Genomic DNA, 57,671 nt, shown 5'->3' with positions numbered 1-57,671 from the left:
TCGATGAATCTGAATAGCCTAACATGATTTCTTGGGTATTATCTGAGTGCGCAAGCAACCCTCTATACAGCGGATTGTCCAACACGGCAGGTAAGATCTTATCGATATTTTTAAGATCTTCGATGGTTTCAAACAAGGGTGCGACGGGTAAGTCAGCAGACAGCTGACCTGCATCATCAATCTTACATAAGCCTGCAAAACGCATCAGTAGTAAGACTTCTAATAATTGACTGGCATTGTTGGTCATCGAAATCACATAACTACCAAAAGTATCTTGCCCGACCAGCTTACGTAATGTTGCCACTGAGTTCATCAAGGCTAATTGTTCACGGGTTTTATCAGTCAAATTATCGGTATAAATGAGCGGTGTACCAGGCTTTTCAAGTAAACGCGTCAACCACTCTTGGCGCTCGGTTTCACCTAGGGTCTGATAATCTGGTAGGTTCGAGGCATTTGCGAAAATATCGGCGATCACTTCACTATGATAAGACGACTCTTGGCGAATATCGAGCGCTGCTAGATGAAAGCCGCAGGTTTTGACCAGACGAATCGTATCGAGTAATAGCCCTTCGCCATGAGCCTTGTCATGAGTATTGACACTTTTTCGAATGATGCGTAAATCTTCTAACAACTCTTGTGGGTTGGCGTAAGCATCGTGTGCGGCGTCGAGGTCTGTACCTTTGCTTTGAATGTGGCGATTGGTCGCTTTTATTTTGGCAAGAATAATCGATAACAATCTGCGGTACGGCTCATTGTTGTAATCGTCAGGATTATAATAAAATACTTTTTGATCGAGAGTGGCGTACGCTTTTATACGAGCATAAACGTCTGGCGCAATCTTGATAATCGTATCGCTATGAATAAGTTCGCGGCGCAGTTTTTTTAGCAGTACTTGATAATGACGCAGCACGGTATCGGCATGCATCAATACCGCCATCTCTGTGGTGTCATGAGTGACAAAGGGATTACCATCTCTGTCGCCACCGATCCAAGAGCCGAAGCTCATGAAAGCAGGTAATGGGTAGTCTGTTAGCTCTGGATAGATATCGATAATGGCGTCTTTAATATTGCGATAAACCTTTGGAATGGCATTGAATAAACTGGCATTGAAATAATGCAGGCCATTATTTATTTCGTCATAGACTAATGGCTTACGCGTACGCACTTCATCCGATGACCATAATAAATCAATCGTTTGCGCCGTTTTTTCTTTCGCTTGCTCATAGGCAAAACTGTGTTCAGTAAGATTGTTTAAGGCGTCGCTATGAGTAAATAGACTCTGCAATAGATTCATGGTCGTACGGCGGCGCGCTTCAGTAGGATGGGCGGTAAAGACAGGTATAAATTTCAGCTGTTCAATCAGCTCTTGCATTTGGGCAGGTGCAATATTGCGTTCGCGACATTCAAGCAAGGTGCGGCGAAACGAGCCTTCCCAGCTTTGATCGGATTGCATGCGCAAGGCATGACGCTGCTCGCGTAAGTAATTTTCCTCACTTAGATTTGCTAAAAAGAAATAGATAGAAAAGCTGCGGATGACGTTTTTTAAGGTTCGATTATCTAACGAGGCGATGAAGTCGATAAGTTGTCGCTTATTCGCTTCGTTAGGCTCACGGCGTTGTTGAATAAAACCTTTACGCAGGGTTTCAATCGTATTAAGTGTTTCTTCGCCAGTCTGGCGAGAAATCGCATCTCCTAGGAATGAGCCTAATAAGCTGATGCGTTCACGTAATACGTCATTATTTATAGTCATCCTTAACCTTCTCGTTAAATTAGTGGGTGAAATAGTCCTGATAGGCTAATTTATATCGCAGTCTATTGTTTAAAACAATAGGTAAGACCATTATTTATGACCATGCTCATCACTGTAGCCTATCCAGAAGTCTGCATTATCCACGCCCGCCTTTCTAGGATCAAAGATAGGGTTAACCCCTAACTTCATCTGCGCATCGTAGTCTTTGAGCACCTTTAATGCAGTTTTGCTTAGGAGTAAAATGGCGATAAAGTTTAGGTAACACATACTGCCAAAGCCAATGTCGCCTAGCGCCCACATCATACCGACAGATTGGACGCTGCCTGAGAAGCAAACAATTAAAAAAATCAGTTTTAGTAAGTGCTTAAGGATGGGGTAGCGCAATTTGTTATCCAAATAGACCAAAGTAGTTTCGGCAATATAGTAGTAGGCAATCAAACACGTGAATGCGAACAGGAAAATAGCAATAGCGACAAATCCACTACCGTATTGGCTAAAAACAGTAGATACCGCTGCTTGTGTAAATGCAGTGCCGGCCTCAATGCCAGGCATATTCTCGACCAGCGCCACCCCTTCTGGGGTAGTTACGTTATACATTCCGGTTGATAGAATCATCAAAGCGGTAGCGGTACAAACGAGTACGGTATCAATGTAGATAGAAAAGCTCTGTACCAATCCTTGCTTAGCAGGGTGAGAAACTTCTGCTGCGGCTGAGCTAAAAGTAGCTTCTCCAGCTCCCGCGACATTAGAGAATACAGCGCGACGTACGCCCCATGAGATAGCAGTACCGACCATGCCACCGAATACAGCATCCATACCAAAGGCACTTTTGAAGATGAGCGCAAACATAGAAGGAATATTGTGAGCATTAAAGGCCAACACAATGACCATCATAACAATGTAGCCAATGGCCATGACCGGAACCACTTTGCCAGCGAAACTAGCGATACGCTTGACGCCACCAAATATGATGATGCCTAGCAGTACGACAATTAGGATACCAGTCACGAATGGAGGGATATTAAATGCGGTACTAAAAGAATCAGCAATAGTATTTGCCTGAACCCCAGGCACTAACACACCATAAGAGAGACAAGTCACGACAGCAACGACGATAGCAAAAGGCTTTAACTTGAGACCTTTTTCAATATAAAACGGTGAGCCGCCTCGATATTGGTCGTCTACCTTATGCTTATAAACCTGTGCCAAAGTAGATTCAATAAAGGCACTGGCGCCGCCTAAAACTCCCATGACGATCATCCAAAATACCGCCCCAGGGCCACCAGCTGCTATAGCCGTTGCGACCCCTGCAATATTACCGACACCGATACGTCCGGATAGGGCCATACAGAAGGCCTGAAACGAGCTAACCCCTGCTGATGAGGTTTGTTTATCGAATAACAGCTTGATCATCTCTTTAAAATAGCGAATCTGCACAGCGCGGGTCATGATAGTAAAATAGATACCGACGCCTAACGCAAGATAGACCAGCGCGTCGCTCCAAATATACCCGACGATGGTATTAATGATGTTTTCCATAACTTTACTTCCTTGTAATGTTTTTGGCTACGCTGACATTAGTTCTTGGGGGACGTCCTTGCTTAATTTACCAACCAGATAGTTTTAGTTTGAGTGTATTGAGATAGTGCCTCAAGGCCATTGTCACGCCCGCCGAAGCCAGATTGTTTGTAGCCACCAAAAGGTGTCGTAATATCTCCTTCTGAAAAGCCATTAATCGAGACGGTACCTGCTTTTATAGCGGCTGCGACACGGAAAGCACGGTGGATGTTTTGAGTATAAAAAGACGCAGCTAGGCCATAGCTACTTTGATTAGCAAGCGTGATGGCTTCTTCTTCAGTCTCAAAGCTGGTGATAGCGAGAATTGGACCAAATACTTCTTCCTTGAACAAGGTCATGTCTGCGCTGACATTATCAAAAATGGTCGGTTCGATATACCAACCACTGCCAATTTCCTCATGAATACGCCCGCCTGCAACTAAATCAGCACCTTCGGCTTTAGCAGTATCAAGATAGGAAACTACCTTATCGAAATGTGCCTTTTCGATCATAGGACCAATAGCGACTTCAGGGTCATAGGGAAGGCCTACTTTCCATGACTTGAGACCTTCTTGTAGTAGGCTCAATAAAGCTTCCTTTTGGCTAGAGTGCACTATCAATCGTGAGCCACAGCTACAGTTTTCGCTCATATTCCAAAAAGCCGCTGACAAAATATGCTCAACGGTTTGCTCATTGATGAGGGCATCGGCAAACACCACTTGTGGACTCTTACCACCACACTCTAAGACGACTTCTTTTAGGTTGCTTTGCGCAGAATATTGCAGAAATAATCGACCGACTTCGGTAGAGCCGGTGAAGGAAATCATATCGACATCCATGTGCTGCCCGAGTGCCGCGCCGACTTCTTCACCAAGGCCGCAAATCAGCTGTAAGGCCGCTTTTGGTACACCGGCTTCATACGCTAATTGCGTCAAGCGATAAGCTGATAGTGACGTTAGTTCGGCAGGCTTAACAATCACTGAATTTCCGGTTATTAGCGCTGGCGCGACCTTCCAAGCGTACATTTGTGCAGGGAAGTTCCAAGGTAATACTGCGCCAACCACTCCAATTGGCTCTTGTACGATAAGCCCTAGTGCATCAGATCCAGTAGGTGCGACCTTACCAAATACTTTATCAGCAGTTTCGGCGTACCATTCAAAGGTTTCGATCGTAGCGGGTAGATCGGTGTTGAGGCATTCTGTGATTGGCTTGCCTGCATCGACACAATCTAAGGCTGCAAGCTCATCAATGTTTTCATGCATTAACTGGCACCAGCGCTGCATTACAACTTTGCGCTCTGCAGGCGACATCCGACGCCATTCTCCATTATCAAAAGCATTACGAGCTGCAATCACCGCAAGGTCAACATCCTGATGATTGCCTTTAGCAATACTACCGATACAGTTATTGTCGATAGGACTATGGTTAGGCAGTGTATCGTCTGAGACCTGCTCAGCGGCTATAAGATGGCCTGCCCAAAGTTGTTGTTTTTTTGAGAGTTCGAATACTTGCGCTGTGGTCATACTCATTAGACTGTCCTTTTATATAAAGTGGTATTGTCGATACGAAGGCAGCTTAACGACTATGACAATAGCGTTAAGAACGTTTGGGTATCTTCATCTGACATAGGAGTCAATGGTATACGTACAGATCCGACATCGATGGTACCGTTGATGCATCCGGCTTTAGCTTTTTGATTATAGTTGCCAGACTCCATAGAATGGATCGCAGGATACATGTGAGTCATCAGCTCTTTAGCACGATTCCAATCGTTTTGTTGTGTCGCTTCAAATAGAGCAACCTGTTCACCAGGGAAAACGTTAGCCGCACCTGCGATCCAACTTTTTGCACCCCAAAAGAAGAAGTCAACCGGTTGATCATCACAACCACAAACTACTTCGAAATTGTCAAATTTTGCTTGTAGCAGGCGCAGCGCATGGCTGAAATCGCCACTACTTTCTTTAATGCCTGCGATATTTGGGTGTTTGGCTAGATGAGCGACCGTTTCAAATTCAATGCTCACACCTACGCGCGCGGGAAAGTTGTACATAATGATAGGCAGGTCTGTCGCATTAGCGACTTTTTCGAAATGAGCGATAATACCTTCTTGATCTGGAAGGCTATAAGGATTGGCTGATAGCATTAAACCATCGTAGCCCAGCGCTTTTGCTTGATGTGCCAGCTCAATGGAATGATTAGTCGAAAGGCTGTTAATACCAGCGATTAAAGTGACTTTCCCCTTGGCAGTATCAGCAATAGTACTCAGGACGAGCTCGCGCTCTTCAGGTGAAAAAGTATAGTATTCGCCAGTGGTACCACAGGCTACGATACCGGTGACGCCTTTTTCTATAAAGACATTGACTAGTTTGGTTAGAGTTTGCGTATCAATATCACCATTGGCATCAAAAGGGGTAACGATAGGGACTAAAACGCCATGAATGTTCATATAAATATCCTTATTTAATGATAAAAGTCGTTAGTAGGCAGCATGCCAATAGCGACAGTGAAGATTCTATGAATGATCATAGAAGTAAGGTCTTAATTATTTAAAACGATTTAAACGATAAGAAGTGGGGTCTATAACGGGAGTTTCATCGAAATATAAAGCCGTGATCATCTCGGCACTGACGACGGCCTGGGTCAATCCTAAGTGTTGGTGGCCAAAATTTAAAAGGACGGAACCGCACTTGTCGATAATGGGCAGCGAGTCGGCGGTCGAGGGTCTAAAACCCATCCACTGCGTGCCATTTTTACTATCAAGCGGGGTTTTTAGCATTGCTTGTGCTTGTTTGAGCAACATTTGCGCTCGGATCATATTTGCCGGAGCCTCGAGCCCTGCATATTCTACTGTGCCTGCTAAGCGTAATCCTGTGTCCATGGGTGTCATTATAAATCGACGATCCATACTCGAAACGGGTAGGTTTAAGCGTGTGGTCTCGTTAGGGAGCATGAAGTGATAACCACGTTCCGTATCGAGAGGGACTGAGACGCCCGTTAACTGTTTGGCTAAAGCTTTAGAATGCGCGCCTGCCGCTAGCATGACTTTTTTGGCATTAATTTGTTGGTTGGCCGTCGTTAAAGTGAAGCCATCGGCTGTCACTTTCGCATCCAAAACACGGCAGTTTTCAAAGACTTGACCACCAAGCTCTCTGAATGTATCACTTAGTTTTTGAGCAATGGCTTCTAGATTAGTGATATGCCCGGTCTCTGGGAAAAACAAAGCACCCAGCTGGTTATCTTTTAACTCAGGCTCAAGATTTAAGAGCGCTGTTTGAGAGAGCAGTTCGTTAGGCACCCCAATATCGTTAAGGCGCTTACCATGCGCTTTTAATTCGTACAGGCTAGTGTTCTTTTCGACCGTTAATAAAGACCCTTTCACCTTAATCCATGATGTTAGTTGCCATTTGTCGGCGAAATTCTGCCAAGCTTGTAGGCTTTGAGTATTGAGAGCTAATAGGGCTTGATGGCTATGAGCAAAAGGTTCTGGGCGCATATTTAATAGCAGCTTAAAAGCCCATGGCATTAAGCGTGGTAGGTAGCGCCAGTCTATGCGTAGCGGTCCTTCAGGGTTTAATAACATGGCTGGTACATGTTGCAATATATTTGCATCAGCAATAGGAAAGACCTGCTCGGTGGCAATATGACCAGCATTGCCATAAGAGGCCCCGCAAGCGACGTTATCAGCTTCTAGGATGGCAACTTGCACTCCACGAGCTTGCAGAGTTACAGCAGCGCATAAGCCAATGATACCGCCACCGATAATATGTAAATCAAACTCTTGATTGCCCATGCTGCTCTCACTTCCTTGTGATTATTAATATGCTGCGTCTTGATCGATCTAATACTGCTTTTAGTCCCTACTTAAAAATCTTATAAATTTCTATTAGAAGAGGTTTGTAAAAGAACCAAAGCCGTTATAAAGAGATACCCCATTTAAATGGGTCGCTATCTTGGATAATTAGAGAGGTCTCTGCGCAGACATGAGCATAACCACGAATTGTAGGGATGATAGTATTGTCAGGATAAGGGTGAGAAACGGACTGATTTTCGCTAAGCCTTTCAGCAGGTTGATAGCTGGCGCTAAATATACTACCGATAACGCTTTCTTGAACCCAAGTCTGCCCAGGAGCTAATAGCTTATCCGCTGCCAAACAAGCTAATTTGGCACTGGTACCGGTCCCACAAGGAGAACGGTCATAAGCGGCACCTGGGCATAAAACGAAGCTTTTGCTATTGGCGCTGGCGAGCTCACTCTGACCAAACAGCTCTATATGATCTATTTCGCCATTATTAGCGCCAGTAATGCCAGCTTCATGAAGTGCAGATTTGATTTGTAAGCTAAACTGGGTAAGCGATTGGACATTACTCGCTTTGATGGCTTGAGGATGTTCACTCACTAAAAAGAACCAATTGCCGCCCCAAGCGATATCTCCATGCACAGGGCCAATATTCGGGACTTGAACTGCGACTTGTTTTTGGTAGCGATAAGAAGGTACATTTTGTACACTACAACTGCCGTCTTCATGCAGAGTAGCTTTTACCAAACCAACAGTTGTCTCAAGGTAATGCTCGCCTGGAGTAATCTTTTTCTGATAAGCAAGTGAGGCAATGACACCGATAGTGCCATGACCACACATACCTAAATAGCCACAATTATTGAAGAAAATAACGCCAGCCTTGGCGCGAGGGTCAGTGGGCTCACACAGTAAAGCGCCAACAAGTACATCGTTGCCCCGTGGTTCTAGAATGATGCTTTGGCGTAAATGATCAAAGTTTTGTTTAAAGTCGTGGAGTTTTTCTTGAATGGTATACCCATTAAGGTTTGGGAAGCCTTCGTACACCATACGAGTAGGCTCACCGCCAGTGTGCGAATCAATGATTTTAAAATTAAAAAGTATGGCAGACATAATTAACTTCCCGATTCATCCATGAATTAAGGTGTGTTCGTAGCACTTAATTATTAATAAGTAGTGCATAGATATAGAATGCCCCGTTTCGTAAAAGGGGTCTTGTTGTTTTTCCATGAATAAATGCGCATTTCTGCATAGGTTATAGAGCGATATAGCGGTATAAAGGTCATATGTTATTAACCTAACGTGCTAAATAGTTATTAGGCTCTAGGGAAGCTCAGGGTAAAATGATTTTAAAGTTTATTTTTCTAATGAAGCATTTATGTACAGAGCTTAGATAGTGATAAGGTTTCTTTAAAATGTTTTTAGGGTTTAGCAGGAGAGCCCAAGAGAGGCTATATGGAAAATGTGCAAATGCTATCGTTAAGAGAGCCGACAAATGGATTGTCAAAACAGCTACAGGCTTATCGACCAAAAAACTTGCAGGAGTTTGTTGGTAACGTATCATTATTAATACCTTTGCTCGATACTATGGCGAACACGGTATTTTTTGTGAAAGACAGCCAAGCCTGTTATCAATTAGTAAGTAGGACACTGATTAAACGTAGTGGGCTCAAAGATAAAAAAGAACTTGTAGGGCTAACTTCAGAGCAAGTGTTTTCAGAGCCTCAAGGCAAAGATTACCTTAATCAGGATATGAAAGTGCTGAAAGAGGGCAGGGAGATTACTGATAGACTGGAGTTACATAGCTATGCTTCTGGACAGCTAGGGTGGTGTATCACGCAAAAGCTACCGGTATATAATACAGAACGGCGTATTGTAGCAATGGTGGGCATATCGGTCGATATCGATGAAGATAATGAGCGAATATTGCGTAAGCACGCTCGCTTGGCAAGTGTAGAGGAGTATGTACGAAACAACATTGATCAAAAGATTCATATTGTGCATTTAGCGACGCTGGCGAATCTTAGTCAATCACAACTAGAGCGTACTTTTAAGGCAGTACTTAATATGTCGCCGATTCAGTTTGTACAAAAACTTCGTTTAGAGCATGCTATTCGTCTTTTGGCAGACCATAAGCTCACAGTGACGCAAATCTCTTTAAATTGTGGTTATGGTGATCATAGTGCTTTTAGTCGGCAGTTTAAGCAATTTACTGGAATGTCACCTATTAAGTTTCGTAAGATGCATTTTAAAATATAGTGACCAAGGTTTTCCTTTCGTATCATATTACAGAATTTCATCTCAGTAATAGAAGGGTGAACAGGTATATCGAATTTTAACTCTTAGGAATCGTAAGTATGATGAAAATCTAAGTACGACTGGTTTTTGTTTTATAAGACTGGCCACTATTTTATGTAGCGCAAGGTTTAGCTCTACTATAGGCTCACGTTTTACTATTAACCCAGAATATAATCATTGATGCCTCTGCTGAATTTAGAAATATCTTAGCAATTATACTTTTGGCATCCACTGCATTTTTAAGCCTCTGAAGAAACGTTCATTTCTTGGGTTAACAGCTTTATCAATATTGACTTGATCATCGACTCCTTTCATCCACCTCTAGAGAAAACGACATTATTTCTAGGCAAATGTATAAGTAATCAAGTTTAGAGCCATGTTCAGTCAAAATGATTTGTTATCTATTGTTAAGTACAGGCTGATGCTATGTATAATGCAGCACTAGCATCGTTTTCACCCATACGTCAATAAGAAGATTTTATTATGTCAAACAAGCGTCCCTTATATATTCCCATTGCCGGACCCGCTCTATTAGAAACCGCTTTACTGAATAAAGGCAGTGCTTTTTCATCAGAAGAACGTGATAGCTTTAATTTAACAGGGCTATTACCTCATAACATTGAGACGATTGAGGAGCAGTCTCTGCGGGCTTATCATCAACTGCGCTCCTTTACTAGTGACATGGATAAGCACATTTACTTGCGCAACATACAAGATACCAATGAAACCCTATTTCATCATTTGATTGAGCAGCATATAGAGGAAGTCATGCCGCTCATCTATACCCCAACGGTTGGTCAAGCGTGTGAAAAATTCTCGCAAATTTATCGCCGTAAACGGGGCTTGTTTATCTCATATCCTGAGCGCCATAAAATTGATGATATGCTGCAAAATGCCACCAAACAAAATGTCAAAGTGATCGTTGTTACTGACGGCGAACGTATATTGGGTCTAGGAGATCAAGGTATTGGCGGTATGGGCATTCCCATTGGTAAATTGGCTTTGTACACGGCTTGTGGTGGCATCAGCCCGGCTTATTGTTTGCCTATTTTGCTAGATGTTGGCACCAATAACCAACAGCTACTTGACGATCCTATGTACATGGGTTGGAGGAATCCACGCATCTCTGGCGATGAATATAATGAATTTGTCGATTTATTTATTCAAGCCGTTAAGCGTCGTTGGCCAGAGGTGTTATTACAATTTGAAGATTTTGCACAGGGAAACGCCACCCCGTTATTAAACAGATATCGTGACCAGTTATGCTGTTTCAATGATGATATTCAAGGGACTGCTGCGGTTTCAGTCGGTGCTTTGATTGCAGCGTGCCTAAATAAGGGTCAGAAACTAAGTCAGCAAAAAATAGCCTTCTTAGGTGCAGGATCGGCAGGTTGCGGTATTGCTGAGCATATCATTCGCCAAATGCAGCGCGAAGGCTTAACGGAAGAGCAGGCTCGTAGCCAAGTATTTATGGTTGACCGTTATGGCTTGCTCACTGATAGCATGACAGAACTACAAAAATTCCAAGAGCCACTTGTGCAAAAACAATCGGCTATTGAACATTGGGATAAAAGTCAGAAGCTCGGTTTAGCGCAAGTGGTTAAACAAGCAAAAATAACGGTATTATTTGGTGTTAGCGGACAAAAGGGTCTGTTTACTCAAGAGGTGATCGAATCTTTATGTGCTAATACTGAAAACCCAATTGTACTACCGCTTTCAAACCCGACGTCTCGTGTGGAAGCCACCCCGCAAGAAGTGACGAATTGGAGCCGTGGTCGCGCCATTATCGCAACGGGTAGCCCTTTTGCCAATACCACTTTTAACGGTCAGTCTTTTGAGGTCTCTCAATGTAATAACAGCTATATATTTCCTGGTATCGGTCTCGGTGTTCTAGCAGCGCGAGCGACAGGTATCAGCGATAATATGTTGATGGCAGCAAGCCAAGCGCTTGCGGATATATCAATGGAGTACGAAAAAGCACCCGGTGCCATATTACCGCCTATTAAAGTTATTAAAGAGATCAGTGAAAAAATAGCTTATGAAGTGGCACTGCAGGCGGTTCAAGATAAGCTCGCACTACCTATCACGGCGGAGAACCTACAGCGCCGCTTAAAAGCGAATTTCTGGTTGCCTGAATATCGCAATTATCGCCGTACTTCTTTCTAGTTTTTAGAAAGTATATAGATAAATGATAGATAACTAGCTGGCTTTAGACTAACCAACGTAACCTTGATTGGTCGTTAGCCAGAATTTGATAAATACGGTTGACCAGTTGCCGCTGAATTAATTTAACATAAAAAAAGCTGTTAGATCAGCAAGCATAATTGCATTTCTTTATAGTTATTAATTATTCATTCATTAAAATCGTAAAAGCCCTCTTCGCTATTTTATATAACGTAGAGGGCTTTTTAGGGCGTGTCTTCAATTCATCTTACAATGAATGATAGTACACGCCAGATAGAGCATTGACTTAAAATTACGAGCTAACTTCTCATAGCGAGTAGCGATACTACGAAAGTGCTTAAGCCTTGCAAACATATTTTCAACAAGATGACGCAGTTTGTATAAGTAGCTATCAAACTCTGGATTAGGCGCTTTAGCATTGCTTCTTTTAGGGATTACAGGGATCATGTCATGCATGTAAGCTTTATCCCTAATCGCTTGGGAATCATAGCCCTTATCAGCGATAAAGTAATCAGCTTGTCCAATCATGTCAATCAATTCACCTGCAACTTGACTGTCGTGGACGTCACCCCCAGTGATTTTAAAATTGAGCGGATATCCATCGGCATCACAGGATAGGTGTATCTTTGTAGTTGCGCCGCCACGGCTTCGTCCAATTGCTCTATCTTCACCACGCCGAGCTCCACTTGCATGCTGGTGACAGCGAACATAGCTTCCGTCTGTGAATACCCATTCCGTATCAATTTCTTTGCGTAAGCTAAAAAAAAATTCTCCCATAAGCCAGTTTTCGACCATCGATTAAAGCGACTATAAGCTATTTTCCAAGAACACAATTCTTTAGGTATGTCACGCCAAGGCGCCCCTGTGCGTAGTTTCCACAGTATGGCTTCCATGATCTCTCGGCTGTTTTGAGTTTGATAGCAGCCGTACTTTATCATCGTCGATTGCAATTGATCCCAAAGTGTATCTGTTAATGCTTTTCTTGCCATAACTTGTATTTCTCGCATCGACTCAGTAGATGCGGTATTGTAACTGTTATTTATGCCTTATCCAATTGAAGACACGCCTAGTCTCCTAGGTAACTTTTTCATTATTCCGTATTATCTTTATGCCAACGTCATGGTATTCGTTTCTGTGCCAATTATCTGCTCTACAAAAATGGCAAGCTCAGTGATAAGATGATTCGTTTCGTGTCCAAGACCTTGATGCACACTCATTAAATGCGTAAAACCATGGGGTGCGCCAAGGACGGTATGAGTCTGCACGTTGATACCATAATCCTGTAGCTGCGCGGCGTAAACCAGTGCTTCGTCATGTAAAATATCCAATTCAGCAGCCACGATATAGCTCGGACACATTTTTGTGTTATCACCATCCATGGGCGAGAGAAGTGCGTGCGGTTGTGTTAAGGCGCAATTTTGTAAATAAGCCGCATGAAACACTTCAACATCATTATAAGTTAGCATTAAGCCTTGACCATACAATTTCCAGCTTGGATAGTCGGTTCCGATATCCGTGATCGAATATAACAATAGTTGTGCGAGTGGACGCGGTAAATATTGCAATTGTTGAAAAATATCGATTGTGAAGTGATCAAGCGTATTCATATATTGCTGTTTATCAGCGGATGGTGCAACAGTGGCGTTGCTCACTTGTTGCGCGACCACTGCCGCAAGACCACCGCCTGAGCTATCACCCGTTAAGACGATACGGGATGACGACGCGCCAAGGGTATGAGCATGCTTAGTTAACCAAGTATAAGCCTCAAGACAGTCTCTAATAGCGGTGGGAGCAGGGTATTCCGGTGCTAGACGGTAGTCAACGCTGACAACTGCCCAGCTGGTTTGTGCACAAACGACATGACAAAATTCATGATCTGTATTGACCTCACCGACACAGAATCCGCCCCCATGAAAAAACAGCATCACCACATTATCACAGTTTTTTTCAGGGTTATCGCCATTTCGTTCAGGGTTTTGAATGGTGTTAGACTCTGCTTGATAACAGCGAATAACCATATCAGCACCATCAGCGTTGGCAATAACCTTATCTTGCCAGCTCACCGCATTGCCGTTTTCTTTATCGTTATGGTTTTTGTTTTTAGCGTTGTTATCAGCATTTATTTGCTGCCATACGCTTGGAGATTGAATTGCGACCATCTCGGTTGCAAATTTTTTCCGTAACTGTATTAATTGCGGGGTTTGTATAGGCGGCTTGAGCTTGTGGTTCAAACCGATAATAAGTCTCATATGTGCATCAGCATGAGGGTACTGCTCAGCGGTAGGAGCCTTTAGGTAATGATTGATTTGCTCAATTAATGGCGTTGGTAGGTTACCCAATCCCTTTAAGAAATAATGCAGCACATGGCGCTGATTGGTACGTTTAAGCGCAGTAGTTTCTACTATCTTTACTGCTTTTGTCAGCAATGCATTTAGGGATGATGTCGGCAATATTTTCATAAATCCCCTTATTCAATCAGAATTAGCATTGGCTTTCATTTTATTATAGAGTAAGGATACCTACTGTCTATAAATAAAAACTACCATTAAAACCGCAGTATTGACAACATCCCCTATTTCTATATGGTCCGCCATCTACCTATATGTTCTGAAAGTTCTAAAAACCCCATAAAAAAAGGCTTGCCGCATCGCTGCGGACAAGCCTGATTTAATATGTGGTGGGCCTCGCTATTCGATGAAGTTTGTGCCGCCGTACCGTGGACGGATAAAAAGGCAATAGCGGCTGATTTAACGGCCATCTACGGTGCGGACACCATCGAGATAGCAGAGGCCAATTTCGAGCATTTCGATGAAGAGTGGGGTGATAAGTATCCGCATGTGGTCAAGTCTTGGCGCAGTAATTGGGAGAGCTTAACGGTTTTCTTTAACTACCCTAAAGACATCAGAAAAGCGATTTATACCACCAACGCTATTGAGTCGCTAAACAGCGTGATTCGTACGGCAGTGAATAAGCGTAAGGTGTTCCCGTCTGATCAGGCGGCATTCAAGGTAGTCTATCTAGCAACCCAGCAGGCATCCAAAAAATGGTCGATGCCGATCCGTAACTGGACGTCTGCTCTTAATCGCATTATGATTATGTTTGATGACCGTATCAGTAAGCATTTAATCTAAATGGCAGTTACACAGAATCTGGGATGGTCTCGTATGCTAGTGGTGTCAATAATTTGATTTATTATAATAACGGCGATGAACTCACAGCCTACATTTTGAGTAGATTAGGCACTTTCTAACCTCTATGGCAAGCTCACTAGGATATTGGGTGGTGTATCAAAAAGGATAATCACGCAAGTTAATATCTACGGATTTGACAGTAAAGGTCAATCGTGGATCAGATAAGTTTAACAGGGAATATTGAGTTGGGTAAATGTGTAGTACTCGTAGATGACGCTCTTGATAATCGGCGTATCAAGAGGCATTAAACGTAAAATTGAAACCGACTGTCAGTATCTGGTAGTAAGGTCTAAGTAGTACCTTGTGAGCTGTGATGTGTTCGGGGCATAAGTAGTAAAAAAAGCGTCTACCCGCAACGCATGACAGACACTACAGTATGTTTTCAACCCCCTGTTGTGTAGGTAAGGGGTCTGACACTCGCCCAATCGGTTCCAATAGGGGGTTCTATTCATTTATTACTGAACGAATAGAGAATTATAAATTTAGTGGTCTACAAATCTTATTCAACAAGGTTAATTTGCCAGTTATTGGCTTGAATGACAATATTAATTTTGCGTAGTTTCATCGCCAGGTCATCGGCTTGCTTTTGTAACCCAGCTACTGAGACCATAATATTCCATTTAATTTCACGATGACTATAACGATCTGCCTCAGTGTCGGTCGCTTCAATTGCTTCAATTAATAGTTTGTGGCGCATCTCCAACGCCTCGCGTTCGACCAATAGCGTCAGCATTGATTGATCTTTATCCGTCTTAGCAACTGCATTGGTACGGTGAATACGCTCAATCAAAGCAGATAGCTCAGTAATGACTTGACTAGCCTCAATCATTAGCTGACCTGGATCTTCATTTGGCGTATCGCCTTCTTGAACTTTAGCATTACTACGAATACGTCCTTTAATTTGAGCAAGTTTTTTTTGCATATCGCTACGAATAAGTAGGGCTTCTGCGAGTTTCATTTTGGTTTCCTTTGCATACTTGTTATCAATGCCTTACTGTAACACTTGGTTTATTTCAACACTAGTACAGGCTATTCTAGAGGGTTTGGTGACTATATCTTATGATCTCATTCGAAAATAGCTCTTATTTACATTATTTTTAGCTTACTTTTTAACACCCTACTAGGGCGTGTCCTCAATTCACCTTGCAATGAATGATAGTGCAAGCCAAATAAAGCATTGACTTAAAGTTACGAGCCAACTTCTCATAGCGAGTAGCTATGCTGCGGAAATGCTTAAGTCTAGCGAACATATTCTCTACTAAGTGGCGTAACTTGTACAAATAGCTATCAAACTCTGGATTAGGCTGTTTGGCATTCTTTCTTTTAGGAACGACGAGTATCATATTGTGGCTTCGAGCTTTGTCTCTGATAGCCTCTGAGTCATAGCCTTGTCCAATTGCTCGATCTTCACCAAGCCTAGCTCCACTTGCATGCTGATGACAGCGAACATAGCTTCCGTCTATGAATACCCATTCCGTATCAATTTCTGCTCAAAAGCTAAAAAAGGATCCTCCCATAAGCCAGTCTTTGACCAGCGATTAATCTGCTCAACTAAGTTAACATCGCCCTTATCAGCATCTTCAATCAGCTGCATAAGCAAGCTTAGGTCGCACCAAGATAGCCCCTGATGCATTTGCACCATAGAAAGCAGCAATTTCGTGGCCATGATCTTTGGCAAATGCTATTGTAAATACCCCATTTTTAACACAACACTATCATAGAATAATTAAGCCACCTGTCTATACTCAGCAGGTGTCATATCATTAAGTGAATCATGTGGTCTTTCAGTGTTATATACCTTGATCCAATCCTCAGTCAGTTGACTGACCTCATTCAAATTATTAAAAAGGTAGCAATCTAAAACCTCGTTACGATAACTGCGATTAAACCGTTCAATATAAGCATTCTGATAAGGACAGCCAGGCTCGATGTAGTCTATAAAGATATTATGAGCCGCTGCCCAATCAGCACACACACTGGATGTGAACTCACTGCCATTATCTACACGGATTTGCTTAGGATAACCGTGCCACTGGGCCAACTGTTCGAGATACCGAATCACTCTCAAGGATGGGATGCTGGTACCAATATCAATGCCTAATACCTCACGGTTGTAGTCATCAATCACATTAAAAGTGCGAAAGCGAATATTGTTATGCAGCTTGTCACTCATAAAATCCATTGACCACATATGACCTAATGCATTTGGTACACTTAATGGCTGTGGATTGCGTGCTGGTAGACGTCTTCTTGTCTTACGGCCTAGGTTTAGGTTCAAAGCTGTATAGACACGATGAACCCGCTTGTGATTCCATGAATAGCCAAGCTTACGTATGCGCTTAAAACACTTTGGAAAACCCCAACGGTTGTGCTTGTCGGTTAGCTCATTTAAGACATCAATAATTTCATGGTCATCAGGTAGTTTAGGTTTATAGTAGTAAGCCGTTCTACTGATACAGACGACCTGACAACTAACCGCAATACTGACACCATACTGCGCCTGTAGTTCTTGCGCCCAGACTTTGCGGCAGGCAATAGTCGCTATTGAACCGCCCCGACTATATACGAGACTGTTTATTTAAATCATGCAGCAATGCCCGACAGGGTTAAATTATCATAATACCGCTTCTCAAATTCAAAAGGTAAAACATAACCAATTGTACTATGAAAACAAGTTTTTTAAACCAATCTATCCATTCAAGGGTCGTTAGTTCAGACCTCAATTTTGACAACCTCACCTGAGTAAAGCACAGAATACAAAAAAGGTTGTGAAGACTATATTATGTATACCTCTGGCAATCTTTTGCACCAGTATTAAAATTGAGTTGCTAATAATATTTAGAGGCTAAATTTATATTTATATTCCCGTGTTAATAAAGTAATCGTCGTCTAGGATATTATAATCTGGCCTGCGAATGAGTTGATGACCACGTCAGAAACTTAATACTCATAGCTCACAAATTGTTGTTAGTACAACCTTCAATTTTTGAGTATAAATAGCATATTATGCTAGATTTTTTGCATCTTTCTGCTTCTCAACTTTATGCTGGTCTTCTGTGCTATCGACTTTCCAATAGCTGGATATGTATAAATGCGTTTTTGGTATTGAAAAATATGTTTTAAAGTGATGGCGCAGTACACGCATACTATGGAATTCACAAGCAGCCCAAACAGCAGGCTGGCCTGCTAGCCACGTAAGCGTTTTAACCCTTTCCAGTAATGGGCTGCTTTCGGTATTTGGATGTGAGTTGATCACCCAGTGAATGTCAACGTTGTCTGGTTTTTTGAGTAGTTGCTTATCCGCTTCACTGGTGACCTCAAGGACTGCATAGCCGCAGGCATCAGCAGGTAGCTGGGCAAGATTGACGGTAATGGCTGGTAGCGCTGTCATATCACCAACCAATAAAAACCAATCTGCCTCATTATTAATCAGCTTCTTTGGTCCTGGTCCGCCTACCAATATTTGCTCACCCACTTGGGCGTTACGTGCCCACATTGAAGCAGGCCCTTCAGCGTCGTGCAAGGCAAAATCAATATCTATTTCACCCTCACGTTGACCACTGATGGTATAGGTGCGCATTAGTGGTCGAGTCCCATGGCCTTGATGAAATATGAGTTTGATATAAGCGCTTTCTTGATCTGTTGGAAAGTCAAGCAAGCCTGTGCCGCCAAGCGTGACGCGGCACATATGTGGCGTGATGTATTTGGTACAAATAACATCCAGTATTCTTTGAGCGGGTTTTGCCATTTTATAAAGTGCCTTATTTTGTAGCGGTAAAGACAGTTGCCAATTAAGTCAGGATTGATACTGTCATCTTTGATTTCAGAAATAATAAAATATTAAGGAGCAGGCTGAATGTCTATTTTAAATTCCCATGAGGTCGCAGTCGTCGCTGAGCTATCAGGGTAATTTATTTTATCCAAACGCACGCGTGCATAGCTATTGCCTTCAGCAGATCTAATGAGCGCGCCTTGTGCGCTGTCAACTGGTTTGGCATTTAGTTGATGCGTCATGCCATTGTAGGTATACCAGCCAAAGTCTAGGTTCGGGAAATTACCCGTATAAGCAGGATTGAGATCCGAGCCTTTACTATCAATGACCCAGCTTCTGGCACTCAGCGGTTTATCATATACAGCGGTGTTGGTAAGGTCGGCTAAAGTAGCCGCGCTACCATCGCTGGTAAATTGACTGGTAATCGGTTTACCTTGCGCATCATAATATCCGGCTGGCGTGGCGGCGAGGTAACCACCAACTTTGCCTTTTTTAGTGCCAATAGCAGAATCGCCACCATTTAAAACCACATCATTACGCTTAAAGCCGATCTGCCAAGTGCTGTTTTTATCGCTACTACTTTTCCCTGTGGTTAAATCAAAATAGACCCAATTATCATTGTTTGAGGCATCGATGGTTCTAGTCTGTATCTTATTTGGTAGCGCGGTATCAATCCAGCGCAGAGTAGGGTGACCAGAGGCACCAGTTTCATTATAATAATTGGTAATCTGCATGGCATAAATAGGCTGCTGTACGCTGCTGTCTGTCATGGCGCTGCTATTATCTGTGGTAACAAGATAGACGCGATTGTTCGGGTAGAGCTGATGGTTGCCTTTTAAATTGTATTCAAACCAAGGCTGTGCATCAAATATACCGCCACTACGGTCTTCATTGTAGTGCATGGTAATATCACGTTTGGTATCAGGGTCTTGAGTTGCATTGCTATAACGGCTCAGATCTGACCAATCGATCAAACCAAAAACGCCGCCCAAACCTGCGCCAGAATCACCGCTATTTGACCAAAGCTTAACCGAACGCGCTTGGTTATCAAACTTAATATCCCATTTATCTTCAGCACACGAGCTTTCAGCTTTGGCGTCAAAGTCATAACAGGTAGCGGCCTCAGGCGCTAGATTGGTGACTTGCCAAGTGGCCGTTTCGCTAAAGCTGGCAGTGCTAACAGGCGGCGTGTTACCGCCATTACCAACATTGCCGTTACTGTCACTGCTTGTACCATCACTGCCGCCACCGCAACCGGTCATGCTGAGGGCTAACAGGCTGCTACTGAAAAGTAATGCCAATTTGGTCGGCTTGGTGTTAACTAATGGGATAATTGGGGTCATATCAGCTTCCTTGGTGGTTGTCGTTTTATATAAAAGGTGAAAAACAGCACTACAAATACAACTGCTTTAGAATGATTGCGAATCAAAGGCTTACCAATGGTAACTGGCGCCAAGTAACCACTCACGATTATCAATGGGGCGATAGTCACCGGTATCAGTGACATCACGCTGCACATCAAAGATATTATTAATCGCCGCGTACAAGCTCAAGTTTGCAGTTGCGTCATAATTGAGCTTGCTATCGAGTGTCCACCAAGACGGTGAATATGCTTGCTCGCTGGTACTAATCAGCTGTTTAGATTCATAATTGAGGCGCGGGATCAGCTGTAATTTGTCATTGATTTGATAATCTAGTGCGAGCATCGCTTTGTGATTGGGCTTATAGGTCAGCTCGGTATCCGTTACATTGTTATGCGTCTTGAGGTAAGCGTAGCTGGCTTGTAGTTTCGCGCGCTCGTCCACTTGCCAGTCAATACCAATATCGCCACCATAAGTTTTGGCGCTATCAACGTTCATATATTTATAAATGGCGATGTTACCGTCAAAGGTGGCGTTGTCCTCGTCGGTTTGGATCAGATCGTTCACGTCATTATAAAAACCATTAACCGTCAAATTGACACTATCGCTCAGCTGACCTTGATAGCCGATTTGGTAACTGGTTGAGGTTTCAGGCTGCAAGTCGGGATTACCCATGACTTTATAACCCAAATTGCTATGGTCAAAGACGTAGTAGCGTTCTTTCAGGTTGGGCACGCGATAACCACCGCCAATACTGCTACGAAAGACATGGTCGCGACCGCTCGCATCCAAATGGTTGTATTTGAGTGATACCTTTGGCGCCGTATGGCCACCAAAGTCTTCATCGTTTTGATAGCGAATACCGCTCAACACCTCCCAGTTATCACCAATCAGCCAATCATCTTGTATATATAGCTCGCCGACATCACGGCTAACGTTATCGCTGATAAGCTCGCTGGATTGATTTTTCGTTTGGCTTAACTTGTCTTGCTGAACCTGACCGCCAACTTGAATAAGATGAATGTGCTTATCGGATAGTAATAGCTCAGGTAGGTCGAGCTGCGCTTGCGCCAGCGTGGTACTGATGTCTGTATCACGGGCGCTGGTGATGGTTTGCTGCGTTTTAGTATTGGATTCGCTTTGATATTCCTCATGCAGGGCTTGTGCGGACAACCGATAAGTTTTGCTGCGATTATCCACATGCGGCGTGATATCAGCGCGCGCACCAACACTAAAGCGCTGCTTAGTAATGTGCTCATCTCGTTGCTGTGCCAAATAGCGCGGCGCCACATAATAATTAAAACGGCTAACATCGTCTTCTTTATAGTGGTTGGCCTCTAACCAATATTGAGCGTTTTTGACCATTCGGCTATCGTCGTTACTATCGTCATTGTCTGATATGCCTTTACCGTCCGGGTGGTAGCTAAATCGGGCACTGACTTGTGATTGCTCGCTGGCATCTTTTAATCTGGGCCATGCTTCATGGTCTAAGCTCAAACCATTATTATCCAGATACGAGCCTGATAGACGCGCATGAAAGCGCTGGTTTTTATCTAATGCCCCTTCCACGCTGGCTTCTACATAGCGTTTGTTAGCATCTAACTTTTTACCAGATGGATTTTGCCGACCATTGCTGGCAATCTCGGTAGTGATATGTCCTGTTGCCGCGCCAATAGGTTTAGTGATGATATTGATAACGCCGCCCATCGCCGCGCTACCAAACTGCGCTGACGCCGCTCCCTGAACCACTTCTATTTGTTCAATATCCATATTCATATATTGATTTAAGTTTACCGTCGAGCCAGTGCTGGCGGTGATGGGTAAACCATCAATCAACACCAATACTTGATCACCGGTAAAGCCTTGCATACTAACTTCGTAACCTGTTTTACCATGGACTTCGCGTAAGTAAACATTGGGCAACAAGGCTAGTGCTTCTTTTAAAGTATGAGCATGGTTGTCATCTAGCTGCTGGCGGCTGAGTACTTGCAGGGCAACTGGCGCATCGCTCAATGCACGCTCAGAGCGTGTGGCCGTTACCACGATAGGATCTAAACGTGTGCTCGGCATGGCAGCATCGCTTGTAATATCAGCATTAGACTCTGCAAGAGGCGGCGCTGCTTGGACGGAAACTGACGTGAATGCAAACAATGCTAATGCAACACTTATAGCTAATGGGCTACGACGCAGTAGTGAGGGATAGGTGTTTAGTCCCGTATGAGTCAACGATAAATCAAACGCTAAAATTGACATAAATAAAACAGCCATTGTAAAAAGAGAAAGTAAGAAAGTAAGAAAGTAGTGTTACTTAAAGATCTTTTGCTACAAAAAGAGCAATCTAAAGCGACCGTGTCATAGTTTTAATTGTTAAAGACTTTGTTACCTGATTCACTATTGTCAGTAACAAAGCTCAAACATCATATTTCAAAAGATAATAATTATCAATATGCAAATGATAATTATTTCTATTTACAAAGTGAAAAAATGTTGCCATAATAATTTCCGTTCAACATCGCCTAGCAGGAATAATAAACGGTAATGATGAAAAAGACGTGATGACTAATACGTTATGAAAAAGCAGTCTCTTGATCACGTTTTGACAAGCACTAATTTTTCAAACGTCTGTCATATACTTTATCCCTGCTACTCTTAATACATTCATATTTAAGCTGACAACGCCAAGGTGATTGGTTTTTTTATCATCGACTATTTTATGGAGACCATCATGAGTCACCCGTTATCGTTAAGCAAAAAAAATACTGAGCTGTGGCAACAATACCAAGCATTAAAAGCAAAAACGCCGATGCTATTTCCCACAGAAGGAGCGGCTGCATTAGGTACCAGCGAGTTTGAACTGATGTTAGCTTCGCCTTATAGCCAGTATATGGGTGATCAGTGCAAAGCTGTATTAAAGCAATTTGAGAACTTTGGTGACATGGAAAGCATTGTCAGAAACGAGTTGGCAGTGCATGAAAAAACCGCGCCATATCATAATCTTAAGCTTGGCGAAAAAATGGGCTTGGCACTCAATGTTGGTGGTCTGGATTTGCGATTCTTTATGGGGCAATGGCAGCATATGCTGGCGGTAACGGATACCAGCCGCGCCGATAAGCCATCTTATAGTATTCAGTTTTATAACGCCCAAGGTGCTGCTATCGACAAAGTGTATCTACGAGAGTTGAGTGATGAGAATATCAGCCGTTGGCAAGCGATGATTCAGGAGCAGCTGCAAACGGTAAATAAGGAGACGCTGACATTAGAAGCACAAGAGCCGCTAAATGACTGGCGTTACAAGGCATTAAGTGAAGAGGAGCGCGCGCAGTTACAACAAGGCTGGCAGTCAATGACAGACGTGCATCAATTTCACTCATTATTAAAAAGTCTCGGTATCGATCGTGCTAGCAGCTACCGTCAAGCACCAGAGCAGATGACGCAGCAGCTTGATATTAGCGCTGTCGAAGCGGTATTTGCGCAAGCGCGTGATGCCAAATGCCCAATCATGATATTTGTTGGTAATAGCGGACTCGTGCAGATTCAGACAGGCACCGTACAGACTCTCAAGCGCATAGGGGATTGGTTTAATATTTTAGACAAAGACCATAATGACTTTACGCTGCATTTAAAAGACACAGCATTGGCGCAAGTATGGAGCGTTAAGCGTCCAACCAAAGACGGTATCGTGACTTGTATCGAAGGTTTTGATGATCACGGCGTCAGTATCTTTAGTGTGTTTGGTCAGCGTATTGAAGGCACGCCTGAGCTTGAAGCATGGCAGCAGATCGTTGCCAAGGTTACCGAAGCCCATTCGTATGCGGACATGCTGCATGAAAAGACAGAGCATGAAAAGACAGCAACACAGGTACTAACGACTGACGACATGGCATAAATTTAACGTTGGATATGAATAATGATGACTGGCACTAGAGGCGTCTATCATTTATATAAGCCTTTATGTGACAGTCGTTTTAATCATAAATAATTTGTCAATCGACAACCATTATAAGAAATCCTTCAAAATGATGACCAAGGAACCGTTATGCTCTCTCAGCTATTAAAACAACACACAAAAAACTTAAAATTCGAAAAACCATCAACGATACATATATCTTTTAGCAGAAGTACCATAAATATAGCCACCATTATTGGCGCATTTGCCGTGCCTTCGCTTTCTGCCCAAGCTTATGAGCGTGTTGTCGCCATGAGCCCCGATGTCGCAGATGTGGTCGTGGCCCTAGGAGCGACCAATAAGTTGGTCGGTAAAGATGCGACCAATAATAATCCAGCGCTAAAGAATGTACCAGCCGTGGGTATGCATCGTAATATCACCGCCGAGTCGGTGTTGGCGGTAAAGCCAGATTTGGTGCTCGGCAGTTATATGGTACAGCCTGCAAGTATTTATCAGCGCTTAAATGGTCTAAAGGTTAAAGCCGTCAATGTAGCGCCTAAAGAAGAAGTAAATACCTTTGCCAATAGTATTAAAACAATTGGCAGTTACGTGGATAAAAAATCTGCAGGGTCGCAGCTTGCTAAGCGTTGGAATGCAGGGATGAGCCCAATGGCAAAAACCGGTAAGCGCTATTTATTAAGTTACGATGGTCGTATCGTTGCAGGTAAGGGCACGGTAGGCGATGAGCTGATTCGCCGTGCTGGTGGCATCAATGCGGCAAACGTATCGGGGTTAAAACCCATGTCACGTGAAGGCTGGCTGGCAGCCAAGCCCGATGTCATCATTATTGCTGATCATAATCAGGCAGTGGTTGGCGGTGTCAGTCGATTTAGTAAACGTCCTGAGGTTTCGACAAGTGCTGCCGGTAAAAATGGTGGCGTACACTTTTGGCCAGCCGATGACTTTTTACGTTATGGGCTGAACTCACCACAAGTCTTAAAAAAGCTGAACGCTGTAGCAAAATAGCTCAAGCAATATATAGCATAACCTCTTTTATATTCAATAAAACGATATCTCACATGGCAAATACGATTTCCGCTTCTATCCCTATACAAACTGGAAAACACAAACATAGCATCTATTATGTTGCTGCCACTGTCGCATCTGTGCTGCTAATTTGGTTGGCGCTTGGTATTGGCTTTGGCGAATGGTCAAGCCCTAGTCATCTTGACGATACTATCTGGCAGCTGCGCTATCCGCGTGTGGTGACGGCATTGTTGGTTGGTATGGCGTTGTCAGTTAGTGGTGCAGCATTACAGGCTTTATTTGGAAACCCCTTAGCAGATCCAAGTTTAATCGGTACATCAGGTGGCGCAGCGCTTGGTGTTGTTTTGGTTCTGGCATTGGGATTTGGTGGCATTGGGATACCGCTTGCTGCATTTACCGGAAGCGTATTGGTCTGTTTATTTATTCTCGCTTGTCATCGGTTTTTGGGCGGTGGGCAGATGGGCTTGCTGATATTGGGATTTGTCATCAGCGCTTTTTGTGCTGCGGTGGTCAGCCTGATTTTATTCATGTCTGATGACATGGTGCTGCGCTCGGCGACCAATTGGCTGTCAGGTAGTATGGCGGAAGCGGGCTTTGTACCGCTGCGTTATTCGATGGTCTCTATGATTTTAGGGCTGGCTATTTTATTACCGTTAGGTCGGCAGTTAGATGGGTTGATGTTAGGTGAGGCAGCCGCTAAATCTTTGGGTATCAAGGTAGGTATGGTTCGTTGTTTGGTCGTGATTGCCTCGGCATTACTGACAGGGGCAGCGGTGTCTTTAGCAGGCGTCATTGGTTTTATTGGCATGATGGTGCCAAATCTGCTGGCCATTTTGTTTGGTGGCGGACGTATGCGCCTCATGATTTGGTCTGGTTGGCTTGGGGCGATATTATTACTGGTCATTGATGGCGCGGCGCGGCATGTTGCTTATCCAGTGGATGTACCCGTTGGCATTGTTTTAGCGTTACTTGGCGGTCCATTCTTTATTTGGCTGTTTGTGCGTAGTAGCCGCCGTTAATCAAAGAGAGTGCTTATGTTTCATTCATTTTTTACGGCTACATCAAAGACATCGCTAGCAAATCGAGAAAGCAATATAGATAGTAGTAATATCAAGAGTAGTAATGCAGGCGAGCTGTTGTCGATGCAAGATATTCATATCTCGCACGGTCATAAAACATTGTTAAAGATAGACAAGCTAACAGTGCCAAGCCAAAAGCTGGTCGCCTTTATCGGACCAAACGGCGCAGGTAAAAGCACGTTGCTGCATACGGTTTTGGGTCAACACACAGGAACCGCGCTTGAAACAGATGGCCACATTACGATTTACGGTCAGCCGATCAACGAGGTCATGAATGATGGCCATATCGCTTGGGTTGGACAACATGAGCGTTTTGAGCTGCCGTTAACGGTACTGGATTATGCGCTATTGGGCGTTTCACCTAATCTTGCATGGTATCAGCGCCCAAATAGTAATCATGTTGAGCGCGCGCAACGTTTACTACAGGATTTTGAGTTATTAAGTTTGGTCAGTGCTCGCGTGCAAACCTTATCAGGCGGTGAGAAGCAGCGCTTGGCTATCGTCCGGGCGCTGATGCAAGATACTAAAATCATGATGTTTGATGAGCCGACCAATCATCTCGATATCCGCCATCAGCGTTTTTTACTTCATTATTTGCATAATTTGGTGCGACAGCAGCGCAAAAGTATCGTGGTTGTCCTCCATGATTTGACCCATGCGTATCGCTATACTGATGAGGTGGTCTTGTTAAATGGTGGACGAGTTATCGCCCAAGGAACGCCTAGTGAGGTGATGACACGTCCACAATTAAGCGACGTGTATGATGTCGATATTAAAGTGTATCAAACTGAGGATGGCTTGGTGTTTATATAGGTCTTATAATGAGAGCAGAATCATTTTTTCTATAAAACCTTTATTAATAAAGGTTTTTATTTGGCTGAGGTTCGTATCTGCCTTTTTGCAAGCGATGGCCAAGTTTTAACCATAGCAATAGGGAGATGATGTGATGATAGTCTCACATTAACTTAATTTAGAGAATCTGCACATAAAAAGCGCTGATCCCTGCTGTCAAATCCGTACAGTTAAACTTGGGAGATTTTAGTTACGCAGCCTGACGATAAAAGTCAAACCACACCTGTCTTGGTGATTTATAGCCCAAGCCCTTTTGAATCCTCGTTTGGTTGTAGTACAGCTCAATATAGCCAATGATATCTCTGATGGCGGCAAACCTTGTTTTATAGTCTTGTTGATACACTAGCTCGTTCTTTAATATGCCCCAGAAGCTTTCTATGGGTGCGTTGTCAAAGCAGTTGCCTTTACCGCTCATTGAACCTGTAAACTGATGCTGTTTGATGATTCTATGATACACATAACTGCAATACTGGCTACCTCTATCAGAGTGCATAATCAACCCTTGGCTTGGACGTTTATTCTTGATGGCCATGTTCAATGCTTTGTATACTAGATCTGCGGTCATTCGCTTATTGATTGCATAGCCGACAAGCTCTTTGGTGTATAAATCTTTGACTCCCGCTAAATACAACCAACCCTAATTGGTCCAGATATAAGTAATATCACTGACCCACGATTCATTAGGACGCTTAGCATCAAATTGCTGATTTAGTATGTTTGGATAGACAAGCTTGTTGTGGTTGGAGTCCGTGGTAACTTTAAAACGTTTGTGGCGACGGCATTTGATGCCGTGTTCTTCTTTAATGCTTCTGACCATATATAGGCTAATATCGTGCCCTTGCTCGGTGAGCGTTGCATGCAAACGCTCATAACCATAACGTTCTTTACTTTCACTGTGAGCAGCTTTAACTAGTAGCTCACAATGGTTGCGATGTATCTGCTGCTCGCTGATATCGCGACTACTCCAGTCGTAATAACTTGATGGTTTGACGCTTAACACATAGCACATAGTGGTGATGCTAAATATCTGCTGATTGTCTTTAATAAAGGCGTACCTTACTAGCTGTGCTTGGCGAAGTACGCCGTCGCCTTTTTTAATATCTCTCGCTCCTCTTCGGCAACTTTAAGCTGTCGTTTGAGCTGCTTTATTTCCTGAAGAGCCGTCATAAGATCAGGATCATATTGTTCTGTGCCGATAAGCTTGCCTTGATTGGCTTTATTGTGCCAATTAGATAAGGTCTGCATGGCGATGCCAAGCTGCTTTGCGGTCGCTGAGATATTGCCATTATTGTCTGCTATCTTCTTGACGGCCTCGGCTTTAAATTCGTCACTGTAGGTTCTTACTTTCTTGGTCATGATAAACTCCGATTAATACGCTTAGTTTACCAAGTTTATCTCTACGGTTTCTTCAGCATAGCTCAATGGCATGTTGGTATATCTCCGCGTTGGTATAATCTATACCAACAAATATACCAATATTCTATATGGTTCGCCACATACCAAGATATTCGTAAAACTTGTGAAACCCCATAAAAAAAGGCTTGCCGCATCGCTGCGAACAAGCCTGATTCAATATGTGGTGGGCCCAGTAGGACTTGAACCTACGACCAAAGGATTATGAGTCCTCTGCTCTAACCAACTGAGCTATGGGCCCTAACGTTAGACGCACAATGATACCTGATTTTTCTAGATTTTCAAGTAAAAGATAGGAACTAATACAGATATTTTTAAGGAATGCCATTTTCTATCAAATATGACCACCAGCCAATGTCAGGCTGCGACCGCCATCTACGGTAATTATCTCACCAGTGACGTAACTGGCGTGTGCTAGATAAAGCACACTATGCGCAATCTCGTAAGGTCTGCCTATCCGCTGCATAGGAATAGAGTTGATGATGTTTTTTTGCTGTTGCGGGTCAAGCGCTTGGTCGCCATCTGCTTCTGGTAAGATGTTCACGCCAGGAGCGACGCCATTGACGCGTACATCAGGTGCCATATCAAGCGCCAGAGACTGTACCATCATGCGATGCGCCGCCTTTGCCATATTGTAGACGGCATAATTTTTAAAAGGTCTGTTATGCGCATGGATATCAAGCAGGCTGATAATACAGCCCTGCTGTGTCCGTAGATAAGGATATAACGCTTGGCTTAATAATAAAGGCGCTTTGGCGTTGGTTAAAAATAACTCATCCCATTGCTCAAGATTGATATGACCAAGCGGACTTGGATAAAAGCGTGAGGCGTTGTGCACTAGGACATTAAGTTGCCCAAATGCTTGCATGATATTTTGAGTAAATTGCTGTAGCGTCTCGCTATTATTAACAACCGCCAAATCTGCAAGGACGACGACCGCGCTATCAGGACGACTGTGATTCAGCGCATCGGCTAGGGCATTGGCTTCTTGCTCACTATGATGACAATGGATAATGACACGGTAGCCTTGCTCATGGGCGGCACGAACAATAGCCGCACCAATACGCTTAGCGCCACCAGTTACTAGCATTACTGGCGCTGAGGTATTAGAATCTTTTGGTCGGCTTAAGCTAAATTCTTGGTTCATATTAAAGGTATTTTTATTATCTAAATTGCTGGTTGAAAGAAATTGTTTATAAGACAGGTTGTGCTTGTAAATGCTCAATTCTACGTTGTCGTAATGCTTCGCCAATCGCTGGACCTTTGAGGCTTTGGTCGATGTCGTCCATGCTAATGGCATGAAAGCTGCCCAATGCCAGCATCATTTGGCGGTGCTGTATGGCCAGTTTTAAAACATGGCTTGTGACCAAGAGCTGCGAGAGTTTGTCCGGCGCTTTATGAGCGCTACAAGCTTGAATAAGATCGATTTTCTCAGCGGCGCTCAGTTGGTCTATAATGCTAAGCTTTTGTGTTTGCTGCAAAAATAAGGTGGCAAATTGGGTTTGCGCTTTTGGCACTTTTGCGCTGTTTCCGATCTCATTAATGCCTTTAACCGCAGTTGCTATGTTATTTGATGCTATGTCATTTGATGCTATGTCATTTGATGCTATGTTATCTGAATTCGAGTCTGTAGGTTTCAGAGCAAATGAATCTGTGTTGAGACTGGCCATTAATAACGCCCAGCGCTGCGATAAGTTTAATTGCATTTGACCGGCGAAATACAATGCAGTTTGTACAATCTCTCGTATTTGACCGTATTGAGCATGGCTCCAAACTTGATGTAGCGGGGCAAAATACTCTGTTAGCGCCCCAATCTCAAACAGCTGCTGCCAATATACTTGCGGCGACACTTGCATCATGGCACGGCTCGATTCTTGCCAAATGCGTTCACTACTTAAATGCGCAAGCTCGCCTGAGCTTACCAATTGACGCATCAATAGCAAGGTTTCATCGGCGATACTAAAGCCCAAATCATAGTAGCGTCCATAAAAGCGCGCGGTTCGCAGTACTCGTAATGGGTCTTCACTAAAAGCGCTTGAGACATGACGTAGGGTTTTGCTCTTAATGTCCTGCAATCCGCCATAGTAATCAACGACTTTACCAGTGATGGGCGTGTCATCGGTAAGGCTTTTGACTTCGATTGCCATGGCATTGACAGTCAAATCACGACGTTGCAAGTCTTCACGCAAGGTGACATCAGGGCTGGCATGCACGCTAAAGCCTTGATAGCCCAGACCTTGTTTGCGCTCCGTACGTGCTAGGGCATATTCTTCACGGCTAACAGGGTGCAAAAATACTGGAAAGTCTGCGCCCACTTGTTGGAAACCTGCCGCCAGCATATCTGCGACAGTCGCGCCGACGACGACAAAATCTTTGTCTTTGATAGGACGACCTAACAGTTGGTCACGGACAGCGCCGCCGACGAGATACACTTGCATAATAGTCTCTTTTTTTATCCAGTATTTACTAAGTCATTTTGCCAAAAAAAAACCAGTCAACACTCGCTTAGGAGTATTGACTGGTTTTAGTATAGCAGACGGTTTCTATAAATAACTAACAGAAGACCGTCTTCGTAATGCGTTTATACGCTATATAAACGACTACTGCTCACTTTCTAAATCTTGAGCTTCAGTGACCGCAAGCGCTGTCATATTAACCACACGCCGTGCCGTTGCTGATGGGGTTAGGATATGCACAGGCTTGTTAGCGCCTAGCAAGATAGGACCGATAGAGGCACTGCTGGTCGCTGTTTTTAGTAGGTTGAAAGCAATGTTTGCGGCATCAAGCGTTGGCAAGATAAGCAAGTTTGCTGAGCCTTTTAGGTTGCTTGATGGCAAGTCATTGGCACGGATATGTTCATCAAGTGCCGCATCACCTTGCATTTCACCATCGAAGTCAAAGTCGACATTCATTTCTGTCAGCAGCTGATGTACTTTACGCATTTTTACCGCGCTGGCACGGTCTGATGTACCGAAGTTTGAATGCGAAACCAACGCCACACGTGGCGTGATGCTAAAGCGACGTAACTGATCAGCTGCCAGTACCGTCATTTCAGCTAATTGCTCAGCCGTTGGGTCTTCATGGATATAAGTATCGGCAATAAAAATATTGCGATCTTGCATAAGTACGGCATTCATCGCATAAAAATCACTGACGCCTTCTTTTTTACCAATGACTCTGCTGACGTATTTTAGATGGAGCTGATAGTAGCTGAATGTGCCACAAATCATACCATCGGCATCGCCATTTTCAACCAGTAACGCACCGATTAAAGAGGTCTTACGACGAACATCACGGCGAGCAAGTTCAATGCTGACGCCATTACGTTTGTTTTTCTCGTAGTAGCCCTGCCAGTAGTCTTTATAGCGTGGATCATCATCTTGATTGATAATCGTGATGTTTTCACCATCTTTTAGGCGTAGTGCAAGTTTCTCGATGTTCTTTTCGATGACGGCAGGACGACCAACCAAGATTGGATATGCCAACTGCTCATCGACCACCACTTGTACCGCTAGCAAGACGTTGCTGTCTTCGCCTTCACAGTAAACAATACGTTTAGGGTCAGCTTTTGCGCGGGCAAAGATAGGCTTCATGACAAACGCTGAGTTATAAACAAACTCAGACAAGCGTTGACGGTAGGCTTTCATATCCGTGATAGGTAGCGTCGCGACCCCAGAATCCATCGCGGCTTTAGCAACAGCAGAAGCAATTTCGATGATTAAGTTCGGCTCCAAAGGTCCTGGAATCAAATATTCGCGTCCAAAGCTTGGCGTGCTTTCAACGTTTTTCACGTTGCTCATTGGCGTGGCTTCAACATGCGCCATGGCGGCGATTGCTTTTACGCAAGCAATTTTCATTTCTTCGTTAACGGTCGTTGCGCCAACGTCTAACGCACCGCGGAAGATATAAGGGAAGCATAACGCGTTGTTTACTTGGTTGGGATAATCTGAGCGACCTGTTGCCATGATGACGTCTGGACGTACCGCATGGGCCAATTCTGGCATAATCTCAGGCGTTGGATTGGCAAGGGCAAAGACGATAGGGTCTTTTGCCATACGGCGAACCATGTCTTCGGTCAATGTACCAGGCATAGACAAGCCTAAGAACATATCGACATCATCCATCACTTCTTCGATGGTAGATGCAGTGATATCACGGGCATAACGCTGCTTAGTCTCATCAAGGTTTTCACGGCTGGTAGTAATGATACCGCGTGAGTCTGATACCAAGATGTTATTTTTATCAACACCAAGCGCACAAATGATATCCAAACAAGAGATAGCGGCTGCACCAGCGCCTGAACAAACGACTTTAATTTCTTCAATTTTTTTGCCAGTGATGAGCAAAGCGTTTAGCATCGCTGCGGCAACAATGATTGACGTACCATGTTGGTCATCGTGGAATACTGGAATGTTCATACGTTTACGCAATTCGCGCTCGATTTTGAAACATTCTGGTGCTTTGATGTCTTCTAAGTTAATACCACCAAAAGTAGGCTCTAGAGACGCAACCGCTTCGATGAACTTATCTGGATCGTTTTGAGCAATTTCAATATCAAAAACGTCAATACCAGCGAATTTTTTGAATAGAACCCCTTTACCTTCCATCACAGGCTTTGATGCCAATGGACCAATATTCCCTAAACCAAGTACCGCAGTACCGTTGGTAATCACACCGACCAAGTTGCTACGAGCAGTATATTTAGCTGCTAAAGCTGGATCTCTTTGAATCTCAAGACAAGGTATCGCAACCCCTGGTGAGTAGGCGAGCGCCAGATCACGTTGGTTGGCCAATTGCTTGATAGGTGTTACTGAGATTTTACCCGGGCGTGGGAACTCATGGTAATGTAGGGCAGCTTGTTCAAACTGCTCTTTTTCCGTGGTAGGAGCATCCGTATTCAAAGTGATATCGTCATTCATAATAATTGCCATGGTTGGGATAATTGGAATAAAGTAAATGGGATAAAAAACTAACGTCTAAACCTCAAAACCATGAAAGATGACAATGAGGGTGCTTTTATACTAAAAAGGTCATGATTGGCGACTAGACATCAGGGTAAAAACAACAATCGTACAAAAACAGCTATTCTAGCATTATTGGCATTTAACTGCCTAGTCAGCTCGACTGAATAGTGCGAGCAATATAATAAAATGATATTCATTATTTCGCTGGTTGATGATGACAAATAATAGGGCGAAATATCAACCCTAATTGCATCATGTTTCAAAATATTACAGAATAGCCGCTTACTCGTATTTTATTAAGAAGAGCAACTAATTGGCATTTGCGGCGCATGCGGAGCAGGTGGTAAGGTATCAAGTTCGGTGGCGATATCTTGTATCTGATAAGGCGTAGCAAGCAATTCAAAGACTCGATTTAACTCATCAAACTGTCCTTGTTCCGCCGCCGTAATAACGCGCTGCGCCATACTATTACGTAACACATAAACCGGATTATTGCTGCGCATCTCCTCAATAGAGGCCTCGCTAGATAATGGCTGTAGCGCTGCCAAATACCGTGTTGACCAATCTTGCCAGACTTGCTGTGCCTCATTATTAAACTCAGCAGTCATTATTGTGAGCAGCTGCTGTTCATGAGGATGCTCGTTTGGTGCGACCAAACCCAATAGCGCGCGGAAACTATTGCTATAGTCGAGTAAGTTATCTTCTAGCAATGTCAGCCATTCAAAGGCAAGGGTTAAGCTCTCTTTGGCGTGTGGCAATCCCAGCTTACGGCACAGCCCTTGTTGATAATGCTGCATAAAAGTCGCTTCATACGGTGCTAGGCAATCAGCCAAGGTATCGCGTGTGACACCCTCTAGACGCATAAAGTGCGGTAGCCAAATATTTAAGTTCCAATGCCCAATGGCAGGTTGATTTTGATAAGCATAGCGTCCGGTATGGTCGGAGTGATTGTTAATCCAAGCAGGATTAAAACGCTCCATAAAACCAAACGGACCAAAGTCTAAGGTGCTGCCAGTAATCGATAAGTTATCGGTATTCATCACCCCATGTGCAAAGCCAATCAGCTGCCAGTCCGCAATCATACGCGCCGTACGCTCAACTACGGCTTGTAAAAATGCCAAGACTGGCGTCTCGCTATCACGGCATTCTGGATAGTAAGTATCAATCATATAGTCGGTAAACTCGCCGAGCAGGTCAGGTGCAAAGCTGGCAATCCACTCAACATGACCGAAGCGAATGTGACTGTCAGCAACGCGCATCAAGGCTGCTCCAGCTTCCATACGCTCGCGGCGCACTTTGGTATCTGATACCACAAAGCCCAAAGCATTAGACGAGGGGATGCCAAGTTGGGTCAGCGCATGGCCACATAAATATTCGCGGATGGTACTACGCAGTACCGCGCGACCATCGCCCATCCGTGAATAAGGGGTTAGACCAGCGCCCTTTAGATGTAAGTCCTGCAATTGGCCGTTATTATCGAGTACTTGTGCCATGAGTAAACCACGGCCATCGCCCAATTGTCCCGCCCATTGTCCAAACTGATGACCAGCATAGGCCATCGATAGCGGCTGAAACTGAGCTGGCACGTATTGACCACCCAATATCTCGACCCAACGCGCCATCAGCTCATCGTCATCAAGCCAGCCCAATTGCTCGGCAACTTGGGTATTAAAATGACCGGCGCGAGGATTGTCGAGCGGTGTCGGTGGCTGCTCATGATAAAGGCGAGTGTCTAATTTGACGTAAGTATTTTGATAGCGCATAGGTGCCGTTCCGATTTAAGGGTGAAGTAGTTGTAGAAGGAAAGTTCAAAAATAAAGATATAAAATCAAATGCTAAATACAATAACTCACTATCAAAACCGCGAAAGAGGACTCCACCCGACATTAGGGTAGAGGTGAATTTCGCCTAGTATTTATTATATTTTTATACAAACTATCCGTTGAAGTAAATTATTATAAACTTTAGAGTTGATATTATATCAAGAAAAACATAAAGCAAAATGAATGGGTGTTATGAAAATCAACAAAGCGTATCAATTTAGGCTTGAGCCTACTGTAGAGCAAGCCGTTGTTTTGAACAATCTTGTCGGCTCTGCACGCTTTGTTTGGAATCAAATTTTGGCCGCCTCGTTTGAGATGTTTGCCAAAAATGAATTTATTAATGCCACCAACTTGGTTAATAAAATCATGGATCTAAAGAACAATCCTGATTTTGACTTCTTAAGAACCCATGCCAATGCCGTGTCCTTGCAGCAAAAGATTCGTGACTTGGCATCGGCTTGGTCACGATTTTTCGACCCTAAAGTCCATGCCCGATACAAAGAAAATAAGAAAAAACCTAAAAAGCCCAAATCCTTTAAGTTGCTTGATGGCACTGAGCTTCAATTACGACCCCTGATGCCGCAGTGGAAACGTAAAATTGACCGCCGCGACTCAATTCGCTTGGTTCAGTTTGATAAATATTGCCGTGTTGAGGGTAATCGCGTCAAACTACCTAATGGCGTGGGCTTTGTGAAATTTAGAAAATCGCAAGACATCATCGGCATCATTAAAAACGTCACTATTAGCAAGAAATCAGGGCACTGGTACGTGTCTTTTGGGTGTGAGCGAGAACTGGATCAAAACCCAATTCACCCCTCTACAAGCGCCATAGGGATTGATTTGGGCATCACTAAACTGATTACTACCTCAGAAGGTCAGCACATCAACCCCAAAAATAGCTTTAAATCCAATCAAGTCAAACTGGCAAAGTTGCAACGGCAGTTGAGTCGTAAGGTTTTATTTAGCCAAAACTGGCAAAAACAAAACCGTAAGATTCAAAAACTTCATCATCATATCGCCAATATTCGCCACGATTACTTGCATAAAATCACCACCAACATCAGCAAAAACCACGCCATGATTGTTGTTGAGAATTTGAAAGTAGTCAATATGTCGCAGTCAGCTAGCGGCTCTGCCGTTCAGCATGGGCGCAATGTCAAAGCTAAGTCAGGATTGAACAAGTCTATCTTAGATCAAGGTTGGGGCATGATGGTCGATATGATTGAGTACAAGCAGCATTGGCAAGGCGGATTACTTATAAAAATTAATCCACGATATACCAGCCAGACCTGCTTTCAATGCCAGCATATTGCAAAAGAAAATAGACGTACTCAAGCAAAGTTCGAGTGCGTCAAATGCAGGTATGTTGCGAACGCTGATTTTAATGCGGCTCGCAATATATTAGCGGCAGGACATGCCGTTTTGTCTGCGGAGGGAGGATGCGGTAAAGGTCGCCCGATGAAACAGAAAACTTGTGGCCTTCGTGAGAAAGCCACCTAAGAGCATTTGCTTCTAGAATCCCCCGCTTGGGCTTGGCGAAAGTGGTGGGAGTATGTCAAAACATAGCCTTAATAATGCCGCGTTTCACTCTGTCCATCTCTTGTAATTAGTCCATAAGTAATTAGCACGCAAATCATTACCATAAAAAAACCCCCTATCTTTACAGATAGAGGGCAGGAGAGACTGACAATAAAGGCTGATAATAAAGGAGTTAAATCAGTAATCTTTATAAATACTTAAGCGGCTTTTGGGCTTTGACCGATAGAGCGAAACGCATTTTTTAGATTGCTGTTATGCGCCAGTATTTTTTGTTCAACCTTGGCATAATCCTGTTTTAGCGTTTCTTCAACTTCATGCAAGCGATCAGCAAATTCAGTCTTTTTCAGCTCAATGGTTTTGGCTTTTAGCGCTTGCCATTCTTCGACCGTCTGCGTAAAGGCATCGTATTCAAACTTAATACGATCTTGGAAACTCTTCATCGCATGAGGAATATCAAGTCCGTTTGCGGTGGCATTATCAATCTGCTGTTGGGCTTTTTTGAACTGCATTTGCACTTCAGCATGCTTGATAGTGGTGTCGTCAACCGTACGCAATTCACTCGTTAAACCAAGTTTAGATAGGCCAACAATCAACCATTTAGTTGGGTCATATTGCCACCATTTCACACCATTACGATAGTCGTATTGGAAGAAGTGATGATAGTTATGATAACCCTCACCCCACGTAAAGATAGCAAGGAAGAAGTTATCACGCGCACTATTGGTGTCGGTATAAGGACGCGTACCAAACATATGGCATAGCGAGTTAATAAAGAAGGTAAAGTGATGGGTCAGCACCAAGCGCAGTAAACCTGCCAAGATTAACGTACCCCAAACATCACCGATTAACCAACCAACCGCAGCGACCATCGCAACGTTGGTTGCCAATACCCATAAACCATAATATTTGTGCTGAATCTGCAGCACTTTATCTTTGGTTAAGTCAGGAATGTTTTTATAGTCAAAGCGCCCGCTAGGGTAATTACGTAGCATCCAGCCAATGTGGCTAAAGAAAAACCCACGCTGTGCCGAATAAGGGTCATCCATGCGATCATCAACATGACGGTGATGGGTACGGTGACCTGAGACCCAGTCAAAGGCTGAGCCTTGAACCGCAAGGGTTGAGCCTAGCAATAGGAAGTTTTTTACCAAAGGATGGGCTTTATACGCACGGTGCGACAGTAGGCGATGATAGCCTGCGGTAATACTAATACCTGTCCAGACCATAAAGGCACCAAACACACCCCAAACAGGCGCACTAACCTGATGGGTCAGTAAGTACCATGGCGTAATGACGGCCGCAGCAATAGGCGTTGTAATAAGGAAAATCGCTGGTACCAAGTTAATCGGCGATTTTTGGAATTCAAGCTCCAGAGGATCGATGCCTTCATCGTTGCTCGCTGCATTGGCATTTTTATAGCCGCTGGTGGTCGCAAACTGCGTATCGGCAGCGTCGTCAGTTTTGCTTTTGCTAGTATCAAGCCACGTCTTTACGCGTAGTGCTTGAGTGCCAGCGTGCTGTATAAGCGTATCACCCGACTTCATGGCCAAACGTAAGCCCTTAAGTGGTAAGCCTATTACTTTTTTAGCAATCATGTAATATTCCTAACGGTATTAATTTTAGACCCCATATTACCTGAAAAGAAAGACAAAGTGAACAGTTATACACTAGAAAAATATTGCTAAATAACAATAACTTGTATGAGTTATGGAATGTATTATCGTAAATAACCCAAGACTTATCAGCAATTTAGTGAAAGTGTAAGTACGATGGTAGATATGTAGGGTATTAAACTATGGTAGTCATTAAAAAAGATGTTCATTAAAACAGGCAATCATTAAAAGAGGTGTGGGTTATATATGTAGCTAGCAAAAGGTTGCATGAGCATAAATAACCCCTTCTATCTATGAATAGATAGGTGATGTGAGCAAATAGGTTATGTAAGCAAATAGGTTGGATAGTCAGTGATAATGACATCGACTTGCCACGATATCAATTGTTCAATCGTGTTGCTATCGTTGACTGTCCACGCACTGATAGGCAAGTTATAGCGATGACAGTGGTCAATGACTGCTTGATTCAGCAGCGGATAGTGAATACCGAGTTGCACACAGCCAAGTTGCAGCGCAGTATTAGATGCCGTAATCAAGGTTTCAGGTGTCCGAATCAATAAACCACGTGGTATGTGCTGCAACAGCTTATTGCGTTGCAGTCCGGCGTGCAGCTCGACATCAAAGCTGGTCAACACGATAGGTAAACTGGCAAGTGGACTGTCGATTAGCTCGGTCATCAAAGCGTTAATTAGCTTGCGATAATCTGTGCGCTCATGAGTCTTAATCTCAAGCTCAATGTAACTAAAGCCTTCTAATGCAGCTGCTATATGCGCTAATGGCGTAATCTTATGGCCAGATTGCTTATGATCCAATTGCGAATAGCGCTCAATTTCAGCAAGGCTTAACTGATCGATACGTGATTGCTGCGCGCACATACGTTGTAAATTGTCATCGTGAAAGACCATTAAGTGACCATCCGCAGTCAACTGTACATCGAATTCCACACCGGCTAAGCCCGCCGTTTGCAGATTTTGCGCAAGCTTAAAACCTGCTACGGTATTTTCTACTGCTTCACCGCGCGCGCCGCGATGGCCTAATAAAAGCGTGTTTTTAAAATTTATCATTATCAATAACTATCAAATATTTTACCGCCATCATATCGCCTCTAGAAAACTGGGTCTAATAAAATATTTGCCGGATAGCAGATTCATCGCTTATATGAGATGCGCCAATAACTTACGCCATTATTTCCCTAGGTATTTGTTGCGTTTTTGCAACCAAACCTCGATTTTAGCCCTAATGTTAGGCGTTATTTGTATATCGACAGGCTACACTGATGACCATTTAATTCAAACACCGTATAATAATGTGGTTTTCAAAACTTGCACGATGGCTGTTAATTGTTACGATTGCTAATTGTTAGTTACGATTTTAGCGTGATGGTTTCAGTGTGAGTCTTTGAATGTTAAACAATGTCCATCAGTGGCGGTACGAATCAGTAAATTGGAGCAAAGTAAAGATGAGCGTAGCAAATAAGAGTTTGAGCAAATGGTATAAGGTTGCTGGTATTGGCATCGCATGCAGTTTGGCGCTGGCTGGCTGTGACCGCTCAGAAAAAGAAGAGACGACGGAGACAGCAGAGCTAACCGAAAACACCACTGCTAGCGAAAACGCTGCTGCTACTGCGGTTAGCTGTGATGACCCGATGGTACAAGATCGCCTCAAATCCGCTTTAAAAAATACGCTCAATCAACAAGGACAAACGCTGGCTGCAAGCTACGCCAACGATGCTGAGATTGGTCTAAACGGCGGCGCTGTCACTGAGAAAACTAATGGTATCGTCATCGATGTCCAAAATGCCGCAGTTTTACAAGCAGCCAATGCCAATGGCATGACCACGTGTCAGGCGAGCGTCAGCATGACCTTGCCAAGTGAAGATTTATATCAAGCCAGCCAGCTGCAAGCGGCCAATAATCAGCCAAGCTTACAGTCTCGTTTAGCCAATGACAATATCCGTATTAATAACAATATGCTAGTTGATGATGCCTTTACTTATGTCGTTGGTACGCAAGGTGGTCAAGTACGTACGCGTATCGCAGGGCAGCCAGCGTTGATTACAGTCGTATCAGAAGTGGTGGCAGGCTCAGTCTTTCAGTCGGCGTTAGAAGAGCAGCGTGCTCAGCGCGCTGCCCAGCAAGCTGAACGTCGCCGTCAAGCTGCGCAAAATAACAACGACAGTCAACCGCGTCAGCCAAGACAAGTCACGCCAGTAACTCCTGTGCGTCCAACTCAACCTGCTACGCCACCGACTGTAAAGCAAAGTAATCAAGATAGCAGCAGTCAAAGCAATAGTAGTCAGAGTAGCAATAGTCAGAACAGTCAAAGCAGTAACCAAGCGGCCGCAACGCCTAGTACGTCAGCGCCTGCGACTCCAGCCACGCCTAAGTCAGTACCTAAAGATGAAAGTATCGACATGGTGATTATTGAAGATAAAAATGCCACTTATTAATAAAATGTCAGTAGTTACTGTTTAAGCCTATAGTTTGAAATAAAAACGCCCGCAACCATCATAAGTTGCGGGCGTTTTGCTTGCTAGATTTAGGGCGTGTCATCAATTAAGCCAAACGACACAAGAAACTAGATGAACCGCACTTAAGAAATGACAGGCTAACTTGTCATAGCGAGTGGCAATCGCACGATACTGCTTAATCTTGGCAAAGAAGTTCTCTATTAGGTGCCGTGCTTTATAAAGCTCTTTATCGAAGTCTCTTGGCTGCAGCCGATGACACTTGGAAGGAATGACTGCATGGCCTTGTACTGCTTTAATCGGTTCAATAACGCGGGCATCAGCATCGTAAGCTTTATCGGCAAGCCAAGTTTGACTAATACTGACATCGAGCAATTCATCTGAGCCACACAGGTCATGAGCTGCGCCACCTGTTAGATAAAAGCCAGTAGGATTGCCTAGCGCATCTGTACGAGTATGTATTTTAGTCGTCAGTCCACCTTTGCTGCGTCCAATGGCTTGATCCCTTTTTTTCCAGCACTGTGCTGGTGGGCTTTAACAATCGTGGCATCTAGCATGGCATATTCGTCATCGGATTGTTCAGAGAGTTGATTAAAAACCTGCTCCCATACGCCTTTTTTTGACCAGCGACTAAAACGAGTATGAATCACTCTGAAGTCGCCAAAGCGTTCAGGTAGGTCACGCCAAGGTATGCCGGTCTTGTAACGGTACAGAACCGCTTCTACGAACAAGCGGTTATCCTTTGCAGTAATACCAACGTCACTTGGTTTACCAGGTAGAATGTCTTTAATTCTCTCCCATTGGTCATCACGTAGGGCATGTCGTCTTGTCATAGTCATTGAGCTCAAATTCCTAAATACGATCTAAGTATAGCTTATTCTGAAATATCTATGCTAATTGATGACACGCCCTAGTCTTTGGCTAATAATGTAATGGTTAAGCTTACGCTATTTATTATCAGCGAATTTCTGTAGTACTTGACTGTCCCATAATACTTCAGAGACTTGCTCAGGGTCCGTACAGAAGCGGGCGGCAACAAATAGCCAATCAGATAAGCGATTGATAAAGCTGACTGCCGTAGGACGAATCGCTTCTGGACGCTGCTGTTGCAATAATACTGCTTGACGCTCAGCGCGGCGACAGACGGTACGTGCCACATGCAGTTGACTGACAAGCACTGAGCCTGTCGGTAAGATAAAATCCTTCAACGCTGGTAAGGTGCTATTCATCGCATCAATTTGCTGCTCTAACCAGTCGATATGGACGGCGCTCACGCCTTCATATTCTGGCATGGCAAGCTCGCCACCGATATTAAATAGCAAATGCTGAATAATCACTAACGCTTGCGCAAAATCGGCTTCTTTATTTACGTCAGTTGAAGTTTGCGTCAATTGCGCGCGGATTAAACCTATGTGTGAGTTGAGCTCATCGACATCACCCATGACACTAAATAGATTGTTTGCTTTACTCACGCGGCTGCCATCTGCCATGCCGGTGGTGCCGTCATCTCCGGTACGTGTATATATTTTGCTTAAACGATTGCCCATGTTTGCATCCTTAGCGGTCGGTGTTTTTTATCATTGCGAGTCTTACTTATAAGCTCATTGTAGTATTTTACGAGCATTTTCGCTAAGATAATGGGTTAAGTTTTATATTACTGCTCTTTCAAAAATAATAATGACGCTAGATACTGTTATAAATAAGCGTTTTTATTACTTAAATGTGCCGTACTAATATGCTCGTTTATTTCTTATACTTTTAATCAAAAGGCTTTTCTACTATGACCACACCTCTTGCAGACGCTATGTCTCAGCTTGCCATTTACGACTCACTTACTGGGCGCAAGCAGTCATTCAAACCGCTTGTTGCGGGCAAAGTCGGCATGTATGTGTGCGGGATGACGGTCTATGATTATTGTCATATCGGTCATGCGCGGATGATGGTTGCCTTTGATATGGCGGTACGCTGGCTGAAACAATTGGGTTATGACGTTAATTATGTGCGTAATATCACCGATATTGATGACAAAATCATCACCCGTGCTGCCGAAAACGGCGAAGAGATTGGCGCATTAACCCAGCGTTTTATTGCAGCGATGCACGAAGACTTTGCGGCACTTGGTTGCTTATCGCCTGATGCCGAGCCGCGTGCGACCGACCATATCGATGAGATGCAGCAGATGATTGGCAATTTGGTCAGTAATGATTACGCTTACGCTGGCGATAATGGCGATGTCTATTATGCGGTCGATAGCTTCCCTGATTATGGCAAATTATCCAAGCGCAATTTGGACGATATGCAAGCGGGCTCGCGCGTTGATGTCGAAAATGACAAGCGCAATCCGTTTGACTTTGTCCTATGGAAAGCGGCAAAACCTGGTGAGCCACAATGGGCATCGCCATGGGGTCAAGGACGTCCGGGCTGGCATATTGAGTGTTCAGCGATGTCGACCAAATGCCTTGGCAATACTTTTGATATTCATGGCGGTGGTCATGATTTACAGTTTCCACATCATGAAAATGAGATAGCACAATCGGAAGCGGCGACGGGCTGCGAGTACGCGCGTAATTGGATGCACGTTGGCTTTATTAATGTCGATGGCGAAAAAATGTCCAAATCTTTGGGTAACTTTGCCACCATTCGTGACGTCATCAAGCATTTCCACCCTGAAACGCTGCGCTTTTTCTTATTATCAAGCCATTACCGCAGCCAAGTAAACTTCTCCGATAGCGCTTTAAATGAAGCACATAATAGCCTAAGCAGGCTATATCAAGCGTTAAAAGCTGCCGAACAACAAAAAGGGCAAGCGCTTGTTATCAATGATGAGCTGATAACAGCTGCTTATGAAAGTGCGGCGGGACAAGACTTTATCAAAGCCATGAACGATGATTTTAATAGCTCAACGGCTATTAGTGTATTGTTTGGGTTGGCACGTGATATCAATAAAGCACTTAAGGCGGAAGACGTAGAGGGTGCATGGCAATTGGCGCAGCAGCTTAAAGCCTTGGCGCAGACGCTAAATATATTGCAGTTGCCAGTACAGCAGTTTCTACAAGCGGTCATCGGTGAGGCGCAAGCTGACGGTTTAAGCGGTGCAGCTATTGATGGATTAATCATCGAGCGCGCAGATGCCAAAACCAATAAAAACTTCGCCCGTGCTGATGAGATACGTGAGCAGTTAAAGAATGCTGGTATTGAGCTTGAAGACAGCCGCGCGGGTACGACTTGGCGCCGCGCTTAAATCATATTCTCTATATAACCAATTGTATTGATTAACAGTTTGCCCATAAATTAAGTCAGCTTAGCGCTGGCTTTTTTTTGCCCAGTGCATTAGCTTAATCCTATACTTAATGCAGCAGAGCCTTATCGTATGAAACACTCTCATTGGTCTTTGATTGTTCAAAACCTCCAAATTCTAAAGACTGGCAATACTGGTAATATTGGTGATGCTGATGTTGTTAATTATGAAAAAGTTGAGGCTTTCAAAAAACTTGAGAGTGTGAATATTATTATGGCTAATGGAAAAAGATTTAATAAGCATTTAAGTATCCGTCATTTTATTCTCAGCATGGCCGTTATTATCCTAAGCATTATTTATCTGCCTGCTAATGCCGCTAGTACCGATAATACTGCGCCAGAAAACATCGTTGATTATGCCGAGCAACAGCTTGATAAGCTGAAAAGAGAAGGGGTTAGCGCCTCTGCTATTGCGGAAGAGATGATTAGTCCGCTTGAGAAAAAAACCGTGCAGCAAGCAGGCGTGCTACAAGGCGATTCTGGTCTGACGGGTGATTATAACGAAGGCTATTATGCATTAAGTACTCTCAATGCAGGCTTGCCGCCCTTATCTGAGCCACCGAATTTATCGACACCACTGGCAACGTTAGAGTTTTTTCAATCAGCGGTTATAAAGCAACAGTATGACTTGGCCGCTTATGCGCTCAATATGAACTTGATTGATGAAAAGCAACAAAGCAGCCAAGCAATGGATCTAGTCAAACAGCTTGATTTTTTATTGGTAGAAAAAAAGCTTTATGTATTTGACAAGCTGCCAGATCGCCCAGATGGTTTGATAGAGCCGCCGCTTGGTAGCACGAATAGTATCCAAGGCATTCCTCGGCGTTCGATTCAATTAGGCTATATCGACTATCGCGAGCGCCGCATACCGATACATCTCGAACGCGTTCGCCTCGATGATAGCGCGCCTTTTTGGGTATTTTCTGCGCAGACGGTGGCCAATATCGATAAGCTATACGAGCAATATCAGCCCGCAAAGTTTGAGCGTTATTTGCCCGACTGGACCAAGTTAAAAGTCTTTGGTATTGCCATTTGGGAATTTATAGCACTATTCATGTTCTTTTCTTTTACCATGGGTGCCGGTTGGCTATTAAGTAAAGCGGCCGGTAAACTGCTCAATTGGTATGTCTTGGATAAAGAAGGCAACCGACTTGGTACTGTTCATCACAACGGGGTGGAAGATTTAGTCAATAAACTGACCGTACCCTTAACTTTCACCATCAGTTTTTCGTCTGTTTATACCTTGGTATCAGGCGGCTTTCCTTATTTGGATGCCTTAGCCTCATCGACACGACCCATTATTTGGATTGGCTTGGTATTTAGTGCCATGTGGCTTGGCATTCGCGCCATTAATTTCTTTGCCAATCGTTATAAAGATTTGCAAATCGAAAATTTAAGCGAAGAGCAGTTTGATAAAGGCCGCAGCCGTCGCACTTATGTGTCTATCTTTCGCCGCGTCTTTATCTTTGTGATGATTTTAGGCGGCATTTGGATAGGGCTGAGTGAATTTACCAATATCGATGGTTTGGGTAAGACCTTACTCACTTCAGCGGGGATTGCCGGCGCGGTGATAGGTATTGCCGCCCAGCCCATTTTAGGCAATATCATCGCAGGGATGCAGGTCGCCATTACCCAGCCTGTGCGTATCGGCGATACGGTGATGATGGAGGGTGAATGGTGTACGATTGAGGATTTAGGCTACACCTATGCGGTACTAAAAACGTGGGATGAGCGCCGCTTGATAGTGCCTATGCGGCATTTTATCACTGAGATTGTCGAAAACTGGTCGCATACCGAATCGCATCAAACCTCAGTGATTTATTTGTATGTCGATTATGGCGCTGATATTGACGCCATTCGACAAAAATACATCGAGCTGGTAAAAGACAATGCGCTATGGGACGGTGAAACTGAGCCTGAGCTGTTTACCGTCTCGGTATCAGAAACCACTATTAAGCTACGCTGTAGCCAAGCGGCTAATAGCCCTATTGATGCATGGACGCTTGAGTGTGAAGTACGTGAGCAGATGCTAGGCTATTTATATAACGAACAAAAAGAGTATTTACCGGCTGAGCGTTTGATTGTCAAAGCAGGTGATGGTTAAGTTTTTTGTTAAAGATTTAAATCTAATATTTTGGTCTATAACAATGCTATTCGATTGTATTTTAAGCTTCTTAAAGAGTGATTTTATAAATAAGCAGGGAGGATTGGTCAGGATTGCGTCTCTAGCAAAATAAGCTGACAAATATGTTATGCGAAGGCTTGCCTTATTTGTTATAATATGGCGTTATTTTTAAGGGATAATTCAGTTATTAAGCATCGTTAATCAGACTTTAGGATGTTTAGAGGCGCTGTATTGGCAAATCTACTTACCCAATCGTTTTATTAGCGCTGATAAATAGATAACGTGCCGAGCGAATGTTGGTATTTAGTGTTTGTTCCTCATGGTTTTATCACAATCCGATGGCTTTATCTTCATTTGCATTTTAGCCGGCTGGTTTTGACAAAACATTCGTTTATCGACTTGATACTGCATTGCCCACCCATCAAAATAACCACCACTAGGGGTCTGTATGTTGCGAATTGTCGATGAAGCCTTAACCTTTGATGACGTTTTATTATTGCCAGCTTATTCTGAAATCCTACCAAAAGCTGCTGATTTAACGACCCGCCTAACCAAAAATATTACGCTAAACTTACCAATGATTTCTGCTGCGATGGATACCGTCACTGAGTCTGATATGGCCATTACCATGGCACAGCTTGGTGGACTGGGTATCTTGCATAAGAGCATGGATATCGATAAGCAGGCCATGCAAGTACGCCGTGTCAAAAAATTCGAAGCAGGTACGGTGGTTGACCCTATCACGGTTCATCCAGAGATGACGATTGGTGAGCTACTAAGATTGACCCAAGATAACAATATCTCAGGTGTGCCTGTGGTTGAGAAAGGCACTGATAAAGTAATCGGTATCGTCACCCACCGCGACTGGCGTTTTGAGACCAATTTATCATTGCCAGTCAGTCATATCATGACGCCAAAAGATCAGCTGGTCACCGTCAAAGAAGGTGAAAGCAATGAGAATATCAAAAAACTCCTTCATGAGCACCGTATCGAAAAAGTCATTGTGATTAATGATGATTTTCGTTTGCGTGGTCTGATTACGGTCAATGATTTTACCAAAGCAGAAAACAATCCCAATGCTTGTAAAGATGAGCACGGTCGTCTGCGCGTTGGTGCGGCTGTTGGTACGGGTGCTGATACCCAAGCACGTGTTGAAGCCTTGATTGCAGCTGACGTCGATATCATTGTTGTTGATACGGCGCATGGTCATTCAAAAGGCGTGATTGATAAAGTTTCTTGGATTAAAAAGAACTTTCCAAACGTTCAAGTTATCGGCGGTAATATTGCCACTGGTGATGCCGCTTTGGCGTTACGTGATGCTGGTGCGGATGCGGTAAAAGTAGGTATCGGTCCAGGATCTATCTGTACCACGCGCATTATCGCTGGTGTTGGTATGCCACAAATCTCTGCGATTGATAGCGTAGCAAACGCGCTACAAGACAGTATTCCACTGATTGCTGATGGTGGCATTCGCTATTCAGGCGATATGGCAAAAGCCATTGCTGCTGGCGCGTCATGTATCATGGTTGGTTCATTGATGGCGGGCACCGAAGAAGCGCCAGGTGAAGTTGAGCTGTTCCAAGGTCGCTATTATAAAGCCTATCGCGGTATGGGTAGCTTGGGTGCGATGTCAGGTCAAAACGGCTCGTCAGATCGCTATTTCCAAGATGCCAAAGATGGTGTGGAAAAATTGGTACCAGAGGGTATCGAAGGCCGTGTCCCTTATAAAGGCCCAGTTTCTGGCATTGTCAATCAGATGATGGGTGGTCTGCGTTCATCAATGGGTTATACCGGCTGTGCAACCATCGAAGAGATGCGTACTAAGCCACAGTTTGTCAAAGTCACTTCAGCGGGTATGAAAGAATCACACGTCCATGATGTGCAGATTACCAAAGAAGCGCCTAACTACCGTGTCAACTAATAGCATTTTTAACGCTGCCTAAGTGCAAATTTCTGGCTTAGTAGTGTTGTCGTGACGTCGAGATACAAACAGCCAACAATGCCTTGTTATTGTTGGCTGTTTTTTTTTGTAAAATACAAGATTGGATTAAGCGTATCTGTATCTGTATCTACGGCTATGCCTGTACGCACGTCTGGTTTTTACTTTTTAACATTGAGGAATAATAATAATGAGCTACTTTGGCACTGATGGTATTCGCGGAAAATTTGGTGAGTTACCCATTACCCCTGATTTTATTTTAAAGTTAGGCTATGTCACGGGGTTGGTGCTGATAGAAAATAATAATAATCCTGCTCGTAAACCCAGTGTGGTCATTGGTAAAGACACGCGTCTATCAGGTTATGTGATTGAAGGCGCGCTGCAAGCGGGTTTTAATGCCGCAGGTGTCGACGTCCATATGCTAGGGCCGCTACCAACGCCTGCTATTGCGCATCTAACGCGTAGCTTCAATGCTGATGCTGGCGTAGTGATTTCAGCCTCGCACAATCCTTATTTTGATAACGGTATTAAATTCTTTTCAGGTGATGGCAAAAAACTCACCGATGAGCTGCAAAATGCCATTAACGATAAATTGACCGCTATCATGGCTGCCTCGGGCAGTAACGATGTTCTGATGCCTATTTTAGATCCAGCAAAACTGGGTAAAAATAATCGCATTAATGATGCTAAAGGGCGCTATATTGAGTTTTGCAAAGGCAGCTTTCCTTATCAATACGACTTGGACCATTTAACCGTCGTCGTCGACTGTGCCAATGGCGCAGGCTACAGTGTCGCCCCGCGCGTCATGCGCGAGCTTGGCGCCAATGTCATTGCGATTAACAATAAACCCGATGGTATTAATATCAATGCAAAGTGCGGCTCAACGCATCCTGAAAGTTTGCAAAAAGCCGTGCTCAAGCATGAAGCCGATGTCGGTATTGCCTTAGATGGTGATGGTGACCGTATCGTGATGGTCGATGAAGCCGGCGAGTTGGTCGATGGCGATGGTATTTTGTACGTGCTTGCTACCCAAGGTCAAACCAAAGCCAAAGGCGTCGTTGGGACGTTGATGAGCAATATGGGCTTAGAATTGGCATTAAAAGACGCTAATATTGAATTTACCCGTGCAAAAGTGGGTGATCGTTATGTTATGCAAGACCTTGAAGCCAATGGTTGGATATTGGGCGGTGAGCCATCGGGTCATATTTTATGCTTGGATAAAAGTCGTACCGGGGATGCTATTATCGCAGGTTTACAGATACTCGCAGTCATGCAGGCACGTGGTAAAGCGCTTAGTGATTTGACCGAAGGTTTTAAAGTATTACCACAAAAATTGGTTAATGTGCGCTTATCGCAAATGCAAGATCCGTTTGAACATGAAGAATTGGTCAACGCTTTTGATAAAGCCCGCGCCACTTTAGAGGGTCGTGGTCGCCTGCTTATCCGGCAATCAGGCACAGAGCCGATGATTCGAGTTATGGTTGAGTCAGATGATGAGATAGAATGTGATGTGATGGCCAATGATTTGGCTGATAAAATAAAAACAGTTTTGGGCTAAAATCTTGGATTAAAAATCCCAGGTTAATAGTGTTTACGGGTATAGTTTATATTTAAAAGTATAGCGAGAAACCAGCATGAGTATGGATTTTACTGATCAGCGCCTATCCTATGAGAAAGGTCAGCTTGAGCAGCAGTCAATGCCCGCATCGCCATTTGAGCTGTTAAACGTTTGGATGAATGAGGCTATAGCAGCGCAAGTACCAGAACCGTATGCGATGAGTTTAGCGACGTGCGGGGCGGACAATAAGCCTAGCGTGCGTATTGTCTTGCTGCGTGAAATTACCGATACCGGTATCGTGTTTTATACCAATTACGAAAGCGCCAAGGGTCAAGATATCGCTGAAAATCCCAATGCTGAAGCGTTGTTTTTTTGGCATCAGCTTGAGCGTCAGATTCGTATCAGTGGCAGTATTGCTAAAATCGATGCCAATAAATCGGCCGCTTACTTTCAAAAACGTCCGCACGATAGTCAAGTAGGCGCATGGGTTAGCCAGCCGCAAAGTGGTGAAGTTGCCAATCGCACTGTGATGGAGCAAACGTTTGCACAGCTACAAGCCGATTATCCAACCGACAGTCCGGTACCGACCCCTGAGTTTTGGGGTGGTTATGAGATTACAGTTAATGAGATTGAGTTTTGGCAAGGTCGTGCCAATCGTATGCATGACCGTATTGTGTATAGCTTAGGTAAGACTGGCTCAGACGGCGCAGCGAACTGGGCAACCAAACGCTTATTACCCTAAGCTTGATCGTTTTAATGACAATATTTTACAAATTAAAAAGCCTCTTTAAATCTAACACGCTAGGCATTTAAAGAGGCTTTTTTCACGCTGTTTTTCAGTTTAATTTTTTGCACTAATTTCTTGCTTTGGTATCGACGTCTACTGACACTGACATGCCTGGACGTAACTGTGCAAGGTTAGACTGGTCTTGAGTCAAGTCAATTCTAACGGGAACGCGCTGGGCAATTTTGATATAGTTACCCGTCGCAGGGTTGGCCGTGCCCGCGCTAAATTCGCTGCCCGTTGCTGGCGAGATATTACTGACACGACCGCTAAATTTGGCACCGCCAAGGGCATCGACATGAATGGTAGCGGGCTCACCGATACGCATATTGGCTACTTGCGTTTCTTTAAAGTTGGCAATAATCCATACGCCTTTTGGTACGATATACATCAGCTGCGTACCTGCGCTCACGTATTGTCCCTCTTTGACACTGATTTGACTCAGATGCCCAGATTCCGGCGCCCTAATAACGGTATTGTCTAAATTAATCTGTGCTTGCTTGGCGCCTGCTTCTGCGCTCTTAATATTGGCATCTAAAGATGAGCGGCTACCGCTGGTCTTCTCGCTTGCCTCACGAGCCACTTGTAAATTCGCTTCGGCTTGTTGCACGTTAGCCCGCGCCTTTGCAAGTTGCGCTTTGATATGCGCCACTTCTGCTTTTGATACCGCGCCGATAGCGTCTAAACCTTGATATCGTTTGACGTCTTCACGCGCACTGTCGACGCTGACTTTAGCACTATATAAGTCCGCCTCGCGTGCTTCGATTTGCGCTTGGCTGGTTCCTGTATCCTGCGCATTACTAGCGCGATTGGTCACAGCGATTTCAATGTTTGCCTGCGCTTGCTCAAGCTGCTGCCTAAAAGTACGATCGTCTATTTTGATTAATAAATCACCTTCTTTAACATTGGCAAAATCCTCAACCGCCACCTCAGTCACGTAGCCAGATACTTGCGGACTAATAATAGTGGTTTGTCCTTTAACAAAGGCATTATTGGTCTGTTGCACCGTCGGGGTAAAAGGCGGCAGCTTCCAAGCATACAAAATTAATGCCACACCAATAACAATCAAGGCGATTAGTATGCCTAAATTTAAATAAGATTTATTCTTTGGCGACCAGCCGTTGCTGCTAGGAATCGGCTCCTTTGGGGGCATGGACGGCTCATCACTGTCAGTAAGATTATCATTAACAATACTTTCGTCATTTACGAGCCTGTCGTTAGCTGATTTATCTATATTGACCGCAGCATTTGGATAATTTGTTGCATCAGGAGCATGAGTGTTGTTGGTTAGCGCGTCAGGGGCGGGCTTAGGGTTTTGGTTAAGCTCATCAGATTTTTCTTGGCTCATGCCGCGCTCCTAAAGTTTGAATAGTTATCATAAGTTTTTTGCATTAATTAATATGTTAAGTGGCATTTTTAAATGAAGAAAATGCTTTAATTATTCGGGCTATTTTGCTTCGCGCATTTTTGCAATCGCTGCCAATTCTTTAGCCAATGGATTACGTTTATGGTAGCGATGATACAAGTAATTTAGTAATAAAATCAGCGTTGTGATGGTTGCGATAGTTGCCATAAGAAAAAATAAATCAGCATAGGCGGCGACCGTTGCTTGGCGCTGAATACCTTGCAATACTTGTCCCATCGCCGCGACATTTGCTTGATTGGCATCCGTGATTTGGGTAGATAACATACGACCTGCGCCTGCGACTTGTGCCATTAAGGCAGGGTCGCCCAAATTAAACGAGCTTACCATATCAGCGTAGTGCATCTGTGTGCGAATGGTGGTAAACGCTTGAATCGCTGCTGCGCCTGCAAGTCCGCCAATGGTCTGCGAGATACTAAAAATAACCGAAAAACTAATAACGTAAGCGGGGCCGTTAGCGATGGCACGAAACATCCCTTCAAAAACCATGGGACCCATAAAGTAAACGGCAGCAAAGGCAATCATAAATTGGCTGACATAAAACATATAAGGGGCAGAATTTAGCGAAATATCTGTATCTAGCCATGCGCCAACCGCAATCAGGGCGACAGCGAAAATGACTGGACGGCGTAAATCTATCGCATTGGTCCTAAAAATACTGATGACCAAGGCCAGAACGCTGGCGGCAAGTATCACCGCATAGAAGGTAATCAACTGATCATTTCCGTAGCCCAAATTGGCCAGTAAACCTGCTGCACCGACATTTTGCTCAGACAATAAAATACGCATCACCGCGCCGGTTATCGTAAAAGCGATGATATTGCGGCTACGCATCCAGCGCACTTGTAACATTGGGTTTTTACGATGCGTTTCAATCCATAAGGCGATGCTAATCGTTACCACCGCGATGATGAGCGGATAGCTCAGCCAAGGCGTCGTCCACCACTGGATACGCCCTTGTACTAAAAAGACTGCCAAGGCTGCAAGTCCGCTGGCAAAAAACGCAAAGCTTAAAAAATCCAGTTTTTCGAATACTTTTTCGGTATTGCCGGGTGGTAGCTCTAAAATATTAATTAGGGCAAAACAAATCAGGGTTAAGCCCAATTCAAACAAAAATAGTGTTTCAAGCTGGCCGTCGACAGCAAGATATGGCGAGATAATCCTTGAGAGAGGAATGCCAAATTGTACTAAGCCAAACCCCAAAATCAGACCGCTAATGCGTTTGGCGGTTGGCATGCCTTGCAGGCAATAAAAAATAGCCAACACCGTCATAGCACTAGCAACCATACCACTTAAGCCGCGGGCGATGATTTCTAGATAATAAGGCTCAATGATAATAGCGCTCGTGTCCAATAAATGACTACTGACTAACCATTGTAAACTGGTGGCCGCCAACAGTGAGAACAGGGTGATTTTGCTAAAGAGCGCCATACCAAATTGCTGACGGATTTTGTATAGCAGCACCGTAATACAAGCATTGGTCATATTATAGGCGACGGAGATCCAGCCACCTTCGACTGGCGTCAAGCCCATTTCACCTTGGATTTGGGTCAGATTTGCCACCAATAAACCATTTTGAAAGCTGGCGGTGATGCCAATAAAAATACCAATCAATAGATAAAATACTTTGCGGCGCGTAGGATGGTCAGGTGTGGCGGGGGAGCCCACCATAAAGGGTTGTTCGTGCGGTTTGAATTGGTATTGATTGCTCATTGTCTATCGCCACCTGCTAAAAGTAGAAAGATAAAGTGACATCGTAGGGTTCCTAGACAAGCAATAATTGGACGAGCTATTATCACATTGAGCCATAAGTGCTTCATGTAGTAGCTATAAATAGTAGCTATAAAAAATAAAAAATAGTCAAAGGACTGTTTGCATTATTTTATCATGATTTCAATTTGAGACTATTTAGTGATTGTACTTTTATAGTTTAAAAAGCGAGGGCATCATAGTTATTTTTATGCTTAAAAATATAAATAATTCCACTTTTATTTAGAGTTTTTGCTCGAAGGTCTTCTTAGCTAAACTTAATTTTACGAGTAACTAATGTCGATTTTTTATAAATATGGCGCTTGACTGAGCTAGGCTCTGGGTACAAACTATGGTGCTGATATATCCTCTTTTTTAGAGGCATAATGACAGTATTATAAGAAATACAAGGTCGTATTTAATGGCCGTTACAAGGAAAGTAAAATGGATTTTGCTCACATTATTCCGCCGAAAGCTCCGAGTGCGTGGCTCGATATGGACGCGCTCGATCATAATACAAAACTGGTCAACCAAAAAACTAAGTCTGTTCAACTACGCTTGGCGACCAAATCTATTCGCTCTATCGACGTTCTGCATTACATTAAAGACAAATCTCCTAACTTTATTGGGCTGATGTCTTATACGGCCGACGAATCAGTGTATCTGTTAGAAAATGGCTTTGATAATATTCTCTGCGCTTATCCAACTTTAGATGCGAAAAGCGTCGCCGCAACTGTTGACTTTACCAAACAGGGCGCAACCATGATTTGGATGATCGATCGCCCAGAGCATGTGGACGTGCTTAATGAAGTTGCCAAAGCGCACGATGTCATTATTGATGTTTGTATTGATATCAATATGTCGATGCCGCTGCCCAAGCTGTATTTCGGTACCAAGCGTTCGGCATTAATGAGCATCAAAGACGTTAAAAAACTCCTAAAGCATATCAAAAAATGCCGCCATATTAATGTCAGTGCGGCAATGGGCTATGAGGCACAAATTGCGGGTTTGCCCGAGCATTTACCGGGTAAAACTGTGTTGTCGCCTGCGATTCGTTTATTAAAAAATCGCTCACAAAAACAAGTGAGTAAGCGCCGCCGCTCAATCGTTGACTATCTGAAAAAACAAGGTTATACGCTTAAGCTCGTCAATGGCGGCGGCAGCGGTAGTATGGATTTCACCTCAAGTCAGCCTGAAGTCAGTGAAATAACCGTTGGCTCTGCTTATTATAAACCGGCGTATTTTGATTATATGGATAGCATGCATGAGTTTCAGCCTGCTGCAGGCTTTGTGCTACCTGTGACCCGTCAGCCGGAAAAAGGCGTTATTACTTGTCATGGCGGCGGCTTTATTGCCTCGGGTGCGACAGGTGCCGATAAAGCGCCGGTCATTCATTATCCCAAACATTTATCATTATTAAACGATGAAGGTTTTGGTGAAGTACAAACGCCGATGGCAATTGGCAAAACGGGCAATGATGATGAGATGCCGCGTCTGAGGATTGGCGATGTGGTTTGGTGCCGCCATGCAAAAGCAGGCGAGCTGTGTGAGCATTTTAATGAGCTTATTTGTTATCGACAGTCTGCTCAATATACAACAGATGGTTTTGCAAGAAGCGAAGGAACGCGTCCAATAATAAATAAAAAGACCAAAAACCAAGTAATGACAACCTACCGAGGAGAGGGCAATTGTTTTCATTAAGACTGTGGCAAGGAAGCAATGAATGGCAAAATTGGGTCGGTTATGAACGTGCTACACCTGAGCAAAAACTTACTCCCTCATCGGTTGCAGAGCTACAAGATATCGTTAAAAACGCACGGGCAAATAAAAAGCGCGTTAGAGTCACAGGTGCCGCGCATTCGTTTAGTGGTTGCGCGAAACCTGAAGAAATTGCCGTCAGTTTGCATAATATGCGCGGTCTTATCTCGGTGGATAAAGAAGCGAAGCTTGCTACTTTACATGCTGGCACCTATTTATATGAAATTGGCGCAGCCCTTAAAGAACATGGTTTGGCGTTAGAAAATATGGGCGATGTGCAAGCGCAAACTATCGCTGGTGCTGCCAGTACGGCGACCCATGGCACAGGAATTACTTTAGGCTCCATTGCCAATCAAGTAGTGACATGGGAGTGGGTCGATGGCAAAGGAGAAGTACATACCCATCATCGCGGCGATCCGAAAACCGATGAGTTGGGTAATGCCTTGCATGCAAGCCTTGGTATGCTTGGTATTTTTACCAAATTAACCCTTAAAGTAGTCGACCTATACGGGCTTAAAGAAGCCAACGAAGTGTTAGGTTTTGAAGAAGGATTGGCGCGCTTTCATGAAACGGCGCATAGCCATCGCCATCTAGAATGGTTTTTATTTCCCGGTACCAATAAAATTCAGCAAAAGACGCTGTCGGTGATAGCGCCCAAAGCCATGACGGGCACACAAAAGCTTAAAGACCATTTTGATAGCGTTGTTACCCTTAACGGCGCTTTTTATGTGCTGTGTGAGCTGGCTCGTATGAAGCCGTCGCTGACCCAAAAGGTGAGTGAAATCTCCGCAAACTCTATCCCTAATACCAAGCGTGAAGGCTATAGCTATGAGGTGTTTCCGACACCGCGCGGCGTCAAGTTTAATGAGTCTGAGTACTTTATTAAGCTATCTGATTTTGATGAATGTATCTCGGAAATCAATCATATTTTATTAAAAGACAATAAAGGCTCGCACTTTCCCATCGAAGTCCGTACACATAAAGGCGAGACCGGTATGCTCAGTCCCACACAGGGAGAGGATTGCGCGGTATTGTCATTCCATGTCTATAAAGGCATGGACTGTGAGCCGTTATTTAAATGGCTATATGATTATATGAAAAAATGGCAGGGTCGACCGCATTGGGGTAAAGTAAATAAATTGAACCATGTGGAGCTACAAAATCTGTATCCAAAGCTCAATCGCTTTTTAGAGATTCGCCGAGAGTTTGACCCTGATAATGTCTTTATGAATAGCTGGCTTGAGCAAAAATTTTGTATTTAAAGTATTCATAAATAACTCAAGTATCAATCAGGCATAAAAAAACAGCTCTTAAAGAGCTGTTTTTTTATATTAAACAATAAAAATTATTTGGCTTAACGCTTTATGGAGTCATCGTAATTGGCTTCCAAACGCATCGCACGCTGATAGCTATCTATACTCGCCAGTTGTAGCGCATATTGCTTGATATGCATATAGTCTTGTAACGCCCCACGATGCACGAGCATGATTAAGTCAAACGCTAGCATAAAGTCAGCACCGCTTAATTTGTTGCCGATGATAAATGCTTTGTCTTTGACTTCATCATTTAAGTAGCTCAGTACTTTATGCTTTTCTGCGCTGATATAACCCGCCAAGAATTCATTATCGCCAACGCCTGCCTTAGTGGTAAACAGCTCAAGCAGTAGCGGTAACATAAGCGAGCTTTCAGCAAAGTGAATCCACTGCAAGTAATGACCATACTCTGCACTATCGGTAGCAGGGCGCAGGCGCTCGGGGGCAAAACGCTCAATCAACATCTCAATAATCGCCCCTGATTCGGCATAAAGCTCGCCATCCATCTCAATAACCGGAGACTTACCGAGGGGATGGATTGCTTTTAGACTGTCTGGTGCTAGATGCGTTTTGGTATCACGCTGATGGCTAATCAGCTCATAAGGTTGCCCCAATTCTTCTAATAGCCATAGCGTACGCAGTGAGCGCGATTGATTAAGATGATGTAAGCGAATCATGATATTAGCCTTTTTACGATGTTTTTATATTATGCTTGCAGCTTAGCAAGTAAACGTTTAGCGGCTTCTTCTGATGACGCTGGGTTTTGACCGGTAATCAATAGACCGTCTTCAACGACATACGATTCCCAATCCGCGCCTTTTTCATAGTGACCGCCATTGGCTTTTAATACGTCTTCCAATAAGAAAGGCACGACGTCAGTTAGGCCAACACCTTCTTCTTCAGTATTGGTAAAGCCAGTGACCTTTTTACCTTTGACCAAATACTCACCATCGATTTTGACGTTTTTAAGCGCGGCAGGAGAGTGGCAAACAAAGGCAACAGGCTTGTCTTGCTTAACAAAGTTTTCAATTAACTCGATAGAGTTTTTATCAACTGCCAAATCCCATAATGGACCATGACCACCTGGATAAAAGACGGAGTCAAAGTCTTCAGCTTTTACTTCAGCAAGCTTTTT

39 protein-coding genes, 1 tRNA gene and 4 pseudogenes (2 of these 44 running past the window's edge) are annotated in these 57,671 nt (G+C 43.8%); 16 read left to right on the top strand and 28 right to left on the bottom strand.

What is annotated here, in order from left to right:
• From ppc to QJS82_RS06635, 6 genes are all read right to left on the bottom strand, one after another.
• Positions 1–1,750: the 5' portion of a phosphoenolpyruvate carboxylase gene (gene ppc, locus QJS82_RS06660; protein WP_281489969.1), read on the bottom strand. 1,025 nt of this gene lie to the left of the window's left edge; the window shows 1,750 of its 2,775 coding nt (coding positions 1–1,750); its start codon is at positions 1,748–1,750; the stop codon falls past the left edge of the window.
• A gap of 90 nt (positions 1,751–1,840) precedes the next feature.
• Positions 1,841–3,289, bottom strand: a complete 1,449-nt coding sequence (locus QJS82_RS06655) for an alanine/glycine:cation symporter family protein (protein ID WP_201619401.1) — start codon at positions 3,287–3,289, stop codon at positions 1,841–1,843.
• Between the two features lie 62 nt (positions 3,290–3,351).
• Positions 3,352–4,836, bottom strand: a complete 1,485-nt coding sequence (locus QJS82_RS06650) for an aldehyde dehydrogenase (protein ID WP_281489968.1) — start codon at positions 4,834–4,836, stop codon at positions 3,352–3,354.
• A 53-nt stretch (positions 4,837–4,889) separates the two neighbouring features.
• Entirely contained in the window at positions 4,890–5,753 is an 864-nt protein-coding gene (gene dapA / locus QJS82_RS06645; RefSeq protein ID WP_281489967.1) for a 4-hydroxy-tetrahydrodipicolinate synthase, read from the bottom strand.
• A gap of 96 nt (positions 5,754–5,849) precedes the next feature.
• The gene (locus QJS82_RS06640) at positions 5,850–7,097 is read right to left on the bottom strand and encodes an NAD(P)/FAD-dependent oxidoreductase (RefSeq protein ID WP_281489966.1); all 1,248 of its coding nucleotides are present in this window, start codon (positions 7,095–7,097) and stop codon (positions 5,850–5,852) included.
• 124 nt (positions 7,098–7,221) lie between these two features.
• Positions 7,222–8,214, bottom strand: a complete 993-nt coding sequence (locus QJS82_RS06635) for a proline racemase family protein (protein ID WP_281489965.1) — start codon at positions 8,212–8,214, stop codon at positions 7,222–7,224.
• A gap of 342 nt (positions 8,215–8,556) precedes the next feature.
• On the opposite strand from QJS82_RS06635, the gene QJS82_RS06630 reads away from it, so the two are divergent.
• Together QJS82_RS06630 and QJS82_RS06625 are read left to right on the top strand one after the other, a co-directional pair.
• On the top strand, positions 8,557–9,360 hold the full coding sequence (locus tag QJS82_RS06630; RefSeq protein ID WP_201629023.1) for a helix-turn-helix domain-containing protein: 804 nt from the start codon (positions 8,557–8,559) through the stop codon (positions 9,358–9,360).
• Positions 9,361–9,882: 522 nt separating this feature from the next.
• Positions 9,883–11,565: an NAD-dependent malic enzyme gene (locus tag QJS82_RS06625; RefSeq protein WP_281489964.1), complete on the top strand. Its 1,683-nt coding sequence runs from the start codon at positions 9,883–9,885 to the stop codon at positions 11,563–11,565.
• Between the two features lie 255 nt (positions 11,566–11,820).
• On the opposite strand, the gene QJS82_RS06620 is transcribed toward QJS82_RS06625, so the two are convergent.
• Both QJS82_RS06620 and QJS82_RS06615 read right to left on the bottom strand, forming a co-directional pair.
• Positions 11,821–12,572, bottom strand: a protein-coding gene (locus QJS82_RS06620; protein ID WP_281491687.1) for an IS5 family transposase whose coding sequence is annotated in 2 segments (ribosomal slippage) — positions 11,821–12,365 and positions 12,365–12,572 — 753 coding nt in all. Because the reading frame shifts where the segments join, the coding sequence is not laid out codon by codon here.
• A 117-nt stretch (positions 12,573–12,689) separates the two neighbouring features.
• The gene (locus QJS82_RS06615) at positions 12,690–14,042 is read right to left on the bottom strand and encodes an alpha/beta hydrolase (protein ID WP_281489963.1); all 1,353 of its coding nucleotides are present in this window, start codon (positions 14,040–14,042) and stop codon (positions 12,690–12,692) included.
• A gap of 252 nt (positions 14,043–14,294) precedes the next feature.
• Between QJS82_RS06615 and QJS82_RS06610 the strand changes: the two are divergent.
• A pseudogene (locus QJS82_RS06610) lies at positions 14,295–14,714 on the top strand (transposase); the annotation flags it as partial.
• 559 nt (positions 14,715–15,273) lie between these two features.
• Here the strand turns inward: QJS82_RS06610 and QJS82_RS06605 are convergent.
• The 6 genes and pseudogenes from QJS82_RS06605 to QJS82_RS06580 form a co-directional block, all read right to left on the bottom strand.
• Positions 15,274–15,732 (bottom strand): DIP1984 family protein, encoded by a 459-nt coding sequence (locus tag QJS82_RS06605; protein WP_281489962.1) that lies wholly within the window; start codon positions 15,730–15,732, stop codon positions 15,274–15,276.
• A gap of 175 nt (positions 15,733–15,907) precedes the next feature.
• Positions 15,908–16,320: pseudogene (locus QJS82_RS06600) on the bottom strand (transposase); the annotation flags it as partial.
• A gap of 180 nt (positions 16,321–16,500) precedes the next feature.
• Positions 16,501–17,310, bottom strand: a complete 810-nt coding sequence (locus tag QJS82_RS06595; RefSeq protein WP_227670438.1) for an IS3 family transposase — start codon at positions 17,308–17,310, stop codon at positions 16,501–16,503.
• Between the two features lie 468 nt (positions 17,311–17,778).
• A complete protein-coding gene (locus QJS82_RS06590; protein ID WP_281489961.1) occupies positions 17,779–18,522 on the bottom strand; it encodes a siderophore-interacting protein in 744 nt (247 codons plus the stop codon).
• A 92-nt stretch (positions 18,523–18,614) separates the two neighbouring features.
• Positions 18,615–19,889, bottom strand: a complete 1,275-nt coding sequence (locus QJS82_RS06585) for an HmuY family protein (protein WP_281489960.1) — start codon at positions 19,887–19,889, stop codon at positions 18,615–18,617.
• Positions 19,890–19,979: 90 nt separating this feature from the next.
• The gene (locus QJS82_RS06580) at positions 19,980–22,160 is read right to left on the bottom strand and encodes a TonB-dependent receptor plug domain-containing protein (RefSeq protein ID WP_201619391.1); all 2,181 of its coding nucleotides are present in this window, start codon (positions 22,158–22,160) and stop codon (positions 19,980–19,982) included.
• 472 nt (positions 22,161–22,632) lie between these two features.
• Between QJS82_RS06580 and QJS82_RS06575 the strand changes: the two genes are divergently transcribed.
• From QJS82_RS06575 to QJS82_RS06560, 4 genes are all read left to right on the top strand, one after another.
• Positions 22,633–23,793, top strand: a complete 1,161-nt coding sequence (locus QJS82_RS06575) for a ChuX/HutX family heme-like substrate-binding protein (RefSeq protein WP_201619390.1) — start codon at positions 22,633–22,635, stop codon at positions 23,791–23,793.
• A 270-nt stretch (positions 23,794–24,063) separates the two neighbouring features.
• On the top strand, positions 24,064–24,819 hold the full coding sequence (locus QJS82_RS06570) for a heme/hemin ABC transporter substrate-binding protein (RefSeq protein ID WP_265089015.1): 756 nt from the start codon (positions 24,064–24,066) through the stop codon (positions 24,817–24,819).
• Between the two features lie 53 nt (positions 24,820–24,872).
• Positions 24,873–25,859: a FecCD family ABC transporter permease gene (locus QJS82_RS06565; protein WP_201619388.1), complete on the top strand. Its 987-nt coding sequence runs from the start codon at positions 24,873–24,875 to the stop codon at positions 25,857–25,859.
• A 15-nt stretch (positions 25,860–25,874) separates the two neighbouring features.
• A complete protein-coding gene (locus tag QJS82_RS06560) occupies positions 25,875–26,732 on the top strand; it encodes an ABC transporter ATP-binding protein (protein WP_281489959.1) in 858 nt (285 codons plus the stop codon).
• Between the two features lie 229 nt (positions 26,733–26,961).
• Here QJS82_RS06560 and QJS82_RS06555 read toward each other — a convergent pair.
• From QJS82_RS06555 to QJS82_RS06530, 6 genes and pseudogenes are all read right to left on the bottom strand, one after another.
• Positions 26,962–28,127 (bottom strand): annotated as a pseudogene (locus QJS82_RS06555) (IS3 family transposase).
• Between the two features lie 221 nt (positions 28,128–28,348).
• Positions 28,349–28,425, bottom strand: a tRNA-Ile gene (locus tag QJS82_RS06550).
• 93 nt (positions 28,426–28,518) lie between these two features.
• Entirely contained in the window at positions 28,519–29,331 is an 813-nt protein-coding gene (locus QJS82_RS06545; protein WP_281489958.1) for a pteridine reductase, read from the bottom strand.
• Positions 29,332–29,377: 46 nt separating this feature from the next.
• Positions 29,378–30,622 (bottom strand): tRNA nucleotidyltransferase/poly(A) polymerase-related protein, encoded by a 1,245-nt coding sequence (locus QJS82_RS06540; protein WP_281489957.1) that lies wholly within the window; start codon positions 30,620–30,622, stop codon positions 29,378–29,380.
• A gap of 162 nt (positions 30,623–30,784) precedes the next feature.
• Positions 30,785–33,103 (bottom strand): NADP-dependent malic enzyme, encoded by a 2,319-nt coding sequence (locus QJS82_RS06535; protein WP_281489956.1) that lies wholly within the window; start codon positions 33,101–33,103, stop codon positions 30,785–30,787.
• A 341-nt stretch (positions 33,104–33,444) separates the two neighbouring features.
• Positions 33,445–34,911, bottom strand: a complete 1,467-nt coding sequence (locus QJS82_RS06530; RefSeq protein WP_281489955.1) for a protein adenylyltransferase SelO — start codon at positions 34,909–34,911, stop codon at positions 33,445–33,447.
• Positions 34,912–35,163: 252 nt separating this feature from the next.
• Between QJS82_RS06530 and QJS82_RS06525 the strand changes: the two genes are divergently transcribed.
• Complete coding sequence (locus QJS82_RS06525; protein WP_281489954.1) at positions 35,164–36,471, top strand: RNA-guided endonuclease InsQ/TnpB family protein; 1,308 nt, start codon at positions 35,164–35,166, stop codon at positions 36,469–36,471.
• Between the two features lie 236 nt (positions 36,472–36,707).
• Here the strand turns inward: QJS82_RS06525 and QJS82_RS06520 are convergent, their stop codons facing one another.
• Positions 36,708–37,883: an acyl-CoA desaturase gene (locus tag QJS82_RS06520; RefSeq protein WP_406947528.1), complete on the bottom strand. Its 1,176-nt coding sequence runs from the start codon at positions 37,881–37,883 to the stop codon at positions 36,708–36,710.
• Positions 37,884–38,446: 563 nt separating this feature from the next.
• Positions 38,447–39,187, bottom strand: a complete 741-nt coding sequence (locus QJS82_RS06515; RefSeq protein ID WP_281489953.1) for a glycerophosphodiester phosphodiesterase — start codon at positions 39,185–39,187, stop codon at positions 38,447–38,449.
• Positions 39,188–39,582: 395 nt separating this feature from the next.
• Here QJS82_RS06515 and QJS82_RS06510 point away from each other — a divergent pair, with 395 nt between their 5' ends.
• A complete protein-coding gene (locus QJS82_RS06510; protein WP_281489952.1) occupies positions 39,583–40,572 on the top strand; it encodes a hypothetical protein in 990 nt (329 codons plus the stop codon).
• A 102-nt stretch (positions 40,573–40,674) separates the two neighbouring features.
• On the opposite strand, the pseudogene QJS82_RS06505 reads toward QJS82_RS06510, so the two are convergent.
• Together QJS82_RS06505 and QJS82_RS06500 are read right to left on the bottom strand one after the other, a co-directional pair.
• Positions 40,675–41,423: pseudogene (locus QJS82_RS06505) on the bottom strand (IS5 family transposase).
• A 114-nt stretch (positions 41,424–41,537) separates the two neighbouring features.
• Positions 41,538–42,137, bottom strand: coding sequence for a cob(I)yrinic acid a,c-diamide adenosyltransferase (locus tag QJS82_RS06500; RefSeq protein ID WP_281489951.1), 600 nt, complete (start codon positions 42,135–42,137; stop codon positions 41,538–41,540).
• A gap of 233 nt (positions 42,138–42,370) precedes the next feature.
• Between QJS82_RS06500 and cysS the strand changes: the two genes are divergently transcribed.
• The 5 genes from cysS (at position 42,371) to pdxH (ending at position 50,251) form a co-directional block, all read left to right on the top strand.
• Positions 42,371–43,831: a cysteine--tRNA ligase gene (cysS, locus tag QJS82_RS06495; RefSeq protein ID WP_281489950.1), complete on the top strand. Its 1,461-nt coding sequence runs from the start codon at positions 42,371–42,373 to the stop codon at positions 43,829–43,831.
• Positions 43,832–43,960: 129 nt separating this feature from the next.
• Positions 43,961–45,991, top strand: a complete 2,031-nt coding sequence (locus QJS82_RS06490) for a mechanosensitive ion channel family protein (RefSeq protein WP_281491637.1) — start codon at positions 43,961–43,963, stop codon at positions 45,989–45,991.
• 469 nt (positions 45,992–46,460) lie between these two features.
• Positions 46,461–47,933, top strand: a complete 1,473-nt coding sequence (gene guaB, locus QJS82_RS06485) for an IMP dehydrogenase (protein ID WP_201565811.1) — start codon at positions 46,461–46,463, stop codon at positions 47,931–47,933.
• A gap of 208 nt (positions 47,934–48,141) precedes the next feature.
• Entirely contained in the window at positions 48,142–49,509 is a 1,368-nt protein-coding gene (gene glmM / locus QJS82_RS06480; protein ID WP_281491636.1) for a phosphoglucosamine mutase, read from the top strand.
• Between the two features lie 82 nt (positions 49,510–49,591).
• A complete protein-coding gene (gene pdxH, locus QJS82_RS06475) occupies positions 49,592–50,251 on the top strand; it encodes a pyridoxamine 5'-phosphate oxidase (RefSeq protein WP_281491686.1) in 660 nt (219 codons plus the stop codon).
• Positions 50,252–50,363: 112 nt separating this feature from the next.
• On the opposite strand, the gene QJS82_RS06470 is transcribed toward pdxH, so the two are convergent.
• Together QJS82_RS06470 and QJS82_RS06465 are read right to left on the bottom strand one after the other, a co-directional pair.
• Positions 50,364–51,641: an HlyD family secretion protein gene (locus QJS82_RS06470; protein ID WP_281491635.1), complete on the bottom strand. Its 1,278-nt coding sequence runs from the start codon at positions 51,639–51,641 to the stop codon at positions 50,364–50,366.
• A gap of 99 nt (positions 51,642–51,740) precedes the next feature.
• Positions 51,741–53,429, bottom strand: coding sequence for an efflux MFS transporter permease (locus tag QJS82_RS06465; RefSeq protein WP_281491634.1), 1,689 nt, complete (start codon positions 53,427–53,429; stop codon positions 51,741–51,743).
• A gap of 480 nt (positions 53,430–53,909) precedes the next feature.
• Here QJS82_RS06465 and QJS82_RS06460 point away from each other — a divergent pair, with 480 nt between their 5' ends.
• Together QJS82_RS06460 and QJS82_RS06455 are read left to right on the top strand one after the other, a co-directional pair.
• Positions 53,910–55,166, top strand: coding sequence for an alanine racemase (locus tag QJS82_RS06460; protein WP_281491633.1), 1,257 nt, complete (start codon positions 53,910–53,912; stop codon positions 55,164–55,166).
• Entirely contained in the window at positions 55,154–56,485 is a 1,332-nt protein-coding gene (locus tag QJS82_RS06455) for a D-arabinono-1,4-lactone oxidase (protein ID WP_281491632.1), read from the top strand. Before QJS82_RS06460 ends, QJS82_RS06455 begins: the two co-directional genes overlap by 13 nt.
• Positions 56,486–56,577: 92 nt before the next feature.
• On the opposite strand, the gene QJS82_RS06450 is transcribed toward QJS82_RS06455, so the two are convergent.
• Both QJS82_RS06450 and QJS82_RS06445 read right to left on the bottom strand, forming a co-directional pair.
• Positions 56,578–57,213 (bottom strand): glutathione S-transferase family protein, encoded by a 636-nt coding sequence (locus QJS82_RS06450; RefSeq protein ID WP_281491631.1) that lies wholly within the window; start codon positions 57,211–57,213, stop codon positions 56,578–56,580.
• Between the two features lie 29 nt (positions 57,214–57,242).
• Positions 57,243–57,671 carry the 3' portion of a type 1 glutamine amidotransferase domain-containing protein gene (locus QJS82_RS06445; RefSeq protein WP_281491630.1) on the bottom strand. The gene runs 249 nt beyond the window's last position, so 429 of the gene's 678 nt are visible here — the last part of the coding sequence; its start codon lies off the right edge, out of view — the gene reads right to left on this strand; it ends in the stop codon at positions 57,243–57,245.

The sequence above is a fragment of the Psychrobacter maritimus genome (assembly GCF_029953575.1).
In the GTDB taxonomy this organism is placed as follows: Bacteria; Pseudomonadota; Gammaproteobacteria; order Pseudomonadales; family Moraxellaceae; genus Psychrobacter; species Psychrobacter maritimus.
This window is presented reverse-complemented; position numbering and strand designations above follow the sequence as displayed.

Excerpts from the sequence above, each read along its gene's own strand:
- QJS82_RS06655 (WP_201619401.1), bottom strand. The coding sequence starts at position 3,289 with ATGGAAAACATCATTAATACCATCGTCGGGTATATTTGGAGCGACGCG.
- QJS82_RS06650 (WP_281489968.1), bottom strand. The coding sequence starts at position 4,836 with ATGAGTATGACCACAGCGCAAGTATTCGAACTCTCAAAAAAACAACAA.
- dapA (WP_281489967.1), bottom strand. The coding sequence starts at position 5,753 with ATGAACATTCATGGCGTTTTAGTCCCTATCGTTACCCCTTTTGATGCC.
- QJS82_RS06640 (WP_281489966.1), bottom strand. The coding sequence starts at position 7,097 with ATGGGCAATCAAGAGTTTGATTTACATATTATCGGTGGCGGTATCATT.
- QJS82_RS06635 (WP_281489965.1), bottom strand. The coding sequence starts at position 8,214 with ATGTCTGCCATACTTTTTAATTTTAAAATCATTGATTCGCACACTGGC.
- QJS82_RS06630 (WP_201629023.1), top strand. The coding sequence starts at position 8,557 with ATGGAAAATGTGCAAATGCTATCGTTAAGAGAGCCGACAAATGGATTG.
- QJS82_RS06625 (WP_281489964.1), top strand. The coding sequence starts at position 9,883 with ATGTCAAACAAGCGTCCCTTATATATTCCCATTGCCGGACCCGCTCTA.
- QJS82_RS06615 (WP_281489963.1), bottom strand. The coding sequence starts at position 14,042 with ATGAAAATATTGCCGACATCATCCCTAAATGCATTGCTGACAAAAGCA.
- QJS82_RS06605 (WP_281489962.1), bottom strand. The coding sequence starts at position 15,732 with ATGAAACTCGCAGAAGCCCTACTTATTCGTAGCGATATGCAAAAAAAA.
- QJS82_RS06590 (WP_281489961.1), bottom strand. The coding sequence starts at position 18,522 with ATGGCAAAACCCGCTCAAAGAATACTGGATGTTATTTGTACCAAATAC.
- QJS82_RS06585 (WP_281489960.1), bottom strand. The coding sequence starts at position 19,889 with ATGACCCCAATTATCCCATTAGTTAACACCAAGCCGACCAAATTGGCA.
- QJS82_RS06580 (WP_201619391.1), bottom strand. The coding sequence starts at position 22,160 with ATGTCAATTTTAGCGTTTGATTTATCGTTGACTCATACGGGACTAAAC.
- QJS82_RS06575 (WP_201619390.1), top strand. The coding sequence starts at position 22,633 with ATGAGTCACCCGTTATCGTTAAGCAAAAAAAATACTGAGCTGTGGCAA.
- QJS82_RS06565 (WP_201619388.1), top strand. The coding sequence starts at position 24,873 with ATGGCAAATACGATTTCCGCTTCTATCCCTATACAAACTGGAAAACAC.
- QJS82_RS06560 (WP_281489959.1), top strand. The coding sequence starts at position 25,875 with ATGTTTCATTCATTTTTTACGGCTACATCAAAGACATCGCTAGCAAAT.
- QJS82_RS06545 (WP_281489958.1), bottom strand. The coding sequence starts at position 29,331 with ATGAACCAAGAATTTAGCTTAAGCCGACCAAAAGATTCTAATACCTCA.
- QJS82_RS06540 (WP_281489957.1), bottom strand. The coding sequence starts at position 30,622 with ATGCAAGTGTATCTCGTCGGCGGCGCTGTCCGTGACCAACTGTTAGGT.
- QJS82_RS06535 (WP_281489956.1), bottom strand. The coding sequence starts at position 33,103 with ATGAATGACGATATCACTTTGAATACGGATGCTCCTACCACGGAAAAA.
- QJS82_RS06530 (WP_281489955.1), bottom strand. The coding sequence starts at position 34,911 with ATGCGCTATCAAAATACTTACGTCAAATTAGACACTCGCCTTTATCAT.
- QJS82_RS06525 (WP_281489954.1), top strand. The coding sequence starts at position 35,164 with ATGAAAATCAACAAAGCGTATCAATTTAGGCTTGAGCCTACTGTAGAG.
- QJS82_RS06515 (WP_281489953.1), bottom strand. The coding sequence starts at position 39,187 with ATGATAAATTTTAAAAACACGCTTTTATTAGGCCATCGCGGCGCGCGC.
- QJS82_RS06510 (WP_281489952.1), top strand. The coding sequence starts at position 39,583 with ATGAGCGTAGCAAATAAGAGTTTGAGCAAATGGTATAAGGTTGCTGGT.
- QJS82_RS06500 (WP_281489951.1), bottom strand. The coding sequence starts at position 42,137 with ATGGGCAATCGTTTAAGCAAAATATATACACGTACCGGAGATGACGGC.
- cysS (WP_281489950.1), top strand. The coding sequence starts at position 42,371 with ATGACCACACCTCTTGCAGACGCTATGTCTCAGCTTGCCATTTACGAC.
- QJS82_RS06490 (WP_281491637.1), top strand. The coding sequence starts at position 43,961 with ATGAAACACTCTCATTGGTCTTTGATTGTTCAAAACCTCCAAATTCTA.
- guaB (WP_201565811.1), top strand. The coding sequence starts at position 46,461 with ATGTTGCGAATTGTCGATGAAGCCTTAACCTTTGATGACGTTTTATTA.
- glmM (WP_281491636.1), top strand. The coding sequence starts at position 48,142 with ATGAGCTACTTTGGCACTGATGGTATTCGCGGAAAATTTGGTGAGTTA.
- pdxH (WP_281491686.1), top strand. The coding sequence starts at position 49,592 with ATGGATTTTACTGATCAGCGCCTATCCTATGAGAAAGGTCAGCTTGAG.
- QJS82_RS06470 (WP_281491635.1), bottom strand. The coding sequence starts at position 51,641 with ATGAGCCAAGAAAAATCTGATGAGCTTAACCAAAACCCTAAGCCCGCC.
- QJS82_RS06465 (WP_281491634.1), bottom strand. The coding sequence starts at position 53,429 with ATGAGCAATCAATACCAATTCAAACCGCACGAACAACCCTTTATGGTG.
- QJS82_RS06460 (WP_281491633.1), top strand. The coding sequence starts at position 53,910 with ATGGATTTTGCTCACATTATTCCGCCGAAAGCTCCGAGTGCGTGGCTC.
- QJS82_RS06450 (WP_281491631.1), bottom strand. The coding sequence starts at position 57,213 with ATGATTCGCTTACATCATCTTAATCAATCGCGCTCACTGCGTACGCTA.